Annotated in this window: 45 protein-coding genes (1 of these 45 cut by a window edge); 30 read left to right on the forward strand and 15 right to left on the reverse strand. The window is 71.4% G+C overall.

The window, feature by feature from the left end; translation table 11 throughout:
- The first annotated feature begins 139 nt into the window (after positions 1–139).
- The 5 genes from AB0L95_RS22685 to AB0L95_RS22705 all read left to right on the forward strand — a co-directional run bounded on the left by AB0L95_RS22685 (position 140) and on the right by AB0L95_RS22705 (position 8,080).
- Positions 140–1,525, forward strand: coding sequence for a cytochrome P450 (locus tag AB0L95_RS22685; protein WP_365163876.1), 1,386 nt, complete (start codon positions 140–142; stop codon positions 1,523–1,525).
- Between the two features lie 134 nt (positions 1,526–1,659).
- Entirely contained in the window at positions 1,660–2,673 is a 1,014-nt protein-coding gene (locus AB0L95_RS22690; RefSeq protein ID WP_365163877.1) for a (-)-alpha-amorphene synthase, read from the forward strand.
- Positions 2,674–2,892: 219 nt separating this feature from the next.
- Entirely contained in the window at positions 2,893–5,817 is a 2,925-nt protein-coding gene (locus AB0L95_RS22695) for an AAA family ATPase (RefSeq protein ID WP_365163878.1), read from the forward strand.
- Positions 5,818–6,097: 280 nt separating this feature from the next.
- Positions 6,098–7,237: a Dyp-type peroxidase gene (locus tag AB0L95_RS22700; protein WP_365163879.1), complete on the forward strand. Its 1,140-nt coding sequence runs from the start codon at positions 6,098–6,100 to the stop codon at positions 7,235–7,237.
- A 21-nt stretch (positions 7,238–7,258) separates the two neighbouring features.
- Positions 7,259–8,080: a family 1 encapsulin nanocompartment shell protein gene (locus tag AB0L95_RS22705; RefSeq protein ID WP_365163881.1), complete on the forward strand. Its 822-nt coding sequence runs from the start codon at positions 7,259–7,261 to the stop codon at positions 8,078–8,080.
- Between the two features lie 15 nt (positions 8,081–8,095).
- Here AB0L95_RS22705 and AB0L95_RS22710 read toward each other — a convergent pair whose 3' ends face one another.
- A complete protein-coding gene (locus AB0L95_RS22710) occupies positions 8,096–8,809 on the reverse strand; it encodes a DUF1275 family protein (protein WP_365163882.1) in 714 nt (237 codons plus the stop codon).
- Between the two features lie 81 nt (positions 8,810–8,890).
- Positions 8,891–9,727, reverse strand: coding sequence for a DUF1206 domain-containing protein (locus AB0L95_RS22715; protein WP_365163883.1), 837 nt, complete (start codon positions 9,725–9,727; stop codon positions 8,891–8,893).
- A gap of 191 nt (positions 9,728–9,918) precedes the next feature.
- Here AB0L95_RS22715 and rpmG point away from each other — a divergent pair, with 191 nt between their 5' ends.
- The 4 genes from rpmG (at position 9,919) to AB0L95_RS22735 (ending at position 12,363) form a co-directional block, all read left to right on the forward strand.
- Positions 9,919–10,083 carry a 50S ribosomal protein L33 gene (rpmG, locus tag AB0L95_RS22720; RefSeq protein WP_311697647.1) on the forward strand — a complete coding sequence of 55 codons (165 nt, stop codon included), beginning with the start codon at positions 9,919–9,921 and terminating at the stop codon, positions 10,081–10,083.
- 65 nt (positions 10,084–10,148) lie between these two features.
- The gene (locus AB0L95_RS22725) at positions 10,149–10,409 is read left to right on the forward strand and encodes a type B 50S ribosomal protein L31 (RefSeq protein WP_365163884.1); all 261 of its coding nucleotides are present in this window, start codon (positions 10,149–10,151) and stop codon (positions 10,407–10,409) included.
- 37 nt (positions 10,410–10,446) lie between these two features.
- On the forward strand, positions 10,447–10,569 hold the full coding sequence (gene ykgO, locus AB0L95_RS22730) for a type B 50S ribosomal protein L36 (protein ID WP_054244622.1): 123 nt from the start codon (positions 10,447–10,449) through the stop codon (positions 10,567–10,569).
- 330 nt (positions 10,570–10,899) lie between these two features.
- Complete coding sequence (locus AB0L95_RS22735; protein ID WP_365163885.1) at positions 10,900–12,363, forward strand: NAD(P)/FAD-dependent oxidoreductase; 1,464 nt, start codon at positions 10,900–10,902, stop codon at positions 12,361–12,363.
- Positions 12,364–12,414: 51 nt separating this feature from the next.
- On the opposite strand, the gene AB0L95_RS22740 is transcribed toward AB0L95_RS22735, so the two are convergent.
- The 3 genes from AB0L95_RS22740 to AB0L95_RS22750 all read right to left on the reverse strand — a co-directional run bounded on the left by AB0L95_RS22740 (position 12,415) and on the right by AB0L95_RS22750 (position 13,612).
- Positions 12,415–12,594 (reverse strand): hypothetical protein, encoded by a 180-nt coding sequence (locus AB0L95_RS22740; protein ID WP_365163887.1) that lies wholly within the window; start codon positions 12,592–12,594, stop codon positions 12,415–12,417.
- 77 nt (positions 12,595–12,671) lie between these two features.
- Entirely contained in the window at positions 12,672–13,028 is a 357-nt protein-coding gene (locus tag AB0L95_RS22745) for a PRC-barrel domain-containing protein (protein WP_365163888.1), read from the reverse strand.
- A 131-nt stretch (positions 13,029–13,159) separates the two neighbouring features.
- Positions 13,160–13,612 carry a hypothetical protein gene (locus AB0L95_RS22750; protein WP_365163889.1) on the reverse strand — a complete coding sequence of 151 codons (453 nt, stop codon included), beginning with the start codon at positions 13,610–13,612 and terminating at the stop codon, positions 13,160–13,162.
- 251 nt (positions 13,613–13,863) lie between these two features.
- On the opposite strand from AB0L95_RS22750, the gene AB0L95_RS22755 reads away from it, so the two are divergent.
- A complete protein-coding gene (locus AB0L95_RS22755; RefSeq protein ID WP_365163890.1) occupies positions 13,864–14,925 on the forward strand; it encodes an NAD(+)/NADH kinase in 1,062 nt (353 codons plus the stop codon).
- 19 nt (positions 14,926–14,944) lie between these two features.
- Here the strand turns inward: AB0L95_RS22755 and AB0L95_RS22760 are convergent, their stop codons facing one another.
- The 3 genes from AB0L95_RS22760 to AB0L95_RS22770 all read right to left on the reverse strand — a co-directional run bounded on the left by AB0L95_RS22760 (position 14,945) and on the right by AB0L95_RS22770 (position 17,123).
- On the reverse strand, positions 14,945–15,436 hold the full coding sequence (locus AB0L95_RS22760; protein ID WP_365163893.1) for a lamin tail domain-containing protein: 492 nt from the start codon (positions 15,434–15,436) through the stop codon (positions 14,945–14,947).
- A gap of 181 nt (positions 15,437–15,617) precedes the next feature.
- A complete protein-coding gene (locus AB0L95_RS22765) occupies positions 15,618–16,130 on the reverse strand; it encodes a hypothetical protein (protein WP_365163894.1) in 513 nt (170 codons plus the stop codon).
- Positions 16,131–16,313: 183 nt separating this feature from the next.
- Complete coding sequence (locus AB0L95_RS22770) at positions 16,314–17,123, reverse strand: SGNH/GDSL hydrolase family protein (RefSeq protein ID WP_365163895.1); 810 nt, start codon at positions 17,121–17,123, stop codon at positions 16,314–16,316.
- Between the two features lie 296 nt (positions 17,124–17,419).
- Here AB0L95_RS22770 and AB0L95_RS22775 point away from each other — a divergent pair, with 296 nt between their 5' ends.
- From AB0L95_RS22775 to AB0L95_RS22795, 5 genes are all read left to right on the forward strand, one after another.
- Complete coding sequence (locus AB0L95_RS22775) at positions 17,420–18,625, forward strand: MFS transporter (protein ID WP_365163897.1); 1,206 nt, start codon at positions 17,420–17,422, stop codon at positions 18,623–18,625.
- A gap of 155 nt (positions 18,626–18,780) precedes the next feature.
- Positions 18,781–19,629, forward strand: coding sequence for an alpha/beta hydrolase (locus AB0L95_RS22780; protein WP_365163899.1), 849 nt, complete (start codon positions 18,781–18,783; stop codon positions 19,627–19,629).
- A gap of 181 nt (positions 19,630–19,810) precedes the next feature.
- Complete coding sequence (locus AB0L95_RS22785) at positions 19,811–20,590, forward strand: DMT family transporter (protein ID WP_365163901.1); 780 nt, start codon at positions 19,811–19,813, stop codon at positions 20,588–20,590.
- Between the two features lie 129 nt (positions 20,591–20,719).
- Complete coding sequence (gene nadE / locus AB0L95_RS22790) at positions 20,720–21,550, forward strand: ammonia-dependent NAD(+) synthetase (protein ID WP_365163903.1); 831 nt, start codon at positions 20,720–20,722, stop codon at positions 21,548–21,550.
- 164 nt (positions 21,551–21,714) lie between these two features.
- Positions 21,715–21,915 carry a hypothetical protein gene (locus tag AB0L95_RS22795; RefSeq protein ID WP_365163904.1) on the forward strand — a complete coding sequence of 67 codons (201 nt, stop codon included), beginning with the start codon at positions 21,715–21,717 and terminating at the stop codon, positions 21,913–21,915.
- 24 nt (positions 21,916–21,939) lie between these two features.
- Here the strand turns inward: AB0L95_RS22795 and AB0L95_RS22800 are convergent, their stop codons facing one another.
- The 3 genes from AB0L95_RS22800 to AB0L95_RS22810 all read right to left on the reverse strand — a co-directional run bounded on the left by AB0L95_RS22800 (position 21,940) and on the right by AB0L95_RS22810 (position 24,387).
- Complete coding sequence (locus AB0L95_RS22800) at positions 21,940–22,842, reverse strand: serine hydrolase (RefSeq protein ID WP_365163906.1); 903 nt, start codon at positions 22,840–22,842, stop codon at positions 21,940–21,942.
- Positions 22,843–23,078: 236 nt separating this feature from the next.
- Positions 23,079–23,531, reverse strand: coding sequence for an ATP-binding protein (locus AB0L95_RS22805; protein ID WP_365163907.1), 453 nt, complete (start codon positions 23,529–23,531; stop codon positions 23,079–23,081).
- Positions 23,532–23,619: 88 nt separating this feature from the next.
- Complete coding sequence (locus AB0L95_RS22810; RefSeq protein ID WP_365163909.1) at positions 23,620–24,387, reverse strand: PAS domain-containing protein; 768 nt, start codon at positions 24,385–24,387, stop codon at positions 23,620–23,622.
- Between the two features lie 183 nt (positions 24,388–24,570).
- On the opposite strand from AB0L95_RS22810, the gene AB0L95_RS22815 reads away from it, so the two are divergent.
- From AB0L95_RS22815 to AB0L95_RS22840, 6 genes are all read left to right on the forward strand, one after another.
- Positions 24,571–25,539: a threo-3-hydroxy-L-aspartate ammonia-lyase gene (locus AB0L95_RS22815; protein WP_365163911.1), complete on the forward strand. Its 969-nt coding sequence runs from the start codon at positions 24,571–24,573 to the stop codon at positions 25,537–25,539.
- Positions 25,540–25,662: 123 nt separating this feature from the next.
- Positions 25,663–26,595 (forward strand): hydroxymethylbilane synthase, encoded by a 933-nt coding sequence (gene hemC, locus AB0L95_RS22820; RefSeq protein ID WP_365163913.1) that lies wholly within the window; start codon positions 25,663–25,665, stop codon positions 26,593–26,595.
- Positions 26,596–26,923: 328 nt separating this feature from the next.
- Positions 26,924–31,084 carry a Pls/PosA family non-ribosomal peptide synthetase gene (locus AB0L95_RS22825; protein ID WP_365163914.1) on the forward strand — a complete coding sequence of 1,387 codons (4,161 nt, stop codon included), beginning with the start codon at positions 26,924–26,926 and terminating at the stop codon, positions 31,082–31,084.
- A complete protein-coding gene (locus tag AB0L95_RS22830) occupies positions 31,081–31,767 on the forward strand; it encodes a BPL-N domain-containing protein (protein ID WP_365163915.1) in 687 nt (228 codons plus the stop codon). The genes AB0L95_RS22825 and AB0L95_RS22830 overlap by 4 nt, the downstream gene beginning before the upstream one ends.
- A gap of 205 nt (positions 31,768–31,972) precedes the next feature.
- Positions 31,973–34,042 (forward strand): ATP-dependent zinc metalloprotease FtsH, encoded by a 2,070-nt coding sequence (ftsH, locus tag AB0L95_RS22835; RefSeq protein WP_365163916.1) that lies wholly within the window; start codon positions 31,973–31,975, stop codon positions 34,040–34,042.
- Positions 34,043–34,405: 363 nt separating this feature from the next.
- Positions 34,406–36,043 (forward strand): APC family permease, encoded by a 1,638-nt coding sequence (locus AB0L95_RS22840; protein ID WP_365163918.1) that lies wholly within the window; start codon positions 34,406–34,408, stop codon positions 36,041–36,043.
- 75 nt (positions 36,044–36,118) lie between these two features.
- Here the strand turns inward: AB0L95_RS22840 and AB0L95_RS22845 are convergent, their stop codons facing one another.
- Complete coding sequence (locus AB0L95_RS22845) at positions 36,119–36,448, reverse strand: antibiotic biosynthesis monooxygenase (protein ID WP_365163919.1); 330 nt, start codon at positions 36,446–36,448, stop codon at positions 36,119–36,121.
- Positions 36,449–36,624: 176 nt separating this feature from the next.
- On the opposite strand from AB0L95_RS22845, the gene AB0L95_RS22850 reads away from it, so the two are divergent.
- A complete protein-coding gene (locus AB0L95_RS22850; protein ID WP_365163920.1) occupies positions 36,625–36,858 on the forward strand; it encodes a hypothetical protein in 234 nt (77 codons plus the stop codon).
- A gap of 88 nt (positions 36,859–36,946) precedes the next feature.
- Here AB0L95_RS22850 and AB0L95_RS22855 read toward each other — a convergent pair whose 3' ends face one another.
- Positions 36,947–37,891, reverse strand: a complete 945-nt coding sequence (locus tag AB0L95_RS22855; protein ID WP_365163921.1) for a phosphotransferase — start codon at positions 37,889–37,891, stop codon at positions 36,947–36,949.
- A 296-nt stretch (positions 37,892–38,187) separates the two neighbouring features.
- On the opposite strand from AB0L95_RS22855, the gene AB0L95_RS22860 reads away from it, so the two are divergent.
- Positions 38,188–40,104 (forward strand): cellulase family glycosylhydrolase, encoded by a 1,917-nt coding sequence (locus tag AB0L95_RS22860; protein ID WP_365163924.1) that lies wholly within the window; start codon positions 38,188–38,190, stop codon positions 40,102–40,104.
- A 159-nt stretch (positions 40,105–40,263) separates the two neighbouring features.
- Here the strand turns inward: AB0L95_RS22860 and AB0L95_RS22865 are convergent, their stop codons facing one another.
- Positions 40,264–41,499: an alanine--tRNA ligase-related protein gene (locus AB0L95_RS22865; protein ID WP_365163925.1), complete on the reverse strand. Its 1,236-nt coding sequence runs from the start codon at positions 41,497–41,499 to the stop codon at positions 40,264–40,266.
- A 277-nt stretch (positions 41,500–41,776) separates the two neighbouring features.
- On the opposite strand from AB0L95_RS22865, the gene AB0L95_RS22870 reads away from it, so the two are divergent.
- Positions 41,777–41,935 (forward strand): hypothetical protein, encoded by a 159-nt coding sequence (locus AB0L95_RS22870; RefSeq protein ID WP_365163926.1) that lies wholly within the window; start codon positions 41,777–41,779, stop codon positions 41,933–41,935.
- Between the two features lie 91 nt (positions 41,936–42,026).
- On the opposite strand, the gene AB0L95_RS22875 is transcribed toward AB0L95_RS22870, so the two are convergent.
- On the reverse strand, positions 42,027–43,370 hold the full coding sequence (locus tag AB0L95_RS22875; protein WP_365163929.1) for a helix-turn-helix domain-containing protein: 1,344 nt from the start codon (positions 43,368–43,370) through the stop codon (positions 42,027–42,029).
- 480 nt (positions 43,371–43,850) lie between these two features.
- Here AB0L95_RS22875 and AB0L95_RS22880 point away from each other — a divergent pair, with 480 nt between their 5' ends.
- The 6 genes from AB0L95_RS22880 to AB0L95_RS22905 all read left to right on the forward strand — a co-directional run.
- Positions 43,851–45,155: an MFS transporter gene (locus AB0L95_RS22880; RefSeq protein ID WP_365163930.1), complete on the forward strand. Its 1,305-nt coding sequence runs from the start codon at positions 43,851–43,853 to the stop codon at positions 45,153–45,155.
- Positions 45,156–45,403: 248 nt separating this feature from the next.
- Positions 45,404–50,425, forward strand: coding sequence for an amino acid adenylation domain-containing protein (locus AB0L95_RS22885; RefSeq protein ID WP_365163931.1), 5,022 nt, complete (start codon positions 45,404–45,406; stop codon positions 50,423–50,425).
- A complete protein-coding gene (locus AB0L95_RS22890; protein WP_365163932.1) occupies positions 50,422–54,429 on the forward strand; it encodes an amino acid adenylation domain-containing protein in 4,008 nt (1,335 codons plus the stop codon). Before AB0L95_RS22885 ends, AB0L95_RS22890 begins: the two co-directional genes overlap by 4 nt.
- Before the next feature lie 95 nt (positions 54,430–54,524).
- Complete coding sequence (locus AB0L95_RS22895; protein ID WP_365163934.1) at positions 54,525–55,532, forward strand: GHMP kinase; 1,008 nt, start codon at positions 54,525–54,527, stop codon at positions 55,530–55,532.
- Positions 55,507–56,568, forward strand: a complete 1,062-nt coding sequence (locus tag AB0L95_RS22900; protein WP_365163935.1) for a pyridoxal-phosphate dependent enzyme — start codon at positions 55,507–55,509, stop codon at positions 56,566–56,568. The genes AB0L95_RS22895 and AB0L95_RS22900 overlap by 26 nt, the downstream gene beginning before the upstream one ends.
- On the forward strand, positions 56,565–57,671 hold the 5' portion of the coding sequence (locus tag AB0L95_RS22905; RefSeq protein WP_365163936.1) for an ATP-grasp domain-containing protein. Its footprint extends 126 nt past the window's final position; 1,107 of the gene's 1,233 nt are visible here — the first part of the coding sequence; the start codon lies at positions 56,565–56,567; its stop codon lies beyond the right edge, outside the window. Before AB0L95_RS22900 ends, AB0L95_RS22905 begins: the two co-directional genes overlap by 4 nt.

A 57,671-nucleotide genomic window follows, 5' to 3' on the forward strand; every position in this document is an offset into this window, starting at 1 on the left:
ACGATTCAAGTGCCCTGTCCTTGGAACGTTTCACCGACTTCCATGTGCTGACTGAGGCAGGTGGTATTCCATGAGCGTTTCCATGCCCGCCCAAGAGCGAGACTGGAAGAGTGGAACTGCGCCAGGCATATTCCCCTTCGTGGGGCACGGCATCTCCCTGTTCCGCCGGCCCCTGGCCTTTCTGAATTCCCTGCCCGCGTACGGGGATGTGGTCGAGATACGCCTCGGCCCCCAGCGCGCCTGGCTGGCGTGCCACCCGGAGCTGGTCCACCGCGTCCTCATGGACGCCCGCACCTTCGACAAGGGAGGCCCGCAGTACGACAGGCTCCGGCCGCTGATGGGCAACAGCCTCGTCACCTCGGCCCATGCGGAGCACCGACGGCAGCGCAGGCTTCTCCAGCCCGCCTTCCACCCCTCCCGCATCGCGGACTACACGCAGATCATGGCGGAGGAGGCGGCAGCGGTCTGCCGTACGTGGCGACCGGGGGAGCGGGTCGATGTCAGCGCGGCGATGCTGGCCCTGACCACCCGGGTGACCAGCCGGGTCCTCTTCTCGGACTCGCTCGACGCGGCGACCGTCGCCGAGATGCGGGACTGTCTCGCCGCCCTGGTGAGGGGCCTGTTCATCCGGACCGTCGTACCCGTCGCCCCCCTGTTCCGTATACCGACACCCGCGAACCGCCGCTACCGGCGGGCGTTCGACCGCCTGCACGCCATCACCGACTCCGTCGTCGAGCAGCGCCGGCGGAGCAGTCCTCGCGACGACCTGCTGGGAACCCTGCTGTCGGCCGAGGAGGACCACGGGCCGGCGTCCTCGGTGACCGCGCAGGAGATACACGACCAGCTGATCACCCTGCTGCTCACCGGAGTCGAGAGCACGGCGATGTGTCTGGGCTCCCTCTTCGGGCTGCTGCCCGGGCATCCGGAGGCCGAGCGGCGGCTGCACTGCGAGATCGACGCGGTGCTCACCGGAGGGCGGCTGCCCGGGGGCGAGGACCTGCCACGCCTGGTCTACACCCGCTGCGTCGTCGCCGAGACCCTGCGGACGTATCCGCCCGGCTGGCTGTTCACCAGGATCACCACCCGGGACACGGAGTTGGGCGGAGTACGGATCCCGAAGGGGACCACCGTCCTGTACAGCCCCTACCTCCTGCACCATGATCCCGCGTCCTTCCCGGAACCGGACCGGTTCCTCCCGGACCGCTGGCTGCCGGGGCCCGGGTCGGGGTCGGGGTCGGCAGCCCGGCACGGCGCGATGCTCCCCTTCGCGGCGGGCAGCCGTAAGTGCATCGGTGACACGTTCGCCCTGGCGGAGGCCACGCTGGCCGTCGCGGCGATCGCCGCCCGCTGGCGCCTGCGGCCGTTACCCGGACGCGCCGAACAACCGCGCCCCGCGGCCACCCTCGGGCCCAGGGAACTCACGATGGTCCCCGAACCACGCCCCCACGCACCGGCCACCGAACCCCCGACGCACGGCACCACCGCCCGGGACCCGGGCCCCGCGCACTCGGCTCCCGCACCCTGAGGGGACCGGTCCCCGTCCCGCGTACCGCTCCCTCGGGACCGGAGCAAGGCTCCCCCGCAACCCGGACAGTGGTGCCGCACCGCTCACGGGGTTTCTCCAAAGAACCGGAAAGTACCGGAAAGAAGGTGAGAACGGTGACCACGGCGCACGAGGGCGGCCCGGCCGCGTCGCGCGGCCGGATACCGGCCGCGAGCCTGAAGGACCTGATCGAGGCCCAGCTCCACATGCCCTTTCCCTTTCTCAGCAATCCGTACGAGGAACAGGCCGCGGCGGGCGTGGACGACTGGTTACGCGCCTGCGGCCTGACCGACGACCCGTCGGTGGCGGCGATGATCGCCCACACCCGCCCCGCCCAACTGGCGTCCTACAACGGCCCCACGATGGACCCGGACATCCTCCGGATCACGGCCCATCAGATCGCCTATCAGTTCGTCTTCGACGACCGGGCGGAGGAGATCGGGCGAGGGCGGCCGAGCCGGCTGATGCCGATGCTCTGCGAGAGCGTCGGCATCCTGCGTGACGGTCGGCCGCCCAGCACTCCGCTCGGGGCGGCCCTGGCCGATCTACGGCGCCAGGTCATGGAGCGCTGCACCCCCGACCAGGCCGAGCGCTGGGCGTGGGCGGGTCGTGAGTATGTGCACGGCCTGTTGTACGAGGCGGTGGCCCAGGAGGACCCCGAAGGCCCCGGAATCGGGCTGTGCACCTCGATACGGTCGCTCATCGCGGGCGTCGAACCCTTCTATCCGCTGTGCGAGGCCGCGCTGCCCGGCGAGTTGACGCCACAGGAACTCGGTCACCCCGCCGTACGGCGCCTGCGCAGGCTGTCGGCCGACGCGGCCGTGTGGATACCCGACCTGTTCTCCGCGGTGAAGGAACAGCGCCTGGGCGGAGTGATCAACCTGGCCCTCGCCTACCGCCGGGAGCACCGCTGTTCGCTGGAGGAGGGCGTCATGCTGGCCGTGCGGCGCATCAACGGCACCATCAGGGAGTTCGAGCGGCTCTTCAAGGAGACCGAGCCGGAGTTGAGCGCCCTGGGCATCGGCTATGTGAACGGCATGGCCGGCTGGATTCGTGGCTGTTACTACTGGTCCCGCGGCGTGCCGCGCTATGCGGACACGGCCGCCGAGCCCGTCGGCTCCCTGGAATAGGATTTTCTGCTTCCGTGCCACATCCGGGGCACACGTCGACAACCGTCCCGCAGGAAACTCGATTAGCGTCCGTTACCCGAGGTACGGAAGATCAAAACACCGAAATGGGTGATTCACTCTTTCCGTAGGCGAGGATTCCCCAAAGCCTCTACTCGGCGTCCACCTGGGCGTACGCTCGTCGCTGTCGTCCGAAGCCGACGGCAGGAAGCGGCAGAGCACATGGTGGACGCAACCTCCTATCCGGTCATCGAGCGCCGGCCCCTGTTCGAGCGCCATCGGGAACTCCATGGCCTTGATTCCGCGTTCTCGGACCTCCGTGACGCCACCGACGGTGTGTCACGGGAGCGGCGGGGCGGGCTGCTCGCCTTCACCGGTCCGGCCGGACTGGGCAAGACGACACTCCTCACGGAGGCGCGCGTCCGCGCCGTGGCACGGGGGTGCACGGTGCTCTCGGGCCACGGCGGCGAGAACGAGCAGGGCGTGGCCTTCCGCCTGGTCCGTCGCCTGCTGCAACCCGCCCTGGCAGCCATGGAGGAGCCGGAACGCCACGAACTGCTGGGGAGTTGGTACGACATCGTCGCCGCGGCCCTCGGCATCGAGGCGCAGGACGCCGCGCATGTGCCGGATCCGACCGCGGTGCGCGACGGTCTCGACTGGGTCCTGACCCGTCTGGCGGTGCGCAAGGCGCCCCTCGTCCTGCTCCTGGACGACATGCACTGGGCCGACGAGGAGTCGTTGAGCTGGCTCGCCTCCTTCGCACCACGGGCGGAGGACCTGCCCCTGCTGATCGTCGTCGCCTACCGGCCCGACGAACTGCCGCCCGGAGCGGCCGTCTTCCGCTCCCTCGCCGAGCGGCAGGGAAACCGCCCCTATTCATTGGCGCCGCTGACCGCCGGCGGTGTGGCCCGTATCCTCCGGGACGAACTGGGGGAGCAGGCCGAGGACGCGTTCTGCGGCGAGTGCTGGACCATCACCGGCGGAAGCCCGTTCGAGACGGTGGAGCTGGCCGCCCGGCTCGGCGAGCGGCGGGTCAGGGGCACCCGGCGGGACGTGCCCGTGCTGCGGGAACTGGCCTCGGCGGTCAAGGGACCCGGTCTGGCCGAACGCCTCCAGCGCCTCGGCACCCCCACCGTCCGCTTCGCCTGGGCCGCCGCCGTCCTGGGAACGGCCATCCCGCAGGAACTCGCCGCCACCATCGCCGTGGTCGGCAGCGAGCAGGCCGATGAGGCGACCGAGAAGCTGCGCGCCGCCCGGATCCTGGCCGACCGTCAAGGCCCCGGCGGCGTACTGGAGTTCGCCCACCCCCTGGTCGCCACCGCCGTCTACCGGGCCATTCCCCCGGGCCTTCGGGTCGGACTGCACAACGCGGCCGCCGAGGCGATCCGCACCGCGGGACTCGGGGCCGCTGCCGCGGCCCGGCATCTGCTGGAGGTCCCGTGCGAGGGCAACTCCGAGGCGGTCGCGTGCCTGCGGGAGGCCGCCCGTGAGTCTCTGCGGGCGGGCGCTCCGGAGGCCGCCCGTCGCGTTCTGACCCGGGCCCTGCGGGAGCCGCCCGCCCAGGAGGAGCGGGCCGCCCTGCTCTACGAACTCGCCGGCTCCACCTTTCTGATCGAACCCACCGCCACGGTCGGCTATCTACGCGCGGCACTCGCGGAGCCCGTGATCGCCGACGAGCTGCGCGCCTCCATCGTCTACCGGCTGACCCAGGCGCTGGCCCACACCGACCGGGTGGCGGAGGCGGCGTCCGTGGCCGAGCGGGAGGCGCGACTGGCTCCCCATCCGCGTGTCCGGCTGCGGATGCTGGCCGACCACTTCCAGTGGAGCTCGTGCCGCGCCGACGAGCCCGACCCCGCGGCCCGTTCGCGCAGACTGGCCCGGCTGGCCGGACGGCTGACGGGCCGGGGACCGGAGGAGCGCTCCATCCTGGGCCTACGGGCCTGGGACGCCCTGTTGCGCGGGGAGTCGAGGGACACCGTGCTCAGGTATGCCCGGGAGGCCCTGCGCGGCGGACTGAGCTGGACCGACGAGAACCGGGGCTTCGAGGTGCCGGTCTCGGTCGCCCTGACGTTCATGTACTGCGACCAGCCGCGGCGGGCCGAAGAGCTGTTCACCCAGGGCATCGCCGAGTGCGAGGCGAAGGGCTGGCGCGGCTCGCACCTCGCCCTCGGCCAGACGCTCTTCGGCTACATCCGCCATCACCGAGGCTCGCTCGCCGAGGCGGAGGAACTGGTCCGGGAGGGGCTGCGTATCGCCGACCGGGTCGACGAGGGCGTGCCCGCCCAGTGGTTCGCGGTCGGCATCCTCATCCAGATCCTGCTGGCCCGCGGGCGGACCCCCGAGGCGCGTCGGCTCGCCGATGCGCACGGCTACGGCAAGGTGGTCCCGAACGCCGTCATCTACCCCGACCCCCGTACGGTGTACGCCGAACTGCTCCTCGCCGAGGGACGGCACGGCGAGGCGGCGGACCTGCTGCTCGACGTGGGGGAGTGGCTGGAGTCACGGGCCTGGCGCAATCCCGCGTGGTGCCCCTGGCGGCTGGACCTGGCCGCAGCGCTCGCCCCCGCCGCTCCCGAGCGGGCCGCCCGCCTCGCGGAGGAGGCCGTCGCACGGGCACGGGACTTCGGCGCGCCGTCCGCCATCGGCCAGGCGCTGCGCACCCAGGCCGAGGTCGCCGTCGGATCGGCGGCGCTGGAACCCTACGCGGAGGCCGTGGCCCACCTGGAGCGCTCACCCGCGGCGTACGAGCTGGCCCGCGCCCTGATCGGCCAGGGCGCCGCACTGTTCCGGAACGGACAGCCCCATGAGGCCGCCGACCGGCTCTACCGGGGCCTGGAAGGCGCCGTCCACTGCGGTGCCGAGGGCCTGGCGGCCCGGGCCAGGAAGGAACTCTCCACGGCCGGACTGCGGCCGCTGCCCCTGCGTTACGCGCAGACGGACACGCTCACGGCGCAGGAACGCAGAGCCGCCGAGATGACGGCCCGCAGCCACACGACGGCGGTGGTCGCCCAGGAGCTTCATCTGACCGAACAAGGCGTGCGGCAGCTGCTCTCCTCCGCCTACCGCAAGATCGGCACCGATGCCACCGGACTGGCCGCGGCCCTGGAGTCCTTTCCCCGTCCCCGGCCTTCCGGCGCCCGCGAGTGACCGGTGCGGTCGACCCGCAGGATTCCGGCCGGGAGTTGCGCGACCGCGGTGCAGCCGGGCCACCCGCCCCCGCCGACCGCGGGGCGGGCCCGGTACGCCGCGGTGGCAGAGGGCGCGGTGGCCGCCCTAGAGTGAGAGAACGTTTCTCCGTCAGGTCCCGCGCGCCGAGCGGCCAGGCGGCCACCGCACCCCGATGTGGGGTGCGGGGGTCCGGGCCCGGCGCCGATCTACGGCCGCGCCCCAGCGTCCCGCTCGCGGCCGCTGGGAAGAGGTGTGGCCCATGGCCGGACGCCCCCCGGGTCCCGTTCCCCAGCCGGTGCTGTCGCCGCTGACCACCGCAGCGATCTTCCTGGTGACGACGATCGACACAGGGGGCGAGCCGGTGGTGCGGGATGTACTGGCCGACCTCACCGGCATACAGCGGGCCGTCGGTTTCCGGGCCGAGCCCGACGGACGGCTGAGCTGTGTCCTGGGCATCGGCTCCGCGGCATGGGACCGTCTGTTCGCCGGACCGCGCCCGGCGGAGCTGCACCCCTTCCGGGAGCTGTCCGGGCCCGTCCACCGTGCCGTGTCGACGCCCGGTGACCTGCTGTTCCACATCCGTGCCGCGCGGCTCGACCTGTGCTTCGCGCTGGCCGCCGAGATCATGGAACGGCTGCGGGACGTCGTCACGGTGCGCGACGAGGTGCATGGGTTCAAGTACTTCGACGTGCGTGACCTGCTGGGTTTCGTCGACGGTACGGAGAACCCCACGGGCCCGGCGGCGCAGGCGGCCGTGCTGGTCGGGGACGAGGATCCCGCCTTCGCGGGCGGGAGTTATGTCATCGTTCAGAAGTACCTTCACGATCTGGATGCCTGGAACGCCCTTCCGGTGGAGGCGCAGGAGCTGGTCGTCGGCCGTCGGAAACTGTCCGACATCGAACTGGCCGACGAGGTCAAACCGGCCGACTCGCATGTCGCGCTGAACACGCTCGTCGATCCCGACGGCACGAAGCACGAGATCCTCCGCGACAACATGCCCTTCGGCACCGTCGGGAAGGGCGAGTTCGGCACGTACTTCATCGGGTACGCCCGTACCCCGACGGTGACGGAGAGGATGCTGGAGCGGATGTTCCTGGGCGCGCCGTCGGCGGCCCACGACCGCATCCTGGATTTCTCCACGGCGGTCACCGGATCGTTGTTCCACGTCCCCACCACCGACTTCCTGGACGACCTGCCCGATCCGCCCGGCGCGAGCGCGTCGTGCGAGACGGGCACGCCCCGCGAGGAGTCCGGCCCGCCGTCGTACCCGGCCCCGTACGAGGCCGGCTCGCCCCGGGACGAGGGTGACGGCGAGAGCGACACCGTGCCTTCCGTGCCGGCACGGGTCTCGGACGGGTCCCTCGGGATCGGCGACATGAAGGGCAGTTATGAACCGTAGTCCTGAAGGGCGGTTGGGCCGATGAACAACCTTCACCGCGAACTGGCGCCCGTCTCCGCCGAGGCGTGGGCCGATCTGGAGGAGGAGGCCGGCCGCACGTTCAGACGCCATGTGGCGGCCCGCCGGATCGTCGATGTCCCCGAGCCGGGCGGTTCCGAGCTGGCCGGTGTGGGCACCGGACACCTCCAGGCCGTCGACGGCCCCGCCGAGGGGGTCATCGCGCACACCCGACTCTTCCAGCCGCTCGTCGAGCTGCGGGTCCCGTTCACCGTGGACCGGCGGCAGGTCGACGACGTCGCACGCGGCGCCAAGGACGCCGACTGGCAACCGGTCAAGGACGCCGCCCGCCGGATCGCGTACGCGGAGGACCGGGCGGTGTTCGAGGGCTACGCGGCCGCGGGCATAGCCGGACTGCGCGACAGCTCCTCGAACCCGCGCCTGGTCCTGCCCGAGGGGGTACCCGAGTACCCCAACGCCGTCAGCCAGGCCGTGAGTGCGCTGCGGCTCGCGGGTGTGGGCGGCGCCTACACCCTGGTGCTGAGCGCGGCGGCGTACACCGCCGTCAGCGAGACCTCCGACTACGGTTATCCGGTCATCAACCACATGGCCCGGCTGCTGGACGGTGACATCGTGTGGGCGCCCGCCATCGACGGAGCCTTCCTGCTGTCCACGCGGGGCGGCGACTTCGAACTGCGCCTCGGCCAGGACCTGTCGATCGGCTACCTCTCGCACGACGAGAACAGCGTCCGGCTGTACTTCCAGGAGACGCTGACCTTCCTGGTGTACACGTCTGAGGCCGTGGTGGCCCTGGAGACCCCGGGGACGCGGCCCACGGCACTGTGAAGCCCCGCCACCCGCCTACGCCTGTCGCTCACCCCCGGCCGACCGGTGCAGGAACAGGGGCCGGGCCGCGGTGAGCGTGGCGGCCGCGACGAGCACGAACGGCAGCGCCCCGGCCCACGCGGGCGCCACCCGGCGCAACGCCATGGCGGCCGCCGCGCCGACGATGAGCGCTCCGAGCCGGGCGGGCACCCATCCGTCGGGGCGGGTCCGTCCGACGCCGCGCACGATGTAGGTCGCGAGCGTCCCGGTCAGATAGGTGGTGGGAGCGGCGGCCCGTCCCGCGGCCACCATCGCCGCGGCCTGCGCGCCCATGGCCATCGCGGCGCCGCACTGCAGGGCGTCGCGGGCCACCGCTCCGGGTGCGCCGCCCGAGGCCGCCCAGACCCCCGCTCCCACGGCGAGCAGCACGGCCTCGCCGGTCAGACAGAACATCACCCGTGCGGGCCAGTGCGTGGCGACCTCCTCCCGACCGTGGGTCACCCAGGCGACCAGCCCGGCGCCCGCGCCGAACCCCGCCAGGGCCAGCGCGGCGGAGGCGACTCCCGTACCACCGCCGTGGCCGATCGCCATCCCCAGCAGGGCGAGATTGCTCGTCATGACACCGGCGAAGACATGGTCGAGCGCGGTGAACGAGATGGCCTCCACCGCACCGGAGGCGGCCACCAGCACCACCACCGCGATGCACGTCGTGGGCCCCGGACCGCTGTCCGGCTCTTCGCGCTGTTCCATCACCGCTCCTCTCCACCGTAGTCACCGAGGGTAGGTGTACGTGATCCTCCGTGACGAGCGGCGAGGGCTCGCCCGGCACGGTCAGACCCTGCCCCAGCGGGCCAGCGCGAAGGAGAACAGCCCGAACAGGGCGAGCCCGGCGGCGACCAGCGCCAGCAGCCACGGCCCGAACGGCGTGCCGGCGAAGGAGCGCAGCGTGTCGTCCAGTCCCTTGGCGCGGTCGGGCCGGTAGTCCACCGCCGCACGCACCGCGAAGCCCCCCGCCGCGGCGAGGACCAGCCCCCGCGCGGCGCCACCCCCGACGCCGGTGAAGTCCACCAGCCGCCGGGCTCCCGGGGACATCTCGCCCAGCCTGAGCTCGGCGTGGAAGGCGCGCCGAACGGCCTGGACGCCGGCCCACACGCCCGCCACGATGATCCCGATCCCGGCTGCGCCGACGATCCACTGTCCGGCGGGCATCCCCAGCAGCCTGGCCGTGACATCGCGGGACTGCTGGTCGCTGGAGCGGCCCTGGTCGCCGTAGCCCGCGGCGAACGACAGCACGGAGTAGGCGACGCACCCGTAGAACACGCACCGGGCCAGGGCCGACAGCCGCTTCGTGGCCTTGCGGCCGTCCGGCCCGACCGCACCGAACAGCGACTCGGACAGCCGCCACAGCGCCATGCCGGCGAGCCCGGTGCCCAGGGCCCACAGGAGTACGGCGCCGAACGGCTCGTGCGCGATCTGGGCGACGGCACCGCTGCGGTCGGCCTGCTGTCGGCGGTCGCCGAAGGCGATCCGCAGCGCCAGAAGACCGATCAGCAGATAGATCACTCCGCAGGCGGTCAGTCCCGCCCGGGCGGCGCCCCGCAGCACCGGGCCCCGTGCCGCGCGCCGGGCCCGTGTCCGGCCGCCCTGGGTCATCGCGCTCGTGTTCATCTCGACCTCCCGGACAACCGGATGCCCCGGCCGGGGACGCCCATACGCCGAGCGCCGCCCTCGCCCAGGCGTCAGTACGTCCGTCGAGTCCGCCGGATCGGCCGGGAATGGAAGGGCGGGGGTTGCTGTTACAGAGCACGTAGCTGACATGCGCGAGTCAAGATCGCGGATGTGGGTGAAGGGAGAACCTCATGGCACGCAGCAGCGCGCGCCCGGTCGTCAAGCTGAAGTCGACGGCCGGTACCGGCGTCACCTATGTGACGCGCAAGAACCGCCAGCACCACCCCGACCGGCTGGTGCTCCGCAAGTACGACCCGGTGGCCAACCAGCACGTCCTCTTCCGCGAGGAGCGCTGACCCGAGTCCCGGTCGGCCCTGAGGGCACGGGACGCACACGAACGGCCACGAGAAAGGAAACTCCCATGAGGCCTGGCATCCACCCCGAACTGCGGCCGGTGGTCTTCCGTGACCGCGCCGCGAACGCCGCCTTCCTGACCCGCTCGACGGCACACTCGACCCGGACCGTCGAGTGGGAGGACGGCAACACCTACCCGGTGGTCGACGTGGAGATCTCGTCGGCGAGCCACCCGTTCTACACCGGCACCTCCCGGGTCGTGGACACCGCCGGCCGGGTGGAGCGCTTCGAGCGCCGCTACGGCCGCACGGCCGCGGCCCAGCGCTGACGGCCGGCCGGACGGCCTGCGAGAGGAGAAGACAGTCATGAAGGTACGCAAGTCCCTGCGCTCTTTGAAGTCCAAGCCCGGAGCCCAGGTGGTGCGCCGCCGGGGCGTGGTCTTCGTCGTCAACAAGAAGAACCCGCGCTTCAAGGCCCGCCAGGGCTGACGCCGCCTCACCGGACACACGCCCTGCCCCTCCCCGTGCCGCACGGAGAGGGGCCGGTCTGCCGTGTCCGGCCCTCGCTCGAGTGGGCCGTCCGGCGCGCAGCGCCCGGGCCTCCCGGATCGCCGTGAGCCGTCGTCCACGGGCGGCGGGCCCGGCACGGCGTCTCCGTGCCGCCGAATGTGCCACTTCTGGGCGCTCTTCGTGAGCCATGGGGCCGGGGTGCAGTGGTCGGCGGATACTGCGCGGTTACATGACCCGGAATGCGCACGAAGGCGTTTCCCGCCGGTCTTCCGCCGTGCCGGGCAGCCCTGATCAGGATGCGAGGGAGAAATGAGCGAAGCAGGCGGAGACAAGGAAGCCGGTACCGCCACGTATGACGTGATCGTGCTGGGCGCGGGCCCGGTCGGCCAGAACGTCACCGACCGCGCCCGCGCGGCCGGGCTCTCCGTGGCCGTGGTGGAGCGTGAACTCGTCGGCGGCGAGTGTTCCTACTGGGCGTGTGTCCCCAGCAAGGCTCTGCTGCGGCCGGTGCTCGCCCTGGCCGACGTCCACCGGGTGGACGGCGCCCGGCAGGCCGTGACCGGCCGGATCGACACCGAACGGGTCTTCGGTCGCCGCAACCACTACGTCGCCGACTGGGACGACAGCGGGCAGGCCGAGGCGGTCAAGTCCATGGGTGCCGACCTGTTCCGCGGGCAGGGCAGGATCGACGGCCCGCGCCGGGTCACGGTCACCAGCGACGACGGCGCGCGCCGGACCCTGACCGCACGGCATGCCGTGGCCGTCGCCACCGGCAGCCTGCCGTCCCTGCCGGATCTGCCGGGTATCCAGGAGGCCCGGCCCTGGACGAACCGGCAGGGCACCGACTCCAGCAGCGTGCCCGCCCGTCTCGCGATCGTCGGCGGTGGCGGGGTCGGCGTCGAGATGGCCACCCTCTGGCAGGGTCTCGGCTCCCAGGTCACCCTGCTCGCCCGCCGCGCCCTGCTGCCCCGGATGGAACCCATCGCGGGCGAGCTGCTGGAACGCGGGCTCACCGAGGCGGGGGTGGACGTGCGGATCGGCCGGCAGGTGACTGCGCTACGGCGCCCGCAACCGCAGGGGCCCGTCACGCTCACCCTCGACGACGGCGGCGAACTGGAGGTCGACGAGGTCCTGTTCGCCACCGGCCGGACGCCCGCCACCGACGACATCGGTCTCGACACGGTCGGGCTGACGCCCGGATCCTGGCTGGACGTGGACACGACCTGCCTGGTGCGCGAGGTCGACGGCGACTGGCTGTACGCCTGCGGGGACGTCAACCACCGTGCCTTGCTCACCCATCAGGGCAAGTACCAGGCCCGCACCGCCGGGGACGCCATCGCCGCCCGTGCCGCGGGTCGCCCGCTGGACGACGCGCCCTGGGGCGACCACGCCACCACCGCCGACCAGCATGCCGTGCCCCAGGTCTTCTTCACCGATCCCGAGGCGGCGGCGGTGGGCCTGACCGCCGAACAGGCGGCCGGGGCCGGTCACCGCGTCAGGACCGTCGACGTGCCCCTCAACGCCGCCCAGGGCGCCAACCTCTTCGCCGACGGCTACCGGGGCCACGCCCGACTCGTCGTCGACGAGGACCGGGACGTCCTGCTGGGAGTGACCTTCGTCGGGCCGGGAGTGAGCGAGCTGCTGCACTCGGCGACCGTCGCGGTCGCCGGTGAGGTGCCGCTGAAACGGCTGCGGCACGCGGTCGCCTGTTTCCCGACCGTCAGCGAGATCTGGCTCTTTCTTCTGGCCGCCTACCGGCGCGAACGGGGCTGAGCCGGACCGCCGGGGGCGCGCCCCACCGCGGTGCGCACCCGGAAGGAGGCCTCAGCGGACGACGTGCCGATGGGAGCGGCGGGACCAGCGGAAACCCGACAGCAACAGGGTCGCCGCGAAGACCACGACTCCGATGATCAGGAGGTAGAAGAGCCCCTTGAGGATCGCGCCGAGGAAACCGAGGACGACCGCTGCGAGGATCAGGAACAGGACAAACGCTAGGAACGCCATGAGGGAACACATCCTCCGGCCGGTGGTGCGGATGACGGGTCGCCGATGTTCTGCGGGCCGGTCGGTGACACGGCTGGTCAACGGCGTGCGAGGCGGCGTCCACGATCGGCGCCGGGCGCGTAGGCCTGGTCGTAGTGCTGGAAGATCTCCGCTTCGCGCTCGGCCGGCAGGATGTCGTCCAGGCCCATGGACGGCGCCTTCTTCACCAGCCCTCTGGAGTGCGCGACCTTGACGTAGCCCGGGCCCAGGGTCGCCTCGTCGAGGGGGACGAAGACGAGCCGCTGGCGGGTCGGCAGCCCGGTACGGATGGTGGCCATGGTCGGCGTGTCGGTGGTGGTGTCCACATAGACCGCCTCCAGGGCCCCGATCTTGCGCCCTTTGGCGTCCAGCACGTCACGGTCGCGCCATTCGCGGATGTCGGCTGAATGGATCATGCCTCGCTCCTTGCGGCCCGCGGCCTCCCACAGACACCCCGATCCGGGCGGAGCGGCTGTGCGAGAGCCGGCACTGTCTTCACTGTACGTCCCCGGAGCCTCGACCCGCAGCTACGGCAGGGGCCGCTCCGTCAGCGCAGTGCTTCGTACACGGAGGCCGTGGTCAGGCCGTAGGCGAGATGCGGCACCGCGTCCGACACCCAGGACGTCAGGGGCCAGGAGGCCGGATCGGTCACCTTCAGGGCGGTGGCCGGGAGGTCGCTGCCCGCCATGGCGGCCGCGCCGAGCAGCGGCCCGGACGTCCAGAGCGACGGTGGGCCGGCCCGGTACCGCCACAAGCCGTACGCGCCCCCGATCCCGAGGCCGATGACGTACCCGAGCAGGGCGCCGACGGCTTGATCACGACTGGACCTGGTTTCCCCGTCGCCCAGTGCGACACCGGTGCGCTCGGCGAGACGATCGGCCACCTCGGCGGGCACATCGCTGGACGGACGGCCGCGCGGCAGCATGTCGCCGTAGCCGACCAGGTCCAGTACGACGGTGCCGACCGCCCCCGCCAGCAGGCCTTTGGTCACGGGGTGCATACGCGACACCTCCTTGGTTCCGCTGTGGCTGTGCCGGACAGACCGTTCGGGTTCCGCCCACGGGGCCCGGCAAACGGAGCGGGCGTCGGGCCCGTCATGGGCATGCGGCGGCGGCACCCGTCACACGAGAGGAGGCCCGGCTCCCGCTGCGCGACGATGGTGGGGCGGGCCGCTCTCCCACGGTGGGCTTCACGGAAGCAGGGTCGGCCGATTCCGGCCTGTCGCTGGGGCCGCGACCGGGAGGTGGTGTCATGTCGATCAGCCGGCTGGGACTCGTGGTGCACGGGGGCCGTCCACAGGCGGTCGCCGGGGCGCAGACGGTACGGGAGTGGTGCGCGCAGCACGGGATCAAGTGCGTCGACATCGATGTGTGGCAGGACGGGGCGAGCCGCCGCCACGCCCGGGAGGAGGTGCGGGCGGCGGGCGGTCCGGACCTCATCGTGACCCTCGGCGGGGACGGTACGTTTCTGCGCGGCGCACGCATCGCCGCCAAGAACGACGCCCTGGTACTGGGCGTGGACGTGGGCAGGGTCGGCTTTTTGACCGAGACCCCGGTCACCCAGGTCGTGCAGGCACTGGAGGCGATCCAGGCCGGCAGGTCCGAGTGCGAGGAACGCATGATGCTGATGATGCGGTCCTCCAGACTGCTGGAGATTCCCGTCGGCATGGAGGAGACGCTGTGCTACGGGCGGGGCCCGGCGCTGCCGCCGCCCCAGCCGCAGCCGGAGCCCGACTCCGCGGAGGACGACGGCTGGGGGATCCCGCTGGACGTCAACGCGCTGAACGACGTCGTGGTGGAGAAACTGGCGCGGGACCGGCAGGTCAGCGTGGGGGTGTACTTCGCGGGGCGGCTGCTGGCGTCGTACTCGGCCGACGGTGTCATCCTCGCCACCCCGACCGGCTCGACCGCGTACAGCTTCGCCGCGGGGGGACCGGTGCTCTCGCCGCGGATGAAGGCCCTTGTCTTCACGCCCGTGGCCCCGCACATGGCGTTCAACCGCACGGTGATCGCCAATCTGGACGAGCCGATCGCCCTGCTGGTGCTGCCCCACTCCGGTCGGGCCGCGGTGAGCGTGGACGGGCAGTCGCGCGGCATCCTGGAGCCCGGCGACTGGATCGGGGTGGCCGCGGCGCCGCGCCCGCTGCGCCTGGTGAGGCTGGCCCCCGCCAACTTCTACGGGCGGCTCAGGGATCGGATGCGGCTCACCGACGCGCCCGCGGCGGCCGCCGACGGTCCGGCGGCGCCCGTGTTCCGGCCCACGGGCCCGCTGCCGGAGGACCTGAACGGCTTTCGCCTGCCTCCGGCACCGTGACCCGTTCCATGACGGAACGTCAGCCGTGGAAGGTGATGTAGCCGTTGCCGTCCCGGTCCGAGCCGGACTTGGTGTAGGAGTGGACGTCGGCGCGGCTGCTGGAGGGCTTGTACAGGTAGATGGTGTCCTTGTCGTTGTTCCACATGAAGTTGCAGTTCTGGCGGTAGACGACGTTCTTGGCGTCGGAGTCGGTGCCCTTGCCGCCGCGCAGCTTCACATAGTCGCCCGGCTCCAGGTAGTGGTTGGCGGGGAAGACGAAGCGGTTGCCGGCGGCGTCCTTGACCACGTAGCCCTTGAGGTTGACCGTCGTGCTGCGGGAGTAGTTCTTGATCGTCAGGTACTCGTCCCGCGTGTTGCCGGTGGAGCAGTTGTTGGAGTCCCGGCCGGGTGCGTCGTACTGAACACCCGTCAGTTTCAGGGCCGACGAGTACTCGGTGGCGTGCGCCGGAACGGCGGCGACGGCGACGAACGTCCCGGCGGCGGCAGCGGCCAGCGCAGCGCGTATGCGCATGAGGAATCCCCCCTCAGTGGTGCGAATGGAGCCCGAGGAGCTTATCCGATCGGTGAGGGTGGGGTGAGTGAAGAGTGAAGAAAATGTGAGGGTTGGCGGAGGGTGCGGGATCGGGGCTGGGAGATGACCGGGCCCCCGTTCCCGGCGCGGGGAGCGGGGGCCCGGTGTGCCGTGGTGGAGGTCAGCAGCCTCCGCAGTTGTAGTAGAGGACGTCCCAGTGGCTGCCCTCGTCGGCGTAGATGTTGCCGGAGCCCGACTGGTACTGGGGTGCGCCGTCGCTCCGCAGGCCGATGTAGGCGAAGGTGCCCTTGATGTAGTTGGTGACGCAGGAGTTCTTGCCGTAGTCGAGCTTGTAGCCGTTCCAGTGCGAGTACGTGCCGGAGGCGTGCCCGGTCTCGGTGCCCCCGGTGATGTTCAGCGCGCAGCCGGTGGCCCCCTTGAGGGTCTGCGCGCCCTGGGCCGTGGCGAGGTTGAGCTGCTCGAAGGACGTACAGGTCGGATTGTTGCGGTCGGAGCAGTTCCCGGAGGACGACCAGGTGATGCCGACCTGACGGAACATCGAGGTGGCCGTGGCATGGGAGATCTTGGTGACGGTGACGTCCTGGGCGGCGAGCGCGTCCCCGGCGCCGCCGAGTACGGCGAGCCCGGGCGTGAGAGTGAGTGCGAGGGCCGTGAGGGCGGAGCGCATCTTCATGCTGGGACCTTCCTGCGGTCGGGCCGTGTCCTGTGGGGCGGCTGTGCAGGTGGTGCACGGAGATGGTGCCCGAGGCCTACGCGCGTTCGCCAGAGGGCGGGTCGGGACAGGACGCGGCGGCGTCCGTCACGGATGACATCGCGGATGCTCCGTCCTGACCGCGCCCGGCTCGCGGGTGGCCCGTCAGGCGGTGCGTGTGAAGACGGGGAGGTAACCGCGCGACTGCCCCAGCGAGGTGGGATGGTACGACTCGACGGGTGCCAGCAGGCTGACGCTGCGCACCCAGGGGCTGGAGGTGCAGATCTCGTGGTCCTTGAAGGCGGCGCGTACGTCGGCGAACATGAATCCGTGGTCGGCGACACGCTTCGCGATCACGGTGTCGAGGTGGTCGACGGCGTTGTTCAGCGCGGACCGTGAGGCGTCGGTGAGGCCGGCCGTGCAGGTGCCGTGGACCTTGTACAGATGCGGATAGCCGAGGACCACCACATGGGCGGCCGGGGCCTTGCGCCTGATGGCCGTGTAGAGGCGGTCCAGGTCGTGCGGAAGGGTGCTGTCCATATAGGTGCGTGCCTCGGCCACGGCGGACAGACACGCGGTGCTGCCGCGCAGCACACAGGTCGTCATCACGTGGCCGAAGCCCGAGTCGCTTCCGCCGACGGTGACGCTGACCAGTCCGGTACGGGCACCGAGCGGGCCGAGCTGGTGGTCCATGACATCACTCGTGCGGGCGCCGTTGCACGCGGCGAAGTTGAACGACGATCGAGGATGGGACGCGGCCCACAGGGCGGGATACGCCCGACTGCTGCGCAGGCAGTCGCCGCTGTTGGCGAAGTAGCCGCCGGCTCCCACCCCGGAGGAGTAGGAGTCCCCGAGGGCCACATAGCCCGTGGCCGCTGCTTCGGGGGCGGCCTGTGCCGCTGTGGTACCCGTGAGAGTGCAGACGGCGGACAGGAGGAGCGAGGACACACATGCCGCGATTCGGGACTGTCTCATAGCCCTCGCTTAGCACGTCCGGGCCGGTGAGGACGGGCCCGGCGCCGCGGCGTGTGCGGCCCGTCGGGCGCCGTCCAGGGCCGTGGTGCTGCCCAAGTCCCATGTCTGCTAAAGCACTTGTGTCCGGCGTGAGGGAACAGCGGTGCGCGGTGCTCCGCGTGGACGTCACCCGTTGAGCCGTCACTCGTCCGGCCCGTCTCCGTCGGGGTGCCCGGACCGGCCGTGGACCCCGCGGCCGTCGACCGCGCCGGGTCCCGCGCACCGCGCCGTGCTCCGGATGCCTATGGTGGGATGTGATGAGCCGTGACACCGAACGCCGTCGCCGCCCGGCCCGTCGGCCCGGATACGTGGCCGCGGCGGGCGTCTTCGCCGTCGGCATGATGGGCACCACCCTGCCCACGCCGCTGTATGGCCTGTACCGCCAGCACATCGGGTTCTCCGAGCTGATCGTCACCGTGGTCTTCGCCGTCTACGCGGTGGGTGTCATCACCGCCCTGCTGGTGGCCGGTGACTTCTCCGATCTGCTGGGGCGACGCCCGGTGCTGCTGGCGGCGCTCGGGCTGGCCGCGCTCAGCGCGGTGTGCTTCCTCTGCGAGGGCGGGCTGCCGCTGCTGTACCTGGGACGGGTCCTGTCGGGGTTCTCCGCGGGCCTGTTGAGCGGCACCGGCACCGCGGCCGTCCTGGAGTTGGCACCGCCGGAGCGACGCGCCCGCGCCGGTCTCGCGGCGACCGCGGCCAACATGGGCGGCCTCGGACTCGGTCCCCTCGTCTCCGGTGCCCTCGCCGCGTACACGCCCTGGCCGCTCAAGCTGCCCTTCCTCGTGCATCTGGTGCTGCTGGCGGCCGGCGCCGTGGTCACCGTTCTGCTGCCGGAAACCGTGCGCCGGTCCGGCCCCCGGCCCCCGCTGCGCCCCCAGGGCATGAAGGTTCCGCCCGAAGCACGCGGGGTGTTCGCGCCATGCGCCCTCGCGGCCTTCGCCGGTTTCTCGCTGCTCGGCCTGTTCACCGCGGTCGCCCCGGCCTTCCTCGGCCAGACGCTCGGCGAGCACAACCTGGCGGCGGTCGGAGCCGTCGTCTTCTCCGTGTTCTGCGCCTCGACCGGCGGACAGCTGCTCCAGGGGCGGGTGGGGACCCGCAGAGCCCTGTCGCTCGGCTGTCTGGTGCTCGTCGCCGGTCTCGTGCTCGTCGGGGTCTCACTGCTGCTGGCGTCCTTGCCTGTGCTCCTCCTGGGGGCCGTGACCGGTGGCGCCGGGCAGGGCATGGCGTTCCGGGCCGGTCTGACCGCGGTGAGCTCCGCGGCGCCCGAGACGCACCGGGGCGCCACCATCTCGGCGTTCTTCGTCGTCGCATACGTGGGCATCTCGTTGCCCGTCGTGGGGGTCGGCGCCCTGGCCGTGGCCCTCGGACTGCGCGACGCCGGTGTGGTCTTCGCGGGCTGCGCGACCCTCCTCGTCGCCGGAGTGGGCACCGCCTTGTGGCGACGGCCCACCGCGGATTCCTGAACCGGATCCGGGACGACGGGGGCGCTCCGGCCGGGCGGCAGGCCGCCGTCACTCCGACGGACCAGCGTTGCCCCGTTCGGACCATGCGGCCGGGCCGCCCGCCACGAACGGGTGAACACTCGGGTCACGGAGACCTCGAGCAAAGCGAGAACGCCATGACAGCATCTGCGATCCACGGCATAGCGCGCCGCATACGAGGCGCGCACCTCACCGCGGTCGGGTGCGCCCTGGCCCTGTGCGCCGTCGGGGCAGCTCCCGCCGACGCGGCCGACGCCACCTCCGACACCAAACCCACCGTCGTCCTGGTGCACGGGGCGTTCGCGGACGCCTCCAGCTGGAACGGAGTCGTCGAACGGCTGCAACGCCAGGGCTACACGGTCGTCGCCCCGGCCAACCCGCTGCGCGGCCTGTACACCGACTCCGCCTACATCGCCTCGGTGCTGAAGAGCATCAAGGGGCCGATCGTGCTGGTGGGCCACTCCTACGGCGGTGCGGTGATCAGCTCCGCCGCGGCCGGCAACACACAGGTGCGGTCACTTGTGTTCGTGTCGGCCCTGGTGCCGGACAAGGGCGAGAGCGGGATGTCGCTGGCCGGCAGGTTCCCGAGCGAACTCGCCAGTGCCCTTCGCTCCGTTCCGTACCGGGCCGGTGGGGGAGAGAGCGGGACCGATCTCTACCTCCAGCCGGACAAGCTGCACCGGGTTTTCGCCGCCGATCTGCCGGAGCGCACGGCGCGCGTGCTCGCGGCGACCCAGCGGCCCGCGAGTACGGCCGCCTTCTCCGAGCGGGCCAAAGAGGCCGCCTGGCGCACCATTCCGTCCTGGTTCCTCGTCGCGAAGCAGGACATGACCATCAACCCGGCCCAGGAACGCTTCGAGGCACAGCGCGCGGGCTCGCACACGGTGGAGATCAACTCCTCCCATGTGGCCATGATCTCCCACCCGGACGCCGTCACCGACCTCGTCCTCCAAGCCGCGAAGTCGCCAGGTTCCGCGGGGCAGTGACGGTCCGTTCAGCAGTGACGGTCCGCGTCCCGCCGGAGCCGGACGAGTGCCGCAGGGCAGCGTCCGTCGGCCCGTGCCCGCCCGGCCGGTCCGCCCGCCGAACGGCACAGAACCGCGGGTGACGTCGAGCGCCGGCGACTCACCGGCGCGTCGTAGCTCGCCCAGGACGGTCCGGACAGCCGTGCGTGCCGTGCGGCTGGGCCTGACCCAGGCGGCGGTCCTGGTGCTGGAGATATACGGCGTGGCGCACACCAGTGCCGCGAACGCGGGCCTGCTCATCAGTCTGACGCTGGTGATCACGCCGCTGCTGGACCGTTCGGGCGGCCGGGGCGGGGTGCCCCCGCGCTTCTTCCTCGCCGCCGGCCTGTGCGTCGTGGCGGTCGGCCTCCTCACCTCGGTCCACGGGCTGCACACGCCCGGGGTGGGGGACGTCCTGATGCTGGCCGCGGCCGCGGTCCGGGCCGTCCATGTGGCCCTGGTCGGACGGCTCACCTCCGGCCGCTCGCTCAGGCTGCTCCAGCTGACGTCCGTGCAGACCGTCGTCGGGGCGGTGCTGTGTCTCGCACCGGCCGCCGCGGGCGGTCGGGCGGCCCTGGCTCATACCACTGCCGGCACCTGGGCCCAGCTGGCCTATCTCGCCCTGTTCTGCAGCGTGTTCGCCTTCATCGCGCAGACCTGGGCCATCCAGCGGACCTCCGCGAGCAGGGCCAGCCTTCTGCTGGGCACCGAACCCGTGTGGGCAGCCGCCATCGGTATCGGCATCGGCGGCGAGCATCTGACCGCCCTCGCCGTCCTCGGCGCGGTGCTGATGGTCGCCGGGACCTACTGGGGCCAGGCCATCGAACAGGCTCACCGCACCGCCCTAGGGACGACTGCCCGCGAGCCGACTGCCGGAGAGAGGACCGCCGAAGAGCCGAACACGGACGGCACAAGCCCGGCCACGACGCCGGTCGGCGCCTGACCTGCCCTCTTGCCGAACCACACGGGACCTCGCACCTCCTTTAGAGTGCTTCCGTCCCCTGCACGCGCCAGTGGCCCCGGCCCCGCGGCGCGTGCCGACCCTGCCCATGAGCACGACCGAGGAGCCACCGTGTCCGATCCGACGTCCATATCCCTGCAGCAGGACATCGCCCGGGATCTCCAGGTGAGCGAGTCCTTCGACGCACAGCAGGAGATCGAGCGCCGGGTGGCCTTCCTCGCCGACCAGTTGACCTCCACGGGCCTGCGCTCGCTGGTGCTGGGCATCAGCGGCGGTGTGGACTCCTCGACCGCGGGCCGGCTGTGCCAGCTGGCGGTGGAGCGGGTGCGCGCCACCGGGCAGGAGTCGACGTTCTTCGCGATGCGGCTGCCGTACGGCACTCAGGCCGACGAGAAGGACGCGCAGCGGGCGCTGGAGTTCATCCGGCCGGACCGGGTGCTGACCGTCGATGTGAAGCCCGCCGGCGACGCCGCACTGGAGGCGGTGCTGGCCGGCGGTACGGTCTTCCGTGACGCGCACCACCAGGACTTCGTGCACGGCAACATCAAGGCCCGGCAGCGCATGATCGCCCAGTACGCGGTGGCGGGCGCGTACCAGGGCCTGGTGGTGGGCACCGACCATGCGGCCGAGGCGGTCTCCGGCTTCTTCACCAAGTTCGGTGACGGCGCCGCCGATGTGGTCCCGCTCACCGGCCTCACCAAGCGGCGGGTACGGGCCCTGTCGCAGGCTCTGGGCGCGCCGTCCGAGCTGACCTGGAAGACCCCGACCGCGGACCTGGAGACGCTGAACCCGGGCAGGCCCGACGAAGAGGCGCTCGGCGTCACCTACGACGACATCGACGACTTCCTGGAGGGCAAGCCGGTCGGCGAGGCCGCCTTCGCGGCGATAGTCCACCGCTACCGGCTCACCGAGCACAAGCGACAGCTGCCGATCGCTCCCTGAGTCGCGCGGGGCCGCGGCCTGGTCCGACCCGCCGACGGGCCCCGTGGAACTCCCGGCGATCGAGTGATCTTCGTCCTGCGTTCGGAGCCTTCGGCAGGTACTCCGGTGTGTTCTCGGGCAGGCGGGGGGCGTGTGCCCACACCTGCGCACGAGAGGAGATCCGCATGAAGGAGCGTCATACGAATCGTCAGCGGAAGCATCCGTCAGGCAGGATCGCGCGGCTCAGGCGAACCACCTCTCGACTGCCCATGTGGCTACGACGCCACGGGCGCCGGGTTCCTGACCGGTTCCTGGAGGGCGCGGCGTACAAGCTCGGCAGCGGTGCCGTGACCCTGGTGCTGCTGTGGTGGGCGACCAGGCGCTGACGTCCGGGCGGCCCCGCCCGGCCGTCAGCTGGCGGCCGCGGAGTGCACGGCGGTTCGGGCCGCCCCCTCCACCAGCGTGATGCCGTCCTGCATCGACGGGCTGCCGTTCGAGAGGACCGCGACCAGATAGCGGTGTCCGCCCACCGTGATCTGCCCGATGCTGTTGACGTCCCACAGCCCGGTCGCGGTGCGCTGCAGCCAGCCGTTCTTCAGCGCCCACCCCGAGGTCGTGGCCGCGGAGACGCCCCACGCCTGGTCGCCCTCGATACGGGTCATCAGCGTCCGGATGTACTTCCGCGAGTCCTCGCGCAGTGCCGTGGAGCCCGTGTTCGCCGCCGGTCCGGTGTCGAACACCGCGCGCAGCAGCCGTATCTGGTCCCGTGCCGTGGTCTGTGTCAGCCCCCACAGCAGGCCGGGGCCGCCCTTCGTCGTGGCCATGCCCAGTCGCTTGTTGGCCGCCTCCAGCCCCGGGGCCTTGCCGATCTGCTGCCACAGCGCGGTCGCCGAGTCGTTGTCGCTGTGCCGGATCATCGCCTCGGCGTGGGTGACTTCCTGCGGGGTCAGCGGCCGGCCCGCGTCCTGCGCCTGGAGCAGCACCGTCGCGAGGATGTCGACCTTGACGATGCTCGCGGTGTCGTACGGGGCGTCGTCGCCGCGCACGGTGGGCTCGCGGCCCTTGTCGTCCAGGCTGAGCACCGCGGATGACACCCGCGGCTTGGCGTGCGGCTGCACAGGTGCGGGGGAGGTGGCGGGGGTGGCGGGTACGGCCGAGGCCGCGGCCGCCTCGGCCGGGGCCGAGTGCAGCGCGCCGGTGGAGATCAGCGTCGTCGCCGACGCCAGGAGCACACCGGCGCAGGCGACGGCACGCTTGCCCCGGCGTTTGTCCGCGGTGTCCGGCCGCCGGCGGGAGAACGGTCGAAAGAGCATGATGGAGCAGCCTCAACGGTTCCTGGGGGAGGGGCACTGAACGTCGAACGTAGACAAAACGCCCGCACCTTGAGGTGACCGCCATCACTCCGGGCCGCCTTTCGACCCGAATTGTGGGGAGAACCACAGAGAAGTGTGTGAGCGGCGTCACGACGACCGATGCGCGCGACCGTCGAGTGGCCCGTCCTGCGCACCGACGGTCTCCCGGGCCTCCCGCCCGGTCGCCGGCTGTTCCCTCAGGAACGGTCCGTGCCGGCGCCCGGGACGGGCAGCCTGAAGCACGCGTCGACGATCTTGCCGTCGGGGCAGCGCCGTGCCTGCCATTCGTCGGCCAGTGCGTCGACGAGCAGCATCCCGCGCCCGCCGAGCCGCTCCTCGCTCGGCGGCCGGGGCGTGGGCAGCCGGTCGGAGGTGTCGTGGACGGCCACGTGCAGACAGTGTGTGTCCCAGGTCAGCACCAGCTGCGCGGAGCTGCGCGCGTGCACATGGGCGTTGGTCACGAGTTCCGAGATGGTCAGCAGGACCGCGTCCACCGTCTGCGGCGCACACTCGGTCCAGCCCAGTGCCTTCAGGTGTTCGCGAGCCCAGTCACGGGCCGCCTTCACCCCGCTGTCCAGCGGCAGGGAACGCGCCCAACCCACCGCCCTCACCGATGATCCGCTCACCGTGTCCCTCCCAGCCGAGGTCATGCGGTGTAACGGGTACCCGCCCCGCCCGCGTTGACGCCGCCCGGTGGAGACCCGTCCTTGCGCGGGGCATGGCAGGGCGAGAAGGCGCTCACGGTGTCCCGTCCGGGAGTTCGACGTCGTCGTCGGCGGTGCTGCGGGCCGCCGAGAGGTAGTTGTAGGCGGAGGCCCGGGAGATGCCGAGCCGGGCCGCGACCTGCTGCACCGCGCCTCGTACGGCGAACACCCCGCGCCGGTCGAGGTCGCGGAACAGCTGAAGCCGTTCCCCGCGGCCGAGTTGGGCCCATGGCTTGTTCTGGCGGAGCTGGCGCTCGTCGACGATCGCGTCCAGCACCGCGCCGATGTCGTCGCCGAACGTCGTGGTCGGTACGGCCGCGGGGGAGGTGCCGACACCGGCGATCTCGCCGATCAGGGCGTGGGCCTGGGTGACGGCGGTGATGTCGAGGTTGACGCACAGGGCGCCGAAGACCGTGCCGCTGGAGTCGCGGAGCACCATGGTCGACGACTTCACCATCTTCCCGTCCTGGGTGCGGGTGAGGTAGTTCAACTCGTCGCGGGCCTGGTCGCCACGCGCCAGGAGCTGCATACCGATCTCGCTCATGGACCCGCCGGTACCGCGCCCGGTGACCGACCCGGCGAGGGCGACGATGGAGTGCTCGGGCCGCCGGAAGTCATGGATCACCACCTCGCAGAAGGCCCCGAGGGTCGCGGCGATCCCGTCGATCACCGGGATGAGGGCGGCGATGATGGCGTCCTGCTCATCGGTTGTCGTCCCGGGCCTGACCGGGTCCGACGTGCCCCCGGCCCGGACGCCGGACCCGCCGGAGCCCACGGGTCGCCCGTCCTCGGACTCGCTCATGCCTCACCGTCCATCTGTCGTCCGTCCGTCTCTCCGTGGTCCACCCGTCTGATCCGTGCCGCAACGATGTTCCCAGGTCCTGGACGACGAGTACAGGCTCTGGACAATAATTCCAAGCTGCGTCAGAGTGGCGGCGACGACGACCGCAGGGCGCTCACCCGCGACCCGGAACGGAGCACGAACATGACCGACACGCAGCGCGTCACGCTGGAGGACGTGCAGGACGCCGCCGCTCGGATCAAGGGCGTGGCCCACCGCACCCCGGTACTGCGCTCACGCACCCTGGACCGGCTGGTCGGCGCCGAGGTCTTGGTCAAGTGCGAGAACTTCCAGCGTGTCGGTGCCTTCAAGTTCCGCGGCGCGTACAACGCCGCGTCCCGGCTGTCCCCCGAGCAGCTCGCGAGGGGGATCGCCGCGTACTCCTCCGGCAACCACGCCCAGGCCGTCGCCCTGACCGCTCGGGAGCTGGGCACCAGTGCCGTGATCGTCATGCCGGAGGACACCCCGCGCTCCAAGCGGGAGGCGACGGCCGGATACGGGGCGGAGATCATCACCTACGACCGCTACACGGGGGACCGGGTCGCGATCGGGGAAGCGCTCGCCGCCGAGCGGGGTCTCGCGCTCGTACCTCCCTATGAGCACCCGCATGTCATCGCGGGCCAGGGCACGGCGGCCCTCGAACTTATCGAGGAGGTCGGGGAGTTGGACGCCGTCGTGGTGCCGGTCGGCGGCGGCGGGCTGATCGCCGGGACCGCCACGGCCGCCAAGGGACTCCACCCTGCCATGCGGGTGATCGGCGTCGAGCCGGAGGCCGGCGACGACACCAAGCGCTCCCTGGAAGCCGGCCGACGTGTGTCCATCCCGGTGCCGCGCACCATCGCCGACGGCCAGGCCGCGGACATTCCCGGTGAACTGACCTTCTGCGTCAACCAGCGGCTGGTGGACGAGATCGCCCTGGTCAGCGACGAAGGGATCCGGGACGCCATGCGGTTCGCCTTCGAACGCATGAAGCTCGTCATCGAACCCAGCGGCGCGAGCGGCCTGGCCGCACTGCTGGCCCACCGGATCGCCCCCCTGCCCCGCAGGATCGGCGTCATCGTCTCGGGCGGCAACATCAGCGCCGAGCGGTTCAGCGAGATCATCGGCGGCTGACCGCCCGACACACCCGCCCGCCCGGGCGGGCGTACTCGTGTGCGCGTACACCTGCCGACGTCCTCGTGCACCGGACATCGGGAGGCCCCCTCGCGGCCGCGGCCGAGGGACTATCGTGCTCCCATGTCCGTCGATCTCATCCGAATCGTCTCCCGTGACTCCCCCATGGCGCTCGCCCAGGTGGAACGAGTCCGTGCCGAACTGGCCGCGCTGCACCCGACGGTGCGCACCGAGGTGATCCCGGTGAAGACGACCGGAGACAAGTGGATGGGCGACCTCTCCCGGGTGGAGGGAAAGGGCGCCTTCACCAAGGAGGTGGACGCGGCGCTGCTGGCGGGTGAGGCCGATCTGGCGGTCCACTGCGTGAAGGACATCCCCGCCGACCGTCCGCTGCCGGCGGGCACGATGTTCGCGGCCTTCCTCAAGCGCGACGACATCCGGGACGCCCTCGTCGACCCCTCGGGCCGCACCCTCGACGAACTCCCCGCCGGTACCCGCATCGGCACCTCCTCCGTGCGCCGGACCGCGCAGCTCGCCGCGTCCCACCCGCATCTGCAGTGTGTTCCGATGCGCGGCAACGCCAACCGTCGTCTGGAGAAGCTCGCCGCCGGGGAGGCCGACGCCTTGCTCCTCGCCGTCTCCGGCCTGCGACGGATCGACCGCGCCGACGTGGCCAGCGAGATCCTGCCGGTGGAGACGATGATTCCGCCGATCGGCGCGGGCGTCCTCGCCCTGCAGTGCCGTGAGGACGACACCGAGACCATCGAGACCGTCAGCGGCCTCGGTGACCCGGCCACGCACCGCGAGACCCTCGCCGAGCGAATGTTCCTGCACGTCCTGCAGGGTCACTGCAACAGCCCGATCGCCGGCTTCGCCCGCTCCGACCGGAACGGTGAACTCTCGCTGCGCGCCTGCGTGTTCACCCCGGACGGCAAGACCGTGCTCAATGCCCACGAGTGGGCCGGCCGCCTCGATCCGGCCACGCTCGGCACCTCCGTCGCCGTAGCCCTGCTCCGGCAGGGCGCACGCGACCTGATCGAGAGCATCGCCCACTGAACCGGGCGCCTCGGCACACCTCGTCGCGAAGCCCCTGGTCAACTCCTGTGTGACCGGGGCTTCTCGGCGTGGGATCGCCGGTGCCGCCGGGCCGGACCGGCCCGACGCCCGCCTGGTATGTCGTACTCCCGGATCTCGCGCGTCCTCCCCGGGCCGCCGGCACGGCTTCCCCGCTGCCTCCCGACGCGTGCCGCCGGGGCCCGGCGTGCAGCCCGTACCCACGCCCTCCTCCCGGCTCTCTCAGCGCCCTCTCAGCAGCCACCCGACAGGCTGGAGGGGTGACCGACAGGCGAGCCAGCATCCTGCGCACGGGAAAGAGTGAGCCCCTATGGCCTCCCACACCTCGGCCCCGCCCCTCTCTCCGGCTGGAGGTCATACCGGCCCCAGGAAGGCGGTCCAGGCCGGCCGGCTGCACGGCTTCTACGAAGCGGCCTGTGACGAGGCGCCGTCGGCGGTGGCGCTGGAGTGCGACGAGCGGCTTCTGACCTACGCCGACCTCGACGCCCGTGCCAATCAGGTGGCCCACTGTCTGCGCCGCGCGGGGATCGGTCCGGGCGACCGCGTGGGGCTGCTGCTGCCGCGCTCGGTCGACATGTACGCGTCGCTGCTGGGCGTCAGCAAGGCGGGTGCGGCGTTCGTCCCGATCGACCCCGCGTCCCCGCCCGACCGGGTCTCCTTCATCCTGGACGACGCCGGTGCCACCGTACTGCTGACCATGTCCGCACCGGCCCCCGGAACGTCGTCACAGGCGCGGACACCGGCCCGGTGCAGGGTGATCGACCTCGGCGCGTGCGCCGGGGAACTCGCCTCCCTGCCCACCACCCGCCCGTCCCCCGCGCACGCGAACGGGAGCGATCCGCTCGCGTACATCATGTACACCTCCGGATCCAGCGGCAGGCCGAAGGGCGTGCAGATCGCCCAGTCGAGCATCTGCAACTTCCTTCGCGTCGTCACGCCCGTCTACGACGTACGCGCCCACGACCGGGTGTACCAGGGCATGACCATCTCGTTCGACTTCTCCATCGAGGAGATCTGGCCGACCTGGACGGCGGGCGCCACCCTCGTCGCCGGACCGGCCGGTCCCGGGCGGCTCGGCGACGACCTCGCCGACTTCCTGGAACAGCACGGCGTCACGGTGCTGTACTGCGTCCCGACGCTGCTGGCCACCATCCCGCGGGAAGTGCCGCGGATCCGCACCATCGCCGTCGGCGGCGAGGCCTGCCCCGGACAGCTCGTCGAGCGGTGGAGCAGACCGGGGCGCCGCATCCTCAACACCTACGGACCGACCGAGGCCACCGTCACCGCCACCTGGAAGGAACTGCTTCCCGGCCGGCCCGTGACCATCGGGCGGCCGCTGCCGACGTACTCGGTGGTGCTGCTCGACGAACTGCGCCGGCCCGTGCCGCCCGGCGCCGTCGGCGAGATCTGCCTGGGCGGCCCCGGACTCGCCCGCGGCTATGTGGGCCGGCCGGACCTGACGGCCGACCGTTTCATCGAGCACCCGACGGCGCCCCTCGGCGGCCGGCTCTACCGCACCGGGGACCTCGGGCGGATGAACGACGACGGGGAGATCGAATACCTGGGACGGGCCGACGCCGAGGTCAAGATCCGCGGCTACCGGGTCGCACTCGACGAGATCGACAACGTCCTGCTGGAGGACCCCGGCGTGGCCGAGGCGGTCACCGCGCTCGTCCCGGCCCCGGGCACGCAGGCGTGCTCCCCGAACGGCCAGGACGCGCGTGACGACGGTGAGGACGGCAGGACCCTCGCCGCCTACGTCGTACGCTCCCCGGAGCACCCCGCCCCGGAAGCCCCCGGCGACGACGCCCCCGGCGACGACGGTCTCGCCGCCCGGCTGCACGAGCGCCTGCGCCGCACCCTGCCCAGCTACATGGTGCCGTCGTACCTCGACGTCCTCGACCGGCTCCCGGCCATGCCCAGCGGCAAGGTCGACCGCAGACGGCTGCCCGCCCCGACCGGCCGCCTGCTCATCGACGGCGGGCCGGTGACACCCGCCCGCGGCCCGTGGGAGACGCGGGTGCGGGACGTCTGGGCACGGGTCCTCGGCATCGCCCCCGACCGACTGTCGGCCGAGGCGGACTTCTTCACCGACCTGGGCGGCCACTCCCTGCTGGCCGCCAGGGTCGTGTCGGTGCTCCGCGGCAGGGACGGCGAGGCCGGCCCCACCCTGCGTGACCTCTACGGACATCCGACCGTGCGGACGTTCGCGGCGCGACTGCGCACCGCGGCCGCCACCGCGCCCTCGGTCGCCCCGACCCGCCCGGAACCCCTGCGCCACAGCGGCGGCCGGATCGCGCTCGCCGGGCTGGTCCAGACGGCGGTGCTCTACCTCGTGCTGCTCCTGTTCACGTTGCCGGTCGCCCTCTACGCCGCCGAGCACAACGGAATCTCGCAATGGTCGCTCGTGGTGCTGGCCGGCATCGCGCTGGCCGGGTACAGCGTCATCCGCTGGATCGTGCCCTTCGTCCTGGTGCGCCCGCTCGCCGCGGGCATCCGCCCGGGCCGCTACCCGCTCTGGGGAGCGACCTATCTGCGTCTGTGGGGTGTCAGCCTGCTGCTCGGCCTCAGCCCGCTGCGGACACTCAGCGGTTCCCCGATGATGGCCCCCTGCCTGCGGCTGCTCGGCGCCCGTGTCGGAGCCCGTACGACCATCGCCACCGGCATGGTCCCCCTGCCGGCTCTCCTGACCGTCGGCAGCGACACCGCGATCGGCTACGGGGCCTCACTGCGCGCCTGGCAGGTCGCGGACGGATGGGTGACGGTCGCCCCGATCACGATCGGCGAGGGAGCGTTCGTCGGCGCCAACGCGGTGCTCGAACCCGGCGCCCGGATGGGACGCCGGTCCGCGCTCGGGGAACAGTCCGTCCTCGCCATGGACGAGGCGGTCCCCGACGGGGCACGCCGGGCCGGATCCCCCGCACGCCCGGTCGAGACCCTCGCCCCGGCCGTAGAGACCATGCTGCGCAGGTACGGCGGTACGGACCGCTGGCGACCCCGGCAGCTGGCCGCCGCGCTGCTCGGCCTCGTCCTCCTGGAACTGGTCGTGCCGGCCATGGGCCTGCCGTGCCTGGCGCTGTTCTGGTTCGCCTGGGTGCGCTGGGGCACGGGAGCGAGCCTCGCGGCCACCGCGCTCGTCGGCCCGCTCTGGGTGGTCACGGTGTGCTGCGTGGTCGCCGTCGGCAAACGCGTGGTCCTGCCCGGGCTGCCCGTCGGCATCCATCCGGCCCGCTCCGCGCTCGGTGTGCGCAAGTGGATCGCGGACAAGCTGCTGGAGTCCAGCCTCACGTTCACCAACTCGCTCTACGCCACCCTCTACACCGTGCCCTGGCTGCGGCTGCTCGGCGCACGCGTCGGCCGCGGCGCCGAGGTGTCCACCGCCGCACACATCGACCCTGACCTGCTCACCCTGGGGGAGAGCAGCTTCGTGGCGGACATGGCGAGCGTCGGGTCCGCCGCCTTCGCGGCCGACCGGGTGGCGTTCGGGCCCACCGAGGTGGGCAGCCGCGCCTTCGTCGGCAACGCGGCACTCATACCGGCGGGAACGGAGCTGGGAGCGGGCTCGCTGGTCGGCGTGGGGACCGTCCCGCCGCAGGACGGGGTGCCCGACGGCACCACCTGGCTGGGCTCGCCCGCGCTGCGGCTTCCGGTGCGCCAGAGCAGCGGCTCGTACCCCGAGGAACTGACCTACCGGCCGACCCGCAGGGCGGTTCTCGTCCGCCTGACCATCGAGTTCTTCCGCGCCACCCTGCCCCCCGCCGTGCTGGCGACCAGCGTCTACTTCTATCTGATGGTGCTGTCAGGCGTGGCCCGGCGTGTGGGCCCGGCGGCGGTGCTTCTGTCGCCGTTCCTCGCCATGGCCGGATCCCTCGCCGTCATCGCGTTCTGCGTGGCCCTCAAGCGTCTCGTCGTCGGCACGTACCGGCCGCGCGTCGAGCCGCTGTGGAGCCTGTTCGTCCGGCGTACGGAATTCGTCACTGGCGTCTTCGAGGCCGCCGCGGTCCCCGCCGGGGTGGGTACGCTGGTGGGCACACCGTTCCTGCCACCGGTACTCCGTCTGTTCGGCGCCCGCATCGGCCGGCGCACCTGGATCGGCACCACCTACCTCACCGAGTTCGACCTGGTGGAGGTCGGTGACGATGCCACGATCGACACCAACGTCTCGCTGCAGACCCACCTGTTCGAAGACCGCGTGATGAAGATGTCCAAGGTCACCGTCCACGCCGGTGCGAGCATCGGAACCCGGGCGATCGTGCTGTACGACGCGGTGGTCGGCGAGGGCGTCCGGCTCGGGCCGCTGTCGCTGGTCATGAAGGGCGAACGGCTGACGCCGGGGACGAGCTGGCGCGGACTGCCCGCCGAAGGACTGGTCGAGCGCCCCATCACGGGGCCGCGGGAACGGCCGCCGGTTCGTGCCGGCGAGTGCGCGGAGCACGAGGAACACGATGAAGGGGCGGCGAGCAGGACATGACCCATTCCGCGAGTCCCGGCGGTGGGCACCGCCCCCTCGCGCTCGTCTACCGGGGACCCGCCTCCCAGCCCGGCTGCCCCGAGGCGGTCGCCGCACTCCTCGCCGAGGGCCCCTGGAACCTCGACGTGCGCTTCACCGGCCCGCGCGAGGAACTGCCGCTGTCGGCCGAGTCGCTGTCCCGGGCCCGGGTGTACGCCCAGCCGGGCGGCGGCACGCTCCGCTGGGCCTACTGGAGGCTGCGGCGACGGCGGGGCGCGATCCGTGACTTCGTCCAGGGCGGCGGCCGCTATCTGGGCTTCTGCCTGGGCGGCTATCTGGCCGGGGCCACGCCCGGATTCGGTCTGCTGCCCGGCGACACCGACCAGTACATCTCCTCGCCCGGGTGCTCGGTCCACGACGACAGCAACACCCTGGTCGGGGTGGAGTGGCACGGTCGGCCCCGCACCGTGTTCTTCCAGGACGGGCCGTACTTCGTACTCGACCAGGGCGCGGACGCCACGGTCCTGGCCAGCTACGACAACGGCACGCCCGCCATGGTGGTGTCCCGGTTCGGGGCCGGCCGCGTCGGCGTCACCGGACCCCACCCGGAGGCCACGGAGGACTGGTACACCGACTACGGCCTGCCGCTTCAGTACACCCTCGACCTGGCGCGGGACCTCGTGGAGTCGACCCTGGAACCGTGACCGGGGCGCCCCGCGCCGAGGGAAGGCCCCGTGCGCCGTCCGCAGACCACAGGGACACCTCCACCACGGCACGTCGGAGGGACCATGGGAGGAAGAGGCCGGGGGCGCGTGTGCCGGGGACCGCCGACGGTGCCGGGCCGCCCCATCCCGTACCGGCGCCCGCCGCAGGCGTCACGGGGAGGCCTCTCGAAGGAGGCGGTGCACGGTGATCACGCGAGTGCGGATGCCGCACCGGCATCTGGCGCCGCCGGCCAGGTCCGGGCCGCCACGGCAGCCGCCGAGGCCGCCCGCGCAGCGGCCCCGGGCGGGCTGGCAGTGGTGGATCATGCCGCTGGTCTGGGTGCTCTTCCTGGTTGTCCTCATGTTGGTCCGCGCCCCCTCGGGCACTCCGCCCGCCCACCTCGCCTACAGCGACTTCGTCGGCAAGGTCGGCGTGGGCCAGGTGAAGACCGTCGACATCAACGACAAGGGAGCGGTCAGCGGCACCCTGAAGAACGGGACCAAGTTCACCACCCAGCTGCCGACGGCGCTGGGCACCGGACAGCTTCAGCAGCAGCTCCAGTCCCAGCATGTGCAGATCACCGCGTCCCAGAGCAAAGGCGGCGGCAACGCGTTCACGTCGATCCTGTCCGCTCTGCTGCCGGTGCTGCTCCTCATCGGTGTCTTCTACTGGTTCGGCCGCCGCGCCGCGCGTTCCATGACGGGCGGGCTGAGCGCCATCGGCCGTTCCCGCGCGAAGATCATCGAGGCGGAGCGCCCGACCACCGGGTTCGACGACGTGGCCGGCTACGACGGCGTCAAGCAGGAGATCAGCGAGGTCGTCGACTTTCTGCGCAACCCGGCCCGATACGCCGCCGCGGGCGCCAAGGGCCCGCGCGGTGTGATCATGGTGGGACCGCCCGGCACCGGCAAGACCCTCTTCGCCCGTGCCGTCGCCGGAGAGGCCGACGTGCCGTTCCTGTCGGTGACCGGATCGGCGTTCGTCGAGATGTTCGTCGGCGTGGGCGCGTCCCGGGTGCGTGACCTGTTCGACGAGGCCCGCAAGCGTGGGCCGTCCATCATCTTCATCGACGAGATCGACGCCGTCGGCGCCCGGCGTGCGGGCACCGGCCGGATCGGGGGCAACGACGAACGCGAGCAGACCCTCAACCAGCTGCTGGCCGAGATGGACGGCTTCGACCAGTCCACCGGCATCGTCGTCCTCGCCGCCACCAACCGGCCCGAGGCCCTCGACCCCGCGCTGCTGCGCCCGGGCCGCTTCGACCGTCAGGTCACCGTCCCGCTGCCCAACCAGGCCGAACGGGCCGCCATCCTCCGGGTCCACTCTCGCGGCAAGACCCTCGCCCCCGACGTCGACCTCGACATCGTCGCCCGGGCCACACCGGGATTCTCCGGCGCGGACCTCGCCAACCTGGTCAACGAGGGCGCCATCAACGCCGTCCGGGCCGACCGCACCCTCATCGAGCCCGACGACCTCGACGCCGCCCGCGACCGCATCCTGCTCGGCCGCCGCGAGGCGTCCAACGCCCTGCTGCCCGAGGAACGCCACGCCGTCGCCGTGCACGAGTCGGGCCACGCCCTGGTCGCCGCGCTGTGCGAGCACGCCGATCCCGTCGCCAAGGTCACCGTCCTGCCGTCGGGCATGACGCTCGGGGTGACCGAGCAACTGCCCGAGGCCGAGCGCCATCTGTACAGCGAGGGCTATCTGACCGATCTGCTCGCGGTCCGGCTCGGCGGCCGGGCCGCGGAACTCGTCGTGTTCGGGGAGGGGTCCAGCGGCGCCGCCAACGACCTGGCCGGTGCCACCCATATCGCCACGCGGATGGTGCGGGACTTCGGCCTCTCGCCCGCCGTCGGCCCGGTCGGCTACGCGACCGCCCATCCGAGCCAGCTCGGTGAGACCGTCGATGAGGGCGTCCCGCAGCCGTACTCGCAGCAGACGCAACGGATCATCGACCAGGAGGCCGCACGCCTGCTCCGCGAGGCCGAGGATCGGGCGACGGAGCTGCTCCGGGACCACCGCCGGGCCCTGGACCGGCTCAGCGACCTGCTCGTCGTACGGGAGACCGTGGACGGCTCCGCGGTGCTCGACGTGCTCCGGCAGGAGGAGCGGCAGCGGCGGGACGCCAACGGCGGGCCCACGGACCGCGCCCCCGGCGATCTGCGCCCCCTGCCGCCATGCGCCCGCGTCCCGAGGGAGGGGGACCGCCCGGCAGGAACGGCGGCGGACCACGAGACGCCGGGCACCGGCGGGTCACCTGCCGGTTCGGCCTGACGACGACGAGTTCATGGCGTGGTGCCACGTCCGGGAACGCGGCACCGCGGCCGACGACGGTCTCGTAGAGCAGCCGCCGGCACTCCTGCCGCGCCGCCTGCTCGGGAGCGTGCTCCGGTTTCGGCGCGTCGAGGTTTCCGACGATCTGTCACCCAAAGTGGCTTGTCTTACCTTCTTCTAACATTCCGCAACTGAATAGAGACATTCCGTCACCTTGAATGACCTGCGCAAAGAACATGCAAAGGAAACTTCTGCGAAAGGGTCAAATTTCGAGCAACGGTCTTCTCAGTGGGTGTCTTGATTCCTAGTGTGAGCCGCCATTGAGCGTTAATTCGGTGTTCAGATAGTGAGAGGCCCCTTGACATGGCGAAACTCGACCATGCCGTCCCCGATGTCACACGGGACCAGACCGCTCTACGGCGGGACGTCGGTCTGATCGGACTGATGTGGGCCTCGGTCGGTTCCATCATCGGATCCGGCTGGCTCTACGGCGCCGAGAAGGCCGTGGTGACGGCCGGCCCCGCAGCGATCATCTCCTGGCTGATCGGCACGCTGGCCATCGTTCTGCTGGCACTCGTGCACGCGGAACTCGGCGGCATGTTCCCGGTGGCGGGCGGCACGGCCCGTTACCCGCACTACGCCTTCGGCGGACTGGCCGGCATGTCCTTCGGCTGGTTCTCCTGGCTGCAGGCCGCCACCGTGGCCCCGATCGAGGTCGAGGCCATGATCGGCTACGCCGGTCACTGGCACTGGGCCCAGGGGCTGCAGCACAGCGACAGCACGCTGACCACCAGCGGCTTCGCCGTCGCGGTCGTTCTCATGGCCGTCTTCGTCGTGGTCAACTTCCTCGGTGTCCGCGTCCTCGCCCACACCAACAGCGCGGCCACCTGGTGGAAGATCGCCGTCCCGCTGGCCGCCATCTTCATCATCGCGGTGGGCAACTTCCACCCCCACAACTTCACCGCCCACGGCTTCGCCCCGTTCGGCGCCAAGGGCGTTCTGGGCGCCATCAGCGGCAGCGGCATCATCTTCGCCCTCCTCGGCTTCGAGCAGGCGATCCAGCTGGCGGGCGAGAGCCGCAACCCCAAGCGTGACCTGCCGCGCGCCACGCTCGGCTCGGTCGCCATCGGCGCGGCCATCTACGTCCTCCTGCAGGTCGTCTTCATCGGCGCGCTGCCGCTCAGCTCCTTCGCCCACGGCTGGGACAAGCTCAACTTCCCGGGGATCAGCGGCCCCTGGGCGGGCCTCGCGACGCTGGTCGGCCTGGGCTGGCTGAGCGTAGTGCTGTACATCGACGCCGTCATCTCCCCCGGGGGCACCGGCCTCATCTACACGACCGCTACCTCGCGTGTCTCCTACGGCCTGTCCAAGAACGGCTACGCGCCCAAGCTCTTCGAGAAGACCGACGCCCGTGGCGTGCCGTGGTTCGGTCTCGCCATCTCCTTCATCACCGGCGTGATCTGCTTCCTGCCCTTCCCGAGCTGGCAGGAGCTGGTCGGCTTCATCACCTCCGCCAGTGTCCTGATGTACGCCGGCGCGCCGCTGGCCTACGGCGTCTTCTCCGACCGGCTCCCGAACCTCGAGCGCCCCTACCGCCTGCCCGCCGGCAAGGTGATCGCGCCGCTGTCCTTCGTCGTCGCCAACCTGATCATCTACTGGGCCGGCTGGGACACGCTGTGGCGCCTGGGCGTGGCGATCATCCTCGGCTATGTGCTGCTCGGCGGCTACGCCTGGTACGCCACCGCCAAGGGCCTGCCGGACGCTCCCCGGCTGGACTGGAGGGCCGCCCAGTGGCTGCCCGTCTACCTGGTGGGCCTGGGCCTGATCTCCTGGCAGGGCGGCTTCGGCGGCCAGGGCCACATCGGCCTGTGGTGGGACATGCTGGTCATCGCGGCCTTCTCCCTGCTCATCTACTACTGGGCCAAGGCCACCGCGTCCCACTCGGAGGAGATCGAGCGGAGCATCGAGGAGGTCGTCGTCACCGACGCCCCCGCTCACTGACCCTGACCCCAAGGTGTCCCGTCAGCCCCGGCCGTCCGGCCGTGGCCGACGGGACACCGTCGTGTTCGGGCCTGCTCAGGCGGTCTTCGGCGCCGCTTGCTGCACGACCTCGAAGGACCACAGCGTGGACGCGCTCGCGGCCGGCCTGGGACGCTCGCCGCTCTCCGGGCCACCGCCCTGGTGGGCTGCCTTCATGGAACCCTCCATCCACGCCTGGAAGGACTCCTCGTCACGCCACCGCGTGTAGACGAGGTACGTGTCGGTCCCCTCGACGGGCCTGAGGAGTTCGAACCACTCGAACCCGTCGGAGTTCTCCACGGCGTGGGCACGGGAGGCGAAGCGCTTCTCCAGCGTCTCCCGCTGCTCGGCGGGAACGGTCAGTACGTTGATCTTGACTACGCTCATGGCCCCATCCTGCCGCACGGCGGCCCGTGGCCGGTGACCGGCTCGTCCCTCGCGCGGCCGAGCGGGGCCCCCGATCGAGGGCCCGGCAGGAACCCAGGCTGGGACCCCGGCGCGACGCGGGGCCGACGCCCATGGCCCGACGTGCGCGGATCCGCCCTCGGGGTGAGGGTGAAGGTATGAGCGAGCCGCGCGTGATCGTGTCCGCGCCCTCCGAGACCGGCGGCCGACGGGTCCGGTCCGACGGCGAGATCCTTGGCATGGCGTACAGCCTGCACGACCTGGCCGTGCTGTTGCAGCGTGCCGGCCTGGAGGGCTGGGACGAGGTGGACGTGGCGGAGTCCCCGGTGATCGAGTGGCACGGCGGGGGGCCGGAGGTCTGGCCGAGAAGCGGCGGCGGCTCCGGCTCGTGACCGACGCCTGGTCACCGGGTGCGACTGCCCGCCGACGCCTTTCGACGCAAGCGGACGAACTGTGCGTCTGCGCGCCGGCAGCGGGGTGTCACCGGCGCAGGATCTCGACGACGGCCGGGTCCTCCAGCACGGAGACACACCAGGCACAGTGCTCGTCCCCGCCGCCCCGTGCGAAGGCGTCGCTCGTGGCCATCGCATAGGCCGCCCGGTACAGCAGGAGATCGTCGATCGCATACCCGAACTCGTCCGCGAACCGCGCGGTGAGCCGCCGGGTGATCTCCGGCGCGTGCTCGGTCGCCCCCGGGAAGATGGCCGCGGTGACGGCGGCGTCGAACCGGGGGTCCCCGCCCGTGGACAGGAAGCCGTAGTCCACGAGGGCGAGGGGCCGCAGTTCGTCGTCCACCAGCACGGTCTCCGGGAAGATGTCACCGTGGACGACCGCCTCGTCGACGCCGGGCAGCGAGCGCAGCTTCTCGATGAGGACGGCACGTTTGCGGTAGAAGTCGTGGACCTGTACGGCGAACACGTCCGCGCACCGGCTGACCCGCCGGTCCACGAGGTCCGCGAGGGCGGATCCGAAGGTGGTGTGGCCCTCCCACAGGGGGAGCTCCTCGTCCAGGACGGGCAGTCCCTTGACCTCCGCCACCTCATGGGCCGACGCGAGGGCGCGCAGAACGCCGACGAGGCAGTCGACCGCCTCGGGCAGCACCTCCGGGTCGTCGGTGCGGATCCGACGCGCCAACGGTGCGCCGGCCAGTTCCCGCTCCACGGTCATCGGGACCCCTTCGATGTCCTCGACGGTGAGGATCTCCGGGGCGTCGAACGGCAGGTGCGCGGCAGCATCGGCGTAGAAACGCTGCATCCGCCGCAGTTCGGATCCCTGCCGGTGCTCCCACACCTTGGCCACCGTGCCGTCGCCGAGCCGGTAGACGGAGCCCTCCACCGCCGCTTCGACGGGTCCGGCGTCGGGATATCCGGCGTCCACGAAATGCCGTACCCGCCGGGCCGTGGTGTCGTGTGTCGTATCGGTCATCTCGTGCCTCCCCGGTGTGAGCGACCGGGCCGGTCGGCGAGGCCGTGACCGGCACCCTCTCCCACGGTAGGCCCCGCGTCCTCGCCGCACCTCCGCGGACCGTCCCGCTCGCCCGGATCTGTTTCCTCGTAGGCGGAGCCGACCACGGCCGTTCCTTCGTACACTGTCGGCCGTCGCCCGCCGACGGCCGAGTCCGGCCGTCCTGCGGGGATCCGCCGACGTGCACTGCTACTGCGGCGTCCGCTCGGCCGCGCCACCCCCCATCCGCGCACCACCGCTCACTCGCAGAGGGCCGTATGCCGACCATCAGACTTGTCCGGAACCTGACAGGGGCGGCCGCTGTGCTCCTCCTGCTGACTGCGGCGCCCGGAGCGGTTGCCGCGGCCCCGGAGCCCGCGGCCCGCGCCACGGCCGCCACCACCCCGGCGGCCGACACCTGGCAACCGCCGCTGTCCACCCGCGGCCGGTACATCGTCGATGCCGCGGGCAACCGCTTCCGGCTGAGATCGGCCAACTGGGACGGCGCGCAAGGATCCTGGACGGGCAGCGGCAGCATCGACGATCCCGCCAACCACCATGCCGGCCAGGACTCCTACGGCATCCCCCTCGGCCTGGACCGGGTCGCGCTGCCCAAACTGCTCGCCGACTTCCACGCCCTCGGGATCAACAGCATCCGGCTGCCGTTCTCCGACGAGATGATCCACACGACGGCCCCCGTGCCCGACACCGCCGTCACCGCCAACCCTCAGCTGCGGGGCAGGACACCGCTGCAGATCTACGACGCCGTGGTGGCCGCACTCACCGGCGACGGCTTCGCGGTCATCCTCAACAACCACACCAACAGCTCCCGTTGGTGCTGCGGCCTCGACGGCAACGAGCGCTGGAACAGCGGGCAGTCCACCCAGCAGTGGGCCGACAACTGGGTCTTCATGGCCCGCCGCTACGCCTCCGACCCGCGCGTGGTGGGAGCCGACCTCTACAACGAGGTACGGCGCGACATCATGGACGACCCCAACTGGGGCCTGGGTGACGACCACGACTGGTACGCCGCCGCCCAGCTCGCCGCGGACCGCATCCTGACCGAGGCCAACCCGAACCTCCTCATCGTCATCGAGGGGATCAACTGGACCGGCCTGCCCGTCGACGGGCTGCCGCACGGCCGCCCCATGCTCACTCCCGCGCGCGCTCTCTCGCACACGCTCGTGGCCACCCACAAACTCGTCTACTCCGCCCACTTCTACGGCTACACCGGCCCCCACCACAGCGGTGCCACCGGCATCGGGGAGACACACGACCCCCGTTACCAGGACCTCACCCGCGACGAGCTGTACCAAGCCCTGTCCGACGAGGCCTTCTTCGTGACCGAGGAGGGCGGCCGTCACTACACCGCACCGCTGTGGATCAGCGAGTTCGGCATCGGAGCCGACGAGACGGGCACCGCCGCCCGCGCCTGGTTCGGCGACATCACCGACTACTTCGCCGACCATGACGCCGACTTCGCCTACTGGCCGCTGGTCGGATGGGAAGGCCACGACGACTGGTCGCTGCTGCGCTATGACACCGAGGGGCACCGATACGGCATCCTCGACGGGTCCGACTGGCGCAGCACCGCATGGAACCACCTCATGACCGCACCCGCGCGAACCGGGCCCGTGGCGGAGGTGCCCTCCTGGCGCATGCTCGCCACCGACCACGGCGACCGGGTCCAGTCACTGCGGGTGCGTGCCACCGGGGACTGGGACTCCGGTGCCTCCAAGGCGGCCTGTCCCGACGGCCTGCGGCTGGCCGGGCTCGGCCACACGGCCGGCCGTGCACTGTGCACCGACATCACCGCCGGCGACCTGCGCGCCGGGGGCATCGCGCAGACGGTGGTCACCGACGAGCGCTACGTCCCGCAGGGCGGCGACTGGGCGTCGGGCTACACCAAACTCCAGTGCCCCACCGACGACTTCCTGATCGGCTACAGCCACCGCGGCGGCCGGGTTTCGGCGGCTCTCTGCGTTCCCGCCCGGGGCCGACTGGGCGTCACGGGACGGACCGTGTGGTTCGACCGGTCCGACAACCGCCCCGCCGACGCCGCCGGCGGCGACTTCGCCTACGGCGACTACAAGGGCCAGTGCGCCGACGACGAGTACGCCGCCGGAATCGCCTTCACCACACGTCTGGGCAGCACGGCGGGCCCCGCCGCCCTGCTGTGCCGCAAGCTGTCCTGAAGGGCGGGACGGCGGGGCACTCCCCAGGGCTGCAGCGACGCGACGAAGTAGGGTCCGGCGGCCGGACGCTCCGTTGCCCGTCGTGCCGCCCCTGGGCCTGGACCGGGGGCGGCACGCGACGGGGCCGCCCCCGGTCCGGCGTAGCCCACGAGCCCCGCCTCAGGGCCCGGCGCTGTCTCTCTCCAGCCGGGCTATGTGCCGCAGCGAGACGGCGAGGTCGTTCTCCCGGCACCAGCCCATCGCGATGCCGAGCGGAACGCCGTGTTGACTCCTCAGCCGCAACAGGGTCTCCGCGCGGTCGGCGGGCGGGTGACGGGCCGTCACCGACGCTTCCAGGAGCGCGGGCGCCCGGGCCAGCACGTGCGCGAACCGCTCGCGTTCCCTGCGGACGACTTCCAGCTGGGCATCGGTGAGCGGTGCGAAGCCCAGCCCGGTGCGCACGGATCTGTCGGCTACTTCGACCAACTCGTCGAGCCGGGCCAACGGCACACCGACAAGGGCCAGTTGGGTCCCCGCGTGCCGTAACAGCCGGCGTACGACATGGGCCCGCCCACGCGGCCCGGGCGCGAACCCCGACCCGATGAGCAGGGCGACCGTGAACGAGCGGTCGACGAGCAGACGGACACGTTCGGCCTGAGCCACTGTCGTTCCGTGTACCGGCAGCACTTCATGGACGCTCTTGACCAGCGTCGCGAAGCGCGGGCTGCCGAACGGATCACGAGTACCGTCCAGGGCCCCGAGGAGTCCGTTCTCGAGTACGGCGACTTCGAGCAGCGAGCGGACCTGTCCCATGGCGCTGAACCGCAGGTGTGCGAGGGCCCGGTAGCGACCACAGCGGCAGCCCGGACCGCAGGTCCTGCTGCACGGGACACCCACGGGAAACTCGATGCTCAGACGCGGGCCGGCGAGCGGTACCGCTCCGCTCGGCACCGCCGGGGAAGGGCCGTCGAAGCCGATCCGCCGCGCGTTGATGCCCAGTTGGCGAAGCGCCTCGTACAGCGGATTCGGGTCCGGGGGACGCGCCGAGACGACGAACGCGAGGCCTCCCGGGTCCACGCCCGCACCGGCGAGCGCCTCGGTCACGTCGCCGATGGGGACGCGGAACGCGCGGGGTCCCGCCCATACGGCGCTCAACACGCGCTGCGCCGAGGCAGGCGTGGCGACCGGTACCGCATGCATGTGCCGCGTCCGGATCGACCATCGCACGGTGTGCACGCCGCCGCGCGCATGCGACAAGGGGGCGAGCAGCGGCTCGATCCAGGACGGTGAGCCGTGGTCCGGGAACAGCCCGGGGAGGCTGCCGGGCGGTGCGAGAACCGGTGGCGGCTGCCAGCGGTATCCCCGGGCGCCCAGGGCGGCCGACACCTGATGGATGTCGCCTGACGCACTGATCACGGGCCACCTCGCTGATTGATGGACACCACGACTCCCCGTCATTAGTGACTCGAATGTGACAGCCACTATAACAAAAGAAATTTCGACCCCGGGATGCCGCAGATGTATGGGGGTGAATGGGTGCATATCGGGACTGAACAATCATGTGAAAGTGAAATATAGAGCCCATTTTGACCCTGTTTTTGATTTATTGACTGACTGAGTCAAGCGCTGTCAGGATCCTCGTAGTCAAACCGCTGCGGCCGCAGATGGCCGTGACGAACGAGAGGTGTTCGCTGTGCGCAAGATTGCTGCTACCTTCCTGGCTTCCCTCGCCCTCTTCGCGGGAGGCTCAACGGCCGGCGTGGCCGCGCTCGCCAACGCCTCGGCGAACTCCCATGCCGTCCTGGCCGACAACCGCACCGCGGGTAGCGACGACCTTCCGCTGTGCTGCTGAGGCCGGAACCGGTCCATGTGCGGGGAGCACGGCAGAGCGCCCCATAAGCGAACTTATGGGGCGCTCCGAGGAAAGGGCGGAACGAGGCGGGTCAGCGCTGCCTTGCATCCTGGGGCGTGGCGGAGATCAGGGTGCTGCGGTGGCCCATGAGCCGCATGCCCTGTCGGTAGGCCCACACGGCCCGCTCGCTCTCGCCGCTCTTCTCCAGGATCTCCGCCAGTTCGGACCAGGCGAAGGCCGCCTGCCGCCCCGCTTCCGAGGCTTCGAGCAGCAGGGCGCCGCGCTCGTAGGCGGCCTGCACCGCTTCGTGGTCGTCCCGCAGCAGATGCGCGGCCGCGAGGACCAGTTGGACCCGAGCACTCTCAAGCCGGTGCTCCGGACCCAGTAGGTCCAGGGCCCGCTGGGCGTGCTCGATGGCGCTGTCCGGCCGGCCGAGCATGACCTCGGCCCGGGCCAACGCGGTCTCCACATAGGCGACGTCGATACTGCTCCCCAGGGACCGCAGTGTGGCGGCGCTCTGTTCGAGCAGTGCCTTGGCCGCCTCCGGGTTCGGATCCTCGGACTGCAGCAGGACGGTGGCGTGCGCGTTGCGTACGCGGGCCAGGGCTCGTTCGTCGTCCCCCTCCGCGTAGATGGCGACGGCCTTCTTGATCAGCGCCAGGGCCTCGTTCGAGCGACCCTGGCGGTGCAGCACCGCGCTGGCGTTCCAGTAGGCGCCCCCCAGTGCCCGGCGGTCGGCGATGATCTCCGCCCGGCTTATCGCCTGGGAGGCCAGGAAGTTGGCGCGGTGCAGATCGCCGCGTTCGCTGTAGACGCCGATCAGGGTGGACAGCAGTTCGAGGTAGGCGACCGTCGGGGGCAGGTCCGCGGCCTCGGCCTCGGCGAGGGCGGCCTCGGCGACCTCGATGGCGTGGGACAGGTTCCCCAGCTCCCGGTAGCAGCGGCACAGGGACATGACGATGCTCAGCTGGTCCACCGTGCCCCGCCCCTCCGTGGTGCACAGCCGGCGCAGCGACTCGAAGTGCGTCGCGGCCTCCTCCAGGTCTCCCTTGTGTTCCAGACACTGGGCGATGCCCAGCTCCACGGCGAAGAAGAGGTCCTTGTGCTCGGTGGCCGACAGCCTGCCTCGCAGGTCGGTGAAGGTCGTCAGGGCCGCGGCCGCATCGCCGTTGCGCAGGGCGAGTTGTGCGTAGTGCAGCTCCACCTCCAAACCGATGACGTCCGGCTTGGCGATCGGTCCCGACAGATAGGCGGCATCGCAGCCCAGCCGCTCGGCAAGCTGGGCCATCACGTCGTCCGAGGGGATGCGCTTCCCGGCTTCCAGCAGGGAGACATAGCTGGGGGACAGGTTGGGCCGCGCCAGGGCCTCCTGCGAGAGTCCGGCCGCCCTGCGGAGTCGTCGGATGCGTGAACCCAAGGATTCGTTCTCGGTCACTGTGACTCCTCACTTGACAGGCCTGAAGGAAACAGGGCCCTGACAGGGGCTTTCCTGGGCCGTTAGGCGATATGGGTGCTGGTGTCGGTATTCTCTCCGATGCACCCTGATATCCGATGCCCGCCTGACCTGCGGAAGCTTCGGTGGGTCACCGAGTCGAGCCGGCGACCGGAGGGTCATGATCCTCGGAGCTTTCCGAGTGTACTGACTAACGGTATAACATTCCAGTCATCATCGCAGTGATGGCGGCGTGTCGCATTGATCGCGACTCCCGGTCTTTGCTGGGCCGGTCCCTTCCGGCTCAGGGGCGCAAGCGTGACCGGGCCTTCTGCTCACCCGTGCATGCACGGGGCCGACGCAGCGCACCCGCCCCTCGCTCAGCCGCCGATTCCCGGTCGTCCCGGGCGACTCGGCCCCGCACGCCCTTCGCTGAGCCTGACTTTCCCTGTCTGCTCCTGAAGATCACCAGGAGGCCCATCCATGACCGCGTCCGCCCCCGACCGCGCCCCCACGCGCACCAGCGCAGCGGCGCTCCCACACCGGGTCGCCCGCAGGCTGCCCGGCCTGCTGCAGGACACCGCCTTCCGCCGGTACTGGACCGCACAGACGGTCTCCCGTCTCGGGGACCAGGTCTCCGCCCTCGCCCTCCCCCTCATCGCGGTCACCGTGGTGCATGCCGACGCGGCCCGGATGGGCCTTCTCGGAGCCGCCGCCTGGCTGCCGAACCTGCTGTTCGGGCTGCACGCCGGACTGTGGGCCGATCACCGTGCCAACCGCCGCCGAGTCATGATCGCCGCGGATGCGGGCCGCATGGTGCTGCTCGCCACGGTCCCGGTCGCCTATACGCTCGGCAGACTGACACTCGGTCAGCTCTACGCCGTGGCCTTCGCCGTCGGCACGCTGTCGGTGTTCTTCGAGGTCTGCAACCCCCCACTGTTCAAGGCCCTTGTGCCACCGACCGCATACGTCCAGGGCAATGCGCTGACCAGCGGCAGCCGAGCCATGTCGAAGGTCGTCGGGCCGAGTGTCGGGGGCTTTGCGGTGCAACTGCTGTCCGCGCCCTTCGCATTGCTCGCCGACGCCCTGTCCTATCTGGTGTCCGCCCTGTTCCTGTCCCGGATCACGCCGGCCGAGGCGCCACCGGCACCCAAGGAGCGGGGCCGGCTGCGTGCGGCAGGACACTTCATCGCGCGTTCGCCCGTCATCCGCAGCGCACTCGCCGCGACGGCCACCGTGAACTTCGGCTGCTTCATGGTCACCACGCTCTTCGTCCTCTACGCCACCACGACCCTGCACCTCAGTCCGGGCCTGCTCGGCCTGGTGCTGGGGGCGGGAGCCGGCGGCGCGCTGCTCGGGGCCGCCCTCGCCACACCGCTGACCCGGCGCATCGGCGTGGGCCGGACGTTCGCTCTCGGATGCCTCGCCATGCCCGCCCCGATGCTGCTCATACCGGCCGCCACCGGGCCCAGGCCGGTGGTCCTCACGATGCTCTTCGCGGCCGAGTTCGGGTCGGGGATCGGCGTCATGTGGCTCGACATCGCCCTGGCCACCATCCTGACCTCCGCGGTCCCCGACGCGATGCGGTCGAGCGTCTTCGGCGCCTATCAGTCCGTCAACCTCGGGACACGGCCCCTCGCGGCGCTCGCCGCGGGAGTGCTCGCGGGCCCGCTCGGCCCGCGCACCACGCTGTGGGCGGGGGCGGCCGGCGCCCTCGCCGCGTTCCTCTGGCTCCTTCCCTCCCCCGTGCTCAAACGCGAGGCACACCACGCCGACCAGGCTGTCTGAGAGGCACAACGCGGCCTCGAAAGTGCCTCCACACTGCCTCCCGCAGTGCCGATTCGGCGCCGACGCCGCGGTTAGCGTGACATCACCGCTCGATGATCGACCACTCGAAACCGGACGTACGCCCGCGTCCGCCGATCAGGGTGGCCGGACAGCGAGTCGGCCGTCGGCCGGCCCCGCACACGGGCCGCGCCGCACCGGCTGCACCTGTCCGGTCACCGCCCAGCTGTCACGTCCTCATGGAGACTTCCGTGGCCCCAGCAGATTCCGGATTCTTCCTCAACGCGTTCCTCGACCAGGTCGCCGCGACGCCTCACGAACCGGCAGTCGAACTCGGCGACCAGCACCTGACCTACGCCGAACTCGACGCGCGGGCAGAGAAGTTGGCCGCCCGGCTGCAGTCCTCGGGCGCCGGGCCCGAGGCCACGGTCGGCGTGCTCATGGAGCCCTCGCTCGACCTCGTCGCCGCCGTACTGGCGGTCGTCCGGTCCGGCGCCGCCTGGCTGCCCCTGGACCCGTCGTACCCCCGTGAGCGGCTCGCCTACATGATCCGCGACTGCGGCGCCCTGCTGGTCATCGCGGACAGCACGGCGCCCGACTGGCTCACGGACCTCGACGTGCCCCTGGTGGACCCGACGAGCGCCGAGCGGACCGGCCCGGCCGACCTGCCACAGCTCACCCCCGAGACGTCGGCGTACGTCATCTACACCTCCGGCTCCACGGGTCGGCCCAAGGGCGTGACGCTCACTCAGCGCGGGCTCGCCAACCTGGCCGAGGCACAGGTCGGACCGTTCGGGCTGCGCCCCGGAAAGCGCGTCCTGCAGTTCGCCTCGCCCAGCTTCGACGCCTCCGTCTTCGAGCTGACCATGGCCCTGCGCTCGGGAGCCACCCTCGTCCTGCCGCCCCGCCGCGACGTGCTGTACGGGCCGGGCCTCGGCGACTTCCTCAAGGACACCCGGATCACGCACATCACGCTGCCGCCGAGCGTGCTCGGGATGGTCCCCCCGATGGAACTCCCGGACCTGGAGACCATCGTCTGCGCCGGAGAGGCCCTGCCCGCACACCTGGTGGACCGCTGGGCCCCCGGCCGCACCATGTTCAACGCCTACGGCCCGACCGAGGCCACCGTGTGGGCCTCCCTCGCCAGGACCCTGCCCGGCGGCGGAAAACCCGTCATCGGCCGCGCGATCGACGGCGTACGCCTCCATGTCCTGGACGAGGAGATGCGTCCGGTGCCGCCCGGAGCGACCGGCGAGCTGGTGATCGCCGGCGCCGGCGTGGCCCGCGGCTACATCGGGCGGCCCGCCCAGACCACCGACCGCTTCGTGCCCGACCCCGACGACTCCGGCCAACGGGCCTACCGCACCGGCGATCTGGTCCGGCTGACACCCGACGGCGACCTCGACTTCCAGGGCCGCATCGACGACCAGGTCAAGCTCAACGGCTTCCGGATCGAGCTCGACGAGATCGCCGGAGTGCTCCGTGAACACCCCGAGGTCCGGGACGTCGCGGTCGTCGTGGGCCGCGTGGGCGACGAGGACCGGCTGCTCGCCTACGCCGTGGCGCCCGGCACCGCGGCTCTGGAACTGCGCGAGTTCGCCGGCGGTCGACTGCCGCACTACATGGTGCCGTCGATCGTCGTCATCGAACGTCTGCCGCTCACGCCGAACGGCAAGCTGGACCGTGCCGCGCTTCCGGCACCCGACCGTGCGTCCCTTGGCCTGGCGGGCGACCGCACCGCCGCCCGCACCGAGACCGAGCGCCGCCTGGCGGAGATGATCGGCGAACTGCTCGCCCTCGACGGCATCGGCGTCCAGGACGACTTCTTCCTGCTGGGCGGCCACTCCCTCCTCGCGGGACGGCTCGCGGCCCGGATCCGTGCCGAGTTCGGCACCGAGCTGCCGATATCGCGGATCTACGAGGAGCGCACGATCGCCGGCATGGCCGAGGCGCTCAGCGGCCACGCCGACAGCGCTCCGCCGCTTCCGCCCGTGACCAGGGCACCGAGGAACCAGCCGCTGCCGCTGTCCTTCCCGCAGGAACGCATCTGGTTCCTCGAACAGCTCTCACCCGGCAACCTCGCCTACAACGCACAGGCCACCATCCGGCTGCGCGGCCCGCTCGACGCGGAGGTCTTCCAGGCGACGCTCACCGAGATCGTGCGCCGCCACGAGATCTTCCGTACCGCGTTCTCGACCGTCGACGGTGTGCCCGTCCAGGAAGTCCGCCCGCCGCTGACCGTGGACCTGCCGGTCGTCGACCTGGGCGACCTGCCGTCCGACGAGCGGGAGCGTCGCACCGAGGAAGTCGTCCGGGACACCATCCGTCGTCCCTTCGAGCTGACCGACCCGCCGCTCGCCCGTTGGCTGCTGATCCGGTACGCCCCGGACGACCACACGCTCGTCCAGGTGGAGCACCACTTCGTGCACGACGGCTGGTCGTTCGCGGTCCTTCTCGACGAGATCCGGGCCATCTACCCCGCACTGGCGGCCGGCCACCCCTCCCCGCTGCCCGAACCGGCCGTCCAGTACGCCGACTTCGCCGCCTGGCAACGGGCCTGGATGCGTGACGACGTCCTCACCCGCCATCTGGACTACTGGCAGCGTCATCTGGACGGCGCCTCGTTCATCCTCGACCTGCCCACGGACCGCCCCCGCCCGCGCGCCCACTCGTTCAGCGGCGCGGCGCTGCGGATCGATCTTCCGACCGAACTGAGCCGCGCGCTCCGCAAGAGCAGCCGGCAGGCCGGAGTGACCCTCTTCTCCTCGATGCTGTCCGGCTTCGCCGCGCTGCTGGGCCGCTACTCAGGGCAGACCGACCTGGTCATCGGCACCGGGGCCGCCAACCGGCGCCTCGCCGAGACGGAACGCATGCTCGGCATGGTGGTGAACACCCTGCCGCTGCGTCTCGATACCTCCGGCTCACCCGGGTTCGGTGAACTCCGCAGCCGTGTGCACGACGTCCTCGTCGACACCGCGGACTGGCAGGACGTCCCGCTGGACCGCCTGGTCGAAGCCCTGGCACCGCCCCGCGACCCCTCACGCAACCCGTTGTTCCAGGCGATGTTCAGCTTCCACAACGCCGCCGTGCCCGATCTGCGGTTCGGCGGGATCGAGGGCACCGTCCTGGAGCGGCACAACGGCTCGGCCAAGATGGACCTCAACATCGTCGTGGTGCCGCGGGCCCAACAGCGCACCGGACAGGACGAGGATCCCGAAGACGACCGGATCACCCTCATCTGGGAGTACGCCACCTCGCTCTTCGACGAGGACACGATGCGGCGCATGGTCTCCCAGTACGTCGCCCTCCTGGCATCGGCCATCGCCGATCCCGACCGCCCGATGGACCTGATCGAGCTGCTCACCGCGGCGGAGGCGGACGGCCACCCCGGTCCCACGGCCGACGCCGGGCCCTCGGCCGGTGTGGGTGAGGAGGTCGTGTTCTCGGGTGGTCTGCTGCCTGGGTTGGTGGATGCGGTGGCGGGGGGTGCCGGTGAGGTGCCGGCGGTGGTGGATGCGAATGGTGTGTTGTCGTACGGGGAGTTGGTGGGCCGGGCCAATCATCTGGCGGTGCGGTTGCGTGCTGCGGGTGTGGTGGCTGATGTGCCGGTGGGTGTGTGGATGGACCGGTCGGTCGAGATGGCTGTGGTGTTGCTGGCGGTGGTGAAGGCCGGTGGTGCGTTCGTGCCGTTGGATCCGGATCTTCCGGTGGGCCGGGTGGTGCGGATTCTGTCGGACGCCGGCGCGTCGCTGGTGTGCGTGGACACGGCACGGGCCGGTCAGCTCGCCGAGGCAGACGCCGAGGAGCAGGGCATCACGGCGCTGGAGTGCGGTGCGGGCATGTTGTGGCAGTCCGCTGTGGTGGGGCCGGATGCCGGGATCACGGGCGAGAACCTGATCTCCGTGTATTACACGTCGGGTTCGACGGGTGTGCCGAAGGGTGTGGCGTCGACTCATGCGGGGTGGGCGAACCGGATGCAGTGGATGCTGGCGCGGTATCCGTTGGGTCGGGGTGAGCGGGTTCTGCACAAGACGGTGCTGAGTTTCGACGATTCGGCGGTGGAGATCTTCTGGCCGTTGATCGCGGGTGCGACGGTGGTGATGTTGCCGGCGGGTCTGCATCGTGATCCGCGGGCGATCGCGGACTGGGCCGAGGCTCATGGTGTGGTCGGGTTGCATTTCGTGCCGAGCATGCTCGGGTTGTTCTGTGACGAGGTCACCGAGGAGCGGCGTGCCGGTCTGGCGGGTCTGCGGTATGTGATCTCCAGTGGTGAGGCGCTCCGTCCCGGCCTGGTGGGGAAGTTCTACGACCGCCTCGGGGCCACGGGTGCCAAGCTGTTCAACCAGTGGGGTGCCACCGAGGTCTCCATCGACTCCACCAGCCATGAATGCGCACCGGATGACCGGTGGGCGGCCGATGTCCCGCTGGGTGAGGCGATCGCGAACAACCAGGTGCTGGTGCTCGACGAGCATCTCAACCCGGTTCCGGTCGGTGTCCCCGGTGATCTGTATCTGGGCGGAGTGGGACTGGCCCGGGGTTACCTGGGCGACGCCCGCAAGACCGCGGGAGCCTTTGTGCCGCATCCGTTCGTGCCAGGTGAGCGGTTGTACCGCACCGGGGACCGTGGGGTGTGGCGGGCCAATGGGACGCTGACGTTCCTGGGTCGTGCGGACAGCCAGGTGAAGATCCGGGGTATTCGGATCGAGCCGGCGGAGATCGAGCACACGGTGCGTCGCTTCCCGGGGATCCGGGATGCGGTGGTGGTCAAGTGGGAGCCGGCGCCGGGGGATCAGCGGCTGGCGGCCTATGTCACCGTCGAGGCGGAGGCGGAGGCGGCCGGTGCGGAGCTGGTGCCGGGGCTGAACGCGTATCTGGCGGATCAGCTGCCGGTCTACATGATTCCGTCCAGTGTCACGGTGCTGGAGCGGATCCCGGTGAACGCCAATGGCAAGACCGACTACCGGGCGCTGCCGGAGCCGGAGTTCGTGGCCGGTGAACAGGGCACGCAGCCGTCCAGTGAGGCGGAGCTGCTGGTCGCGGGTGTCTGGTCGCAGGTGCTGGGCCGACAGGACCTGGACGTGGGCGCCAACTTCTTCGCCCTGGGCGGTCACTCGCTTCTGGCGACCCGGATCGTCTCCCGGCTGCGCAGTGCGCTGTCCGCCGAGATCCCCCTCGCCGTGATCTTCGACAACCCCACCATCCAGACCATGGCCATCGCCATCGAGAACATCCTGCTCGCACGAGACGCGGCCGGGGAGAGGAACCGCTCATGACCATGAGCCCGAGCATCGAACGGGAGCTGGGCGGCGAGGGACGGACGGGCACGGAGGGCGCGGTCGGAGATGCCCCGCTGTCGGCGGCACAACGACGGCTGTGGTTCCTCGAACAGCTCCGCCCCGAACTCGTCGAGTACAACATGGCGCAAGTCCTGGAGCTGTCCGGGGCGCTCGACGCCGAGGCGCTCGACGCGGCGCTGGCGCTCGTCGTGGACCGCCACACCGTCCTGCGCTCCCGCGTCGTACAGGGCACCGACGGCACCCCGTGTCTGCGCGCCGAACCGTCGTCCGTGGTCACCCTCTGGCGCACCGATCTGCGGCATCTCCCCGCCGACGAGGCATACGCCGAGGCGCTGCGGCTGAGCCGCAGCGACACCGAGCGGCCGTTCGACCTGAGCGAGGCCCCCTGGCTGCGCGCACGCCTCACCGAACTGCCCGGCCAACGCCATCTGTTCACCGTCGTCGTGCACCACATCGCTGTGGATGCCGCCTCGATGCAGATCCTGTGGTCCGAACTCTCGCAGGCGTACACGGCCTTCGCGTCCGGACACCGACCGGATCTGCCCGCGCTGCCGATGCAGTTCGCCGACTACGCCTCCTGGGCTGCCCGGCACCTGGACGCCGAGAGCATGGCCGGTGAACTGAGTCACTGGAAGCGGATGCTGGCCGGTGCCAACGCGACCGAACTGCGCACCGACCACCCGAGGCCGGCGGTCCGCAGCGGCCAGGGTGCACGACTGTCCCACGTGGTCGATCCGTCGGTCGCCCGCGGGGTCCGTGAACTCGCCCGCTCGCACTACACGACGCCGTTCATGGTGCTGTTCGCGGCGTTCGCGGCGCTGGTGTCCCGGCACACGGGCAGCCGGGACGTCACGGTCGGCATCCCGATCTCCGGCCGGATGCGCGAGGAGACGGAGCGGCTGATCGGATTCTTCGTCAACACCGTGCTGCTGCGCACCGACCTCGACGGTGACCCGACGTTCGCCGAACTGCTCACCCGGGTCCGCGGTACCACCCTGGACGCCTACGAACATCAGGAGCTGCCGTTCGACCTCCTGGTGGACGAACTGCGGCCGGAACGCGATCTGAGCCGCAACCCGCTGTTCCAGCTGATGTTCAACCTGGTCGAGGAGCAGACCTCCCGGCTGGAGCTGCCCGGGGTCTCGGTCCGGTCGCTGCCCGTCGAGACGGACACCGCACGATTCGACCTCGATGTCACCGTGGTCACCCAGGGGGAGCGGATGGAGGTGCTGCTCTCCTACGCCACCGAGATCTTCGAGGCGGAGACCGTCGGCCGGTTCGCCGAGCACTATCGGCAGGTCCTCGCCCAGGTGGTGGCGCGACCCGACACCCGGCTGGGCGATCTGGAGGTGCTCACCCCGGGGGAGCGGCGACTGCTCCGCCACGACTGGAACGACTCCACACGGCCGGAACCGGCGCGCTTCGTCCACGAACTCGTCGACGAGCACGCCGAGCGCACCCCCGACGCGATCGCCCTGGTCGGCCCCGACGGGGACGAGGTGACCTACGCCCAGCTCGCGGAGCGGTCCACCGCACTCGCGGCCACGCTGCGCGCGGCAGGCGCGGGACAGCAGGCGCCCGTAGGCGTGCTCGTCGAGCGGTCCCCGGAGATGGTGGTGGCCCTGCTCGCGGTCCTCAAGGCGAATGCGGCCTATCTGCCCCTCGAACCGACCTATCCGCGCGACCGGCTCCAGTTCATGCTGGCCGACAGCGGAGCCGCTCTCCTGCTGACCCGGCCGGCGCTCGCGGACTCGCTCGGGCTCGGCGCGGACATCCGCGTCATCGACGTGGGTGAGCCGCCGTCCGTCGACCCGGCGCAGGAGGCACCCGCGTCGGTGCCGGCCGACCGGGACGACCTTGCGTACGTCATCTACACCTCGGGCTCGACCGGGCGCCCCAAGGGAGTCATGGTCACGCACCGCGGACTGGCGAACTTCGCCCAGGACATGGTCCGCAACCTCGAACTGTCCGGCCGGGACGTGCTCTGCACGGTCACCACGATCGCGTTCGACGCCTCCGTGCTGGAGCTGTTCGTACCCCTCAGCTGCGGTGCGCGCCTGGTGATCGTCGACCGCGCGACCGCATCGGACGGGGCGGGCCTGGCGCGGCTGCTCGCGGCGCAGCACGCGACGGTGCTGGCGGCGACCCCCGCCACCTGGCATCTGCTGTTGCTCAGCGGCTGGGATGGCGCCGGCCTCCAGGCCGTCTCCGGCGGCGAGGCGATGTCCACGCAGCTGGCGGCCGAACTGGCACCGAAGGTGTCCCGGCTGTGGAACCTCTACGGCCCGACCGAGACCACCGTCTACTCGACGCTGCACCAGGTCACCCCGGACAACCCGGCGGGCTCGGTGCCGATCGGCCGGCCGATCGCCAACACCCGGCTGTACGTGGTCGACGACCAGCTGCGGCTGGTGCCGGTCGGCGCGGTCGGTGAACTGCTCATCGGCGGCGCGGGCCTCACCCGCGGCTACGCGGGTCGGCCCGGGCTCACCGCCGAGCGGTTCGTCCCGGATCCCTTCGGTACCGGCGAGCGGCTCTACCGGACCGGGGACCTCGCACGCCGGCGTCCCGACGGGACCCTGGAGTACATCGGCCGTGAGGACACCCAGGTGAAGATCCGGGGCTACCGGATCGAGCTGGGGGAGATCGAGTCGGTGCTCCAGCGGTACCCGGCGGTGGCCCGCGCCGCGGTGACGACCGCCGGGGAGGGAATGGGCCGCCGGATCGTCGGCTACGTCTCCTGGCGCGACCAGCCCGACGAGGCCGGTCTGCGCGCCTTCGTGCAGGACCGTCTGCCGCAGTACATGGTCCCGGCGGGCCTCGTCGGCCTGGCCGAGATGCCGATGACGCCGAACGGCAAGGTGGACCGCAAGCGGCTGCCCGAGCCCGACTGGTCGGGAGACACCGAACCGGTCAATCCCCGGGACGTTCTCGAACTGCGGGTGACCTCGATCTGCGAACGGGTCCTCGGCCGCTCGCCCGTGGGCGTCCGGGACGACTTCTTCGCCGTCGGAGGCAACTCGCTCACCGCCTTCGAACTGGTCGAGGCGGTACGGCGGGAGCTGGGCGTGAGCGTGCCCCTCAGCACGTTCTTCCGGGAACCGACCGTCGAGGGACTCTGCGCGGCGCTGCCGGACGTGTCCGCCGTCGCCGACCAGCTGCTCGTGCCGCTCGCGACCGGTCCCGACCGCTCCGGCCCCCCGCTGTTCCTGGTCCACCCGCACGGCGGCGGCGTCAGCTCCTATGTGAGCCTGGGCCGGGAGCTGGACGGCCGGCTCACCGTCCACGGCATCGAGGCGGTCGGCTACAACACCGACACGTCCCCCTTGAACACGGTCGAGGACATCGCAGAGCGCTACCTCCGCGACATCCGGACCGTCGACCCGGAGGGGCCCCGCCTGCTGGCCGGCTGGTCCTTCGGCGGCGTCGTCGCCTACGAGATGGCGGTCCAGCTCGAACGGGCCGGTCGGCCCGTCGAGGCGCTGATTCTGCTGGACTCGCCGGTTCCGGGCTCGGCGGACCTCGTAGGAGACGAGGACGTGCTGTCCCGGTTCGGTGCCGACGCGGGACTCGCGGCGGAGGAGATGGAGTCGCTCGACGACGAGCAGCTCATCGCCGCACTGGTCCGGCAGTCGCATCAGGCGGGCCGACTGCCCGGCCGCGTCGAGTCGACGGCGGTGCGCCGCATGGTGGCCGTCGCCAGGGCGAACGCCGTCGCGGCCGGCCGCTACCGGCCGGCGGCGAGGATCGGCGCGGACGTTCACCTGCTGACCGTCTCCGAGAGCCACCCGACGCTGAAGGGCCCCGACGTCGACCCGGTCGCATGGCAGGCGCTCACCCGTGGCCATGTCCACCGGGTGCCGGTCCCCGGCAACCACCACGACATGGTGCACCCGCCCCACGTCGGCGAACTGGCGGCCCGCATCGCCGAGATCGCCCGATCCCTGCACGGCACCGCGACGACCGAGGACACCCGATGAGCGCCGTCACGTACGTCCAGGAGGTGCGCGCCCGGCAGGACCGCGGCGCGGTCGGCAACCTCAACCCCACGACCCACACCACCGAGGAGGCGTAGGTGGAGATCGGCCTGAAGAGTCAGGACCTCCTGGCATCACCGGGCAGCCACGACCGGACACAGCTGGAACAGGCACCCGGAGCACTCGAACACGGCACACTCCTGGGCACGGGCACCGCCCCCAGCCACCATGGCGAGCTGCTGCAAGGCGTGTTCGAGGACGACGGCAGACTGCGCCGCGGCCTCGTCACCCTGCCCTGCGCCCTGTTCGCCAGCAACGCCACGGTACGGCTGAGCCCTTGGGAACCGGAGCTGACCGTCACGCCCTCCTGGAAGACCAAGGCGCTGCACGCGGCACGCAGCACCCTCGACGTCCTCGGCATGAGTGCCTACGGCGGACAGCTTGAGCTGCGCGGCGACGTCGCCGTAGGCCGCGGACTCGGCTCGTCCACCAGCGATGTGACGGCGGCGATCCTCGCCGTCCTCAACGCGGCCGGTCGGCATCTCGCGCCGGAGACGATCGCCCGGCTCGCCGTCGGCGCCGAGGCCGCCACCGATCCGCTCATCTACTCCGATCGCATGCTGCTGTTCGCGCAGCGCGAGGGCGCGGTGATCGAGGACTTCCATCGGCCCGCACTGCCGATGGAGGTGCTCGGCTTCTCCTCCGTCGACAAGGAGATCGACACTCTGGCCCTGCCCCCCGCGCGGTACAGCGCCTGGGAGATCGAGTGCTTCCGCGCGCTGCGCGGCCTGATGCGGCGCGCGGTCGGCCGGGGCGACATCACCGAGCTGGGGCGCATCGCCACGGCGAGCGCCCGTATCAATCAGCGTTTCCTGCCCGTGCCGCACTTCCACCGCCTGCTGGAGATCGCCGAGGAGACGGAAGCCCTGGGGATACAGGTGGCGCACAGCGGCTCGGTGGCGGGCCTGCTCTTCGACCCCTACCGACCCCGGCTCGACGGGCAGCTGGCCCTCGCCGCCCGTCGGCTTGCCGAACTGCGATTGACGAACCATTGGCGCTACACCGCCGGGAGCGACAGCCATGTCACTTATGCACGCGAGTCGTAAACCCTTCACCAGCGTGGTCGACGGCCACATCCTGCCCAAGGTCATCCGCCTCGAGGACGACCTGTACGCGGCCGCCTTCCATCTGATGAAGCTGCTGCCCGCCCACTTCATTCTCCGCAGCGCGGCCGAGACGGGCGCCCTGGCCCCGGACGCCACGGTCGTGGAGACGACCTCCGGCACCTTCGGGCTCGGCCTCGCCATGGTGTGCAGGCTCAAGGGCATCCCGCTGATCCTCGTCGGCGACCCGGCGATCGACCCGCCGCTGCGCCGACGGCTGCAGGCCCTGGGCGCCCGCGTGAGCCTCGTGTCCGGCCCGGAACTGCACGCCAAGGGCGTGCAGCAGGCGCGCTTGGACCGGGTGGCCCGTATCCAGTCCCGGCTGGACTCGTACTTCACCCCCGGGCAGTACGACAACCCGCTCAACCCGGTCTCGTACGGCGCGGTCGCCGAACTGCTGCTGGAGAGCCTGGGCAGCCTCGACGCCCTTGTCTGCCCGGTGGGATCCGGCGGCTCCTCCTCCGGAATCGGCTCGTTCCTGCGCGCCCTGAACCCGCGGATGAGGCTCATCGGAGTGGACACGCCGGGCAGCGTGCTCTTCGGGGCGCCCGCCGGCCCGCGGCAACTGCGGGGCCTCGGGAACGGACTGGTCCCCCCTGTGCTGGACCACACACTGTTCGACGAGGTGCACTGGCTGGACGCGCCCCTCGCGTTCGCGGCGACCCGGCGACTGCACTGCGACCACTGCCTCTACATGGGTCCGACGAGCGGCGCAGCGCACCATGTCGCTCGGTGGTACGCCCGACGCCATCCCGGCCTCAGGGTCGTGGCCCTGTTCCCCGACGAGGGCCACCGCTACACGAGCACCGTCTACAACGACGCGTGGATGCGCCGCAACGATCTGCTCACCCCCTCGATCCCCGACGGCCCGCGCACCCTGGACCATCCCGCCCAGGTGGCCGGTTCCTGGTCGCGGTTCGCCTGGGACAGGCGGCCGCGCGAGGAGGTCGTCGCCCTGATGGACGGAGCCACGGTATGACCCAGGACCTCCTCGTCCTCGTGGAGAGCAACACCACGGGCACCGGACGACTGTTCCCGGAGGCCGCCCGAGCCCTCGGACTGCAACCGGTCCTGCTGGCGTCCGACCCGGCCCGCTACTCATGGGCCGGCGACGTCGAAGTCGTCCGCGCCGAGACGGACAGCACCGAGGCCGTGGTGGACGCCTGCCGGCGCCTGGCGGCCACCGGGCGGATCGCGGGCATCAGCACCAGCTCCGACTACTTCGTCGGGACCGCCGCCGCAGCGGCCGCCGCGCTGGGCCTGCCGGGCCATGCACCGGAGGCCATCGCCGCGGTCCGGGACAAGGGAGTCCAGCGACGCCTTCTCGCCGACCAAGGCGTGCGGGTACCACGGTTCACCGTGGTCGCCGGCGTGGACGAGGCGCTGGAAGCGGCCGAGTCGATCGGATACCCGGTCGTCGTCAAGCCGGTCACCGGCAGTGGAAGTCTCGGCGTGCGACGGTGCGCGGACCCCGTGGAGACGGCCCGGCATGCGGCCCTGGTGCTGGCGCGCGGACACAACGAGCGGGGCGTTCCCGTGCCGCGCCGCCTCACCGTCGAGGAGTTCATGACCGGCGAGGAGTACTCGGCCGAGGTCCTGAACGGCGACGTGGTCGGCGTGACGCACAAGCATCTGGGGGCACTGCCCCTGTTCGTGGAGACCGGGCACGACTTTCCGGCGCGGCTCGCGCCCGCCGTGCACGACGCGGTGTGCCGGGCCGCCGAGGCCGCGGTCCGGGCACTCGGCCTCACTCTCGGCCCGGCCCACGTGGAACTGCGGGTGGACCGAGAGGGACCCGTCCTCATCGAGGTGAACCCCAGACTGGCCGGCGGTTGGATCCCGCGACTCGTCCAGGAGGCGACCGGGATCGATCTGATCCTGGAGACGGTCAAGGCGTTCTGCGGCCGGGCGTCCACGCCGGACGCGACCGCCCGCGGCGGGGCCGCGATCCGCTTCGTGCTCGCCCCGGACGACGGAGTGCTCTCCCACTTCGACGGGGTGATCGAGGCGCGCACGGTGCCGGGCGTCACCGACGTCGAGATCTACCGCGAGCCGGGCACCGAGATCACCGTCGCCGGGGAC

The sequence above is a fragment of the Streptomyces sp. NPDC052036 genome (assembly GCF_040680495.1).
In the GTDB taxonomy this organism is placed as follows: Bacteria; Actinomycetota; Actinomycetes; order Streptomycetales; family Streptomycetaceae; genus Streptomyces.

Excerpts from the sequence above, each read along its gene's own strand:
- AB0L95_RS22695 (WP_365163878.1), top strand. The coding sequence starts at position 2,893 with ATGGTGGACGCAACCTCCTATCCGGTCATCGAGCGCCGGCCCCTGTTC.
- AB0L95_RS22700 (WP_365163879.1), top strand. The coding sequence starts at position 6,098 with ATGGCCGGACGCCCCCCGGGTCCCGTTCCCCAGCCGGTGCTGTCGCCG.
- AB0L95_RS22705 (WP_365163881.1), top strand. The coding sequence starts at position 7,259 with ATGAACAACCTTCACCGCGAACTGGCGCCCGTCTCCGCCGAGGCGTGG.
- AB0L95_RS22710 (WP_365163882.1), bottom strand. The coding sequence starts at position 8,809 with ATGGAACAGCGCGAAGAGCCGGACAGCGGTCCGGGGCCCACGACGTGC.
- AB0L95_RS22715 (WP_365163883.1), bottom strand. The coding sequence starts at position 9,727 with ATGAACACGAGCGCGATGACCCAGGGCGGCCGGACACGGGCCCGGCGC.
- rpmG (WP_311697647.1), top strand. The coding sequence starts at position 9,919 with ATGGCACGCAGCAGCGCGCGCCCGGTCGTCAAGCTGAAGTCGACGGCC.
- AB0L95_RS22725 (WP_365163884.1), top strand. The coding sequence starts at position 10,149 with ATGAGGCCTGGCATCCACCCCGAACTGCGGCCGGTGGTCTTCCGTGAC.
- ykgO (WP_054244622.1), top strand. The coding sequence starts at position 10,447 with ATGAAGGTACGCAAGTCCCTGCGCTCTTTGAAGTCCAAGCCCGGAGCC.
- AB0L95_RS22735 (WP_365163885.1), top strand. The coding sequence starts at position 10,900 with ATGAGCGAAGCAGGCGGAGACAAGGAAGCCGGTACCGCCACGTATGAC.
- AB0L95_RS22740 (WP_365163887.1), bottom strand. The coding sequence starts at position 12,594 with ATGGCGTTCCTAGCGTTTGTCCTGTTCCTGATCCTCGCAGCGGTCGTC.
- AB0L95_RS22745 (WP_365163888.1), bottom strand. The coding sequence starts at position 13,028 with ATGATCCATTCAGCCGACATCCGCGAATGGCGCGACCGTGACGTGCTG.
- AB0L95_RS22750 (WP_365163889.1), bottom strand. The coding sequence starts at position 13,612 with ATGCACCCCGTGACCAAAGGCCTGCTGGCGGGGGCGGTCGGCACCGTC.
- AB0L95_RS22755 (WP_365163890.1), top strand. The coding sequence starts at position 13,864 with ATGTCGATCAGCCGGCTGGGACTCGTGGTGCACGGGGGCCGTCCACAG.
- AB0L95_RS22760 (WP_365163893.1), bottom strand. The coding sequence starts at position 15,436 with ATGCGCATACGCGCTGCGCTGGCCGCTGCCGCCGCCGGGACGTTCGTC.
- AB0L95_RS22765 (WP_365163894.1), bottom strand. The coding sequence starts at position 16,130 with ATGAAGATGCGCTCCGCCCTCACGGCCCTCGCACTCACTCTCACGCCC.
- AB0L95_RS22770 (WP_365163895.1), bottom strand. The coding sequence starts at position 17,123 with ATGAGACAGTCCCGAATCGCGGCATGTGTGTCCTCGCTCCTCCTGTCC.
- AB0L95_RS22775 (WP_365163897.1), top strand. The coding sequence starts at position 17,420 with ATGAGCCGTGACACCGAACGCCGTCGCCGCCCGGCCCGTCGGCCCGGA.
- AB0L95_RS22780 (WP_365163899.1), top strand. The coding sequence starts at position 18,781 with ATGACAGCATCTGCGATCCACGGCATAGCGCGCCGCATACGAGGCGCG.
- AB0L95_RS22795 (WP_365163904.1), top strand. The coding sequence starts at position 21,715 with ATGAAGGAGCGTCATACGAATCGTCAGCGGAAGCATCCGTCAGGCAGG.
- AB0L95_RS22800 (WP_365163906.1), bottom strand. The coding sequence starts at position 22,842 with ATGCTCTTTCGACCGTTCTCCCGCCGGCGGCCGGACACCGCGGACAAA.
- AB0L95_RS22805 (WP_365163907.1), bottom strand. The coding sequence starts at position 23,531 with ATGACCTCGGCTGGGAGGGACACGGTGAGCGGATCATCGGTGAGGGCG.
- AB0L95_RS22810 (WP_365163909.1), bottom strand. The coding sequence starts at position 24,387 with ATGAGCGAGTCCGAGGACGGGCGACCCGTGGGCTCCGGCGGGTCCGGC.
- AB0L95_RS22815 (WP_365163911.1), top strand. The coding sequence starts at position 24,571 with ATGACCGACACGCAGCGCGTCACGCTGGAGGACGTGCAGGACGCCGCC.
- hemC (WP_365163913.1), top strand. The coding sequence starts at position 25,663 with ATGTCCGTCGATCTCATCCGAATCGTCTCCCGTGACTCCCCCATGGCG.
- AB0L95_RS22825 (WP_365163914.1), top strand. The coding sequence starts at position 26,924 with ATGGCCTCCCACACCTCGGCCCCGCCCCTCTCTCCGGCTGGAGGTCAT.
- AB0L95_RS22830 (WP_365163915.1), top strand. The coding sequence starts at position 31,081 with ATGACCCATTCCGCGAGTCCCGGCGGTGGGCACCGCCCCCTCGCGCTC.
- AB0L95_RS22840 (WP_365163918.1), top strand. The coding sequence starts at position 34,406 with ATGGCGAAACTCGACCATGCCGTCCCCGATGTCACACGGGACCAGACC.
- AB0L95_RS22845 (WP_365163919.1), bottom strand. The coding sequence starts at position 36,448 with ATGAGCGTAGTCAAGATCAACGTACTGACCGTTCCCGCCGAGCAGCGG.
- AB0L95_RS22850 (WP_365163920.1), top strand. The coding sequence starts at position 36,625 with ATGAGCGAGCCGCGCGTGATCGTGTCCGCGCCCTCCGAGACCGGCGGC.
- AB0L95_RS22855 (WP_365163921.1), bottom strand. The coding sequence starts at position 37,891 with ATGACCGATACGACACACGACACCACGGCCCGGCGGGTACGGCATTTC.
- AB0L95_RS22860 (WP_365163924.1), top strand. The coding sequence starts at position 38,188 with ATGCCGACCATCAGACTTGTCCGGAACCTGACAGGGGCGGCCGCTGTG.
- AB0L95_RS22880 (WP_365163930.1), top strand. The coding sequence starts at position 43,851 with ATGACCGCGTCCGCCCCCGACCGCGCCCCCACGCGCACCAGCGCAGCG.
- AB0L95_RS22890 (WP_365163932.1), top strand. The coding sequence starts at position 50,422 with ATGACCATGAGCCCGAGCATCGAACGGGAGCTGGGCGGCGAGGGACGG.
- AB0L95_RS22900 (WP_365163935.1), top strand. The coding sequence starts at position 55,507 with ATGTCACTTATGCACGCGAGTCGTAAACCCTTCACCAGCGTGGTCGAC.